The sequence below is a fragment of the Rheinheimera sp. genome (assembly GCF_965283995.1).
In the GTDB taxonomy this organism is placed as follows: Bacteria; Pseudomonadota; Gammaproteobacteria; order Enterobacterales; family Alteromonadaceae; genus Pararheinheimera.
In genome coordinates this window covers 1,268,774-1,326,444 of the sequence record NZ_CBDIQG010000001.1, presented here as the reverse complement: position 1 = coordinate 1,326,444, position 57,671 = coordinate 1,268,774, and the positions used below count along the sequence as shown (strand labels likewise).

Below are 57,671 nucleotides of genomic sequence, written 5' to 3'. Positions count from 1 at the left end.
GGCATGAATGTTGGAGATCTGAAAGCTGGTGGCCGGGAAAAAAGCATTGCCGTGGTCCCACACTTCAGTACTCAGCGCCGCCAGTGCAGGTGCTGCTTTGTGAATTGGATTATCAACCAGGTGCGGATAGGCCACATGCCCCTGCACGCCTTTGACTTTCAGGTAACCCGTCAGGCTGCCGCGCCGGCCATTTTTAATGACATCGCCAACTTGATTGGTACTGGAAGGTTCGCCGACCAGACACCAGCTGATTTTTTCCTGGCGGGCTTCCAGCGTTTCAATGACGCGTTTCGTGCCATTGATAAAAGGGCCTTCTTCGTCGCTGGTGATTAAAAAGGCGATGTCGCCGGTGAGCTGCGGTTTTTTTGCTAAAAATCGTTCGGTGGCAACGATCATCGCAGCCAGACTGCCTTTCATGTCGGCAGTGCCGCGGCCAAATAACAATCCGTCGCGAATTTCGGGTTCAAATGGCGGGCTGTCCCATTGTTCGAGTGGTCCGGTAGGAACGACATCGGTATGACCGGCGAAGCAAAACAACGGTTTGCCCTGACCGCGGCGCGCCCATAAATTTAATGTATCTTCGAAAAACATCGATTCAATATCAAAACCAAGAGCGCTCAGACGATCGGCCATTAATTGCTGGCAGCCTTCATCGAGTGGCGTGACGGAAGGGCGACGGATCAGTTCTTCAGTCAGGCTAAGTACGGCAGATTTTTCAGACATAACAGATCTCAGAGGCAGAATTGCTGGTATTGGCTGGCATCAAAACCAACCAGAAACTGGTCGCCGCGTTGTAACAACGGACGTTTAATCACGGCAGGGTAACGTTGCATCAGCGCCAGCGCGGCCGCGGCATCACTGATTTGTTTGTCGGCGTCGGTTAAACCCCGCCAGGTAGTGCCGCGCTGGTTAATCAGTTTTTCCCAACCCAGCGCTGCGATGGCCTGTTGCAACACCGTCTCAGGTACACCATCGGTGCGGTAATCGTGAAAATGCGCTGCGATCTGCTGCTCGGCCAGATAGCTACGTGCTTTTTTCATCGTGTCGCAATTTTTAATGCCATAAATTTTAATGTCATGGTGAACAACGGACATCACAGTGAAAAACTCCTGAAGTTTAAAAACTAATGGGCCTGTGTACTTTTTAGTTCAAGCCAGAATAACGGGTCTTGTCCGGCTGCAACAAAACCGGTTCTGCTATGCAATCGCTGGATCTTTGGGTGTTCTACAATAGAAACCAGACACGTCAGCGGGCTACTCCAACGCTGTAAGCGGGACGGATCAAACTGCAGTAGCTGCTGACCGGCCTGTATTTTACTGCGATCAGCCACCAACCAGTGAAAGCCCATGGTTTGTTGCTGACAGGCGTCGGGAAAACAGATCTCCAGTTTTAAGCCTTGTGGATGATGCAGAATGATCCGGCTCCCGCCCATATCCAGCCGACTGACAGCCCCGGTAAAAGGGGCAAGCAATTGCTGGCCCTGCAGCTGGATCTGTACGGCATCCGGCAATAACCCAGACCGGTATACAGTCCCGGCATTGTCATCCGGTGCACTGACCAGGCCGCTGACCGGGCTGCGGATCTCGAACCCGCGTGCCGGAGGCTGGTCAGTATGCAATGTCAGTTTGCTAAATGCCGATGTCATGAATATCAATCCCAGGATCCCATGTCCTGATAGTACCAAAGTCCTTAGCCCTGCTGCAGCGACAAATGAAAAAAACTCGTCGCCAGATTCGTTATTAGCCGCTGTCACCGCGTAATAGGTGAAAATAGTGATTTAACAGTGATTTTTCGCTGAAATGCTGTTTTTGTCATGTCATTTTACAAATGAAAGCGCTGGATCTGGCGATTTGATTACAGTCAGGTTGTCCACAGATTCTGTGGATAACTTTGTGGGTTGTTCTGTTTATCTTTGTTATCTGCATGAAATATAACAAGAATACTGAATGGCACAAAATTTGTTATTTGATGGCACTGTGATGAATGCAATCAAAGGCCTGAAAATGTATGTTTTCATTCAATGTCGCTATTTATGCGCGATTTTCTTTCAACTGTGCAGTCTGTGTCTGCCGCGGGATCAGGCTTTTTTCGCCAGAGCATAGGCTGGCAGTCCCCATTTATGCTAGTGTTGCTTCAGATGCTTTATTTCCGGAGTCCTGCGATGCGCACAGATGTCCGCAGTACGTTGCAAATGGGTGTGCATTACAGCAACACCTGGCCCCTGTTGCAGGAGTTAAATGGCTTATTTCCGGAGAACCGGATGATCCGCCTGACCCTGCTATTAAAGATGTGGATGCCGCCGCTGGCCGTGTTGTCGGTGTGCGTGCAGTTACAGTATTTTGGCAGTAGCTATCTGTGGTCGGCGCTGTCTTGTGGTTTGTTTTTGCTGGCGTTGCCTTTACAAGGTTATTATTGGCTGGGGTTGCGCGCCCAGACCGTATTGCCACCAGCAATCAGTCATTGGTATCAGGATATCCGCAGCCAGATGCAACAAGCGGGTGTGCAGGTGCCACAGGCGGCCACCGGCAAACCCAGTTATGCTGACTTGGCTACCGTTTTGCAATCGGCATTCCGCCAGCTCGATAAAGCATTCTTCCGGCATTGGCTCTGACGGCGTCAGAGCTCTCACTCCTGCCGGAAAGCCGCCACCCAATGCGGCCGGTATACCAGCAACAAAGTCATTGCCATGCCGTTCAATAATGCTTCCGGCATTGCCAGCAACGGCATCACCAGCAAAAACTCGCTTGGCTGTGTGTCAGTTCCGAGCCCAAGTACAGCAAAATACCCCACCGCCAGACAGGCCACAAAGCACAGTGCACCGAGCAGACTATTTAAAAAACTACTGACAAATATCGACACAAACAGATGTGCCGGCAATAGCCTGCTCACCAGCAGATAGCAGCAGTAGCTTTGTAGTGCGACCAGGCAAAGGGCTGTCCAGTGTAAGATTTCTATTTCAACGACCAGCCCGGGCTGACCGGCCATGTAGGCCGCGATTTGCGGCAGTAGCAGTGCCAACGGGATCACCAATAACGTCAGGCGTAAGCCCAAAACCAGCGTGACAGTAGTAATGCCGAGAAAATGCAAAGCAGGTAAGTCAGGTAACTGTGCTTTGAGCTGCCACAATACTGATAACACCAGCACTGCGCCGACGAACAGCGCCTGGATCAATGGCTGGCGCAGCAATGGCAGAACCTTCCGATCTGATACCAGATAGTACAGCAATGCCAGAATACCAATAAACCAGCTCATCAGCTTATGTCAGGTCAAACTCTGCCCAGACAGGCGCGTGATCGGACGGGCGCTCCATCGCCCGGATGTCATAATCGACATCGGAGGCCTGACACAGCGCTGCGAGTGGCGCTGTGGCCATAACGACATCAATCCGCAGACCACGGTTGTCGTCAAAGCCTTTGGAACGATAATCAAACCAGCTATAGCGCTCAGTACGTTCCGGGTGTAGCTGGCGGAAAGTGTCAATGAGGCCCCAGTCTTTGATGGTTTGTAGCATGTCGCGCTCTTCCGGCAGGAACGAACATTTGCCATCTTTTAACCAGCGTTTTCGGTTCGGCTCGCCAATGCCGATATCAAGATCCAATGGTGAAATGTTGATATCGCCAATCACGGCAACATAATCACCCGGTTGGTGATAAGTTTGCAGATATTGCAGCAAATCGGCATAAAAGCGTTGTTTAGCCGGAAACTTCACGGGATGGTCGCGACTCTCGCCTTGTGGAAAATAGCCATTGAGTAAGGTGAACCGCTTACCATCGGCCAGCGTCCAGTGACCAATCAGCATGCGCCGCTGTGCATCTTCTGCATCACCGGGAAAGCCATATAACATCTGATCGGCCGGCATCTTACTCAGAATAGCGACACCATAATGACCTTTCTGACCAAAATGATAGATGTGGTATCCGAGAGTTTTGACGTCTTCCAGTGGAAACTCGTCATCGTGTACTTTGATTTCCTGCAGCCCGATAAAGTCGGGTTGATGTGCGGCGACCAGTGTTTGCAGTTGATGTGGCCGTGCACGTAGCCCATTGATATTAAATGAAATGATTTTCATATTGAATGCCGTGTCCATATATACGCTGCGATGATGTCAGGTCTGCATCATAACATCGGAAAAGCGGGGCTGTCTAAAGCCCCCTTGCAGCGACGGCGACGCTTTCGGTATGCTGCGGCGGCTTTTTTATCTAACCGGAGCAGGCAGTGAACGAAGTCTGTCAGTTCAGTACTATTTCTTATCAGCTGAAACGCTCCAGCCGGCGTCGCACACTGGCGTTGCAGGTTGGGCCCCAAGGTCTGATTGTATTATCGCCACTGTATCTGGATAAGTTACAGATTGATCAGTTTATTCAACGCAAAGCCGACTGGATCAACACGCATCTGCAGCATCGGCAGCAGCGGCCACAACAGGGTTACCCGGTAATGGGCGATCAACTGGTACTGCGCGATTTACCAATACGGCTGCGGGTGGTCGACGATGTTGTGACAGGAGTGACTCTGGAAGGTCAGACGCTTTGGGTGCAGTTATCGCGTCGGATCAAACCGGCAAATCGACCGAAGCAAGTATTGTCATTACTGGAAGATTGGTATCAACAGGAAGCAAGGCAATATTTCGCTGAGCGGCTGGCGCACTGGAGTGCGCTGATGGGGTTGTCGTATCAGCGTTTAATGATCAAAGGTTGGCAAACCCGCTGGGGCAGTTGCCACAGCGACGGGACTATTTGTCTGAACTGGCGACTCCTACTCGCGCCGGCCTGGGTGTCGGATTACGTGGTGGTCCATGAACTGGCGCATCTGCGACAAATGAACCACTCGCCAGCCTTCTGGCAACTGGTCGCGCAGTATTATCCGGCATGGCGCGACGCCAAAGCTTATTTGAAACATCATCAGATGCAGTTAACACTGACCGCAGACCACAGCTAGACGCAGTGGCATAGTCTGCCCGCACTGTCTTTGCAACGCTGCGGCTTTCTGTTTTAATCCGCCAGCAGGTTCTGCAATCTACTCAATCATCTTAATAAAAATAAGCCCAAGAGTGCCCACATGCACCGGCAACAGGAATTTTAACCATGACCAGTTCTCTACGTTTACAGCAGCTGCTGCGGCTATTGGATTTAACCCGTCTGAGCGACAACGATTCTGACACTGACATGGCGCAGTGGCTGACACAAGTTGTAATGCCTGAAGCGAGTCCTGCGGCATTTTGTGTATATCCGCAATTTATTAGCCAGACTTTGGCACATTTGCAGCAACAACAGATGTCGGTACCGGTCGCGACTGTGGTGAATTTCCCCGGTGGCGATCTGCCCGTTGAGCAGGTCGTTCAACAGATCAAAGAGGCCATTGCACTGGGCGCGACTGAGATCGATGCTGTGCTGCCATACAAGGCTTTATTAGCCGGCGATTATGCTGCGGTGAAACACTTCCTCAGTGCTGTCCGTCTAGCCTGCGGCACTGTCTGTCTTAAAGTTATTATCGAATCTGGTGCGCTCGGAACCGCACAGCAAATTTGCAAAGCTACAGAGTTGACGATTGAAGGCGGTGCAGATTTTGTTAAAACATCCACAGGGAAAGTCCCGGTAGGCGTGACGTTGGAAGCTGCGCGCATCATACTGACTGCGATCGCCAGCGCTGGCCGTCCGGTCGGTTTTAAAGCGTCAGGTGGTGTTCGGACCGTTCCCCAAGCACTGGAATTGCTACAAATGTATGAAGATATCACTGGGCAGCTGGCGAATCCGGCAGGAATGCGTTTGGGGGCTAGTACTTTATTGACCGAGTTATTAGCGGAGTTAGAGACAGCAAAAAGTCTGTAGTCTAGCCGGCTAATTTGCCGCTTGCAGTTAAATCGCCATATTGACGCTGTAACATCTGCAGGCGTTCTTGCTGGGCACCAACCAACGGTTGCAGCTGGATGCGCCGGATAATTTCAGCCGGCGTGACACTGACAATTGGCATGTCCTGACTGATGCATTGCAACACAGATTGCAACAGATTGAGTTGCGTTGAACTATTGTGCGGCGCCCACAGAAGGGCTTGTTCATAGTATTTTGCGGCGCCGGCAAAATCGGCTTCTTCATAACAGCGCAGCCCTTGTCGGCTGAATTGTCTAAAGGCAAGTCGCTGCGGTTCGACCTGCTGCTGTTGCTGATACCAAAGGCTCAGAGCGATGGGATCTGCATCCAGCCTGGCTGCTGGCTCAAGCTGTTCGGCCAGTTCAAATTCGCCGATCTGATTACACAACATCGCCAGGTCGCAGCAAAGCGGATCTTCTTCACCCAGTTGCAGCGCTAGCTCCTGACAACTACGCCTGGCTTGTAAATGTCGGCCATCGGCGGCATCCAGCCTGGCCATACACAGGCGCTCAAAGCACTCATAGTCCATCTTTCGCAGCAAATGCTCATCTCGGCGCGCCCGGTGCATGATCAATAATGATTCTTGTTGCAGGCGGTTTTTTTGGCTGGCTTCAGTGCTTGCACTCACCGCGTTGAGTAAACAACGTACGTAATTCAGCAATTGTTTTGGATCATTACTACCAGCGCGGCGGGTCAATTCGTACATTTGCCGCGCGGCCTGCAACGTATCATTCTGCCGGCCGGTGCGTAGGCTCAATTGAAAAAATTGCTGTAACCGCTGCAGCTGATAGGGTGAGATCTCCAACGCTTTTTTCAGTAACTGACGCGCCTGGTCGGGATCACCGCCACGCATCAGGTTTTCACTCTGCAGGTCATAAGCTTCTACCAGATATTTATTGGTCGACAGCGCTTCTTCACACAAGGCTTGGCAGCGTTGGTGCTGGCCCGATTCCATTTCGAGTCGGGCTTGTTGTAATAAGGCCCAATGCGGCCGGCGTTGACTCAGTATGGGCGCCAGCTCTGTCTTGGCTGCGTCGAACTTACCGGTATGTAACATCGCTTGCACCTGGATCCGGCGCAGATAAGGGGCGTAGCGGGGATATTGTTCTAGCAGATGCCGGGCCTGGACTTCGACTGTGGGCCAATCCTGCATCATCATCGCTTGGTACACGCCATACAAACAATGCTTTTTTTGTTGGATCCGCTGTAATCGGCTGCGTAAAACACTTTGTGAAAACGGCTTCATCAGATAATCGTCAGGCTCGAGTTCTACTGCGCTAATCACCATAGGGACGGTGTTTTCACCGGTAACCAGCATGCAGATACTGTCAGCATCTAACAATCCAAATTGCCTTAAATCTTCCAGTAACTGCCGGCCGTTCTTGCCGGTACCGAGGTTGTAGTCGATAAAGATGATTTGGTAACGCTGTTGCTGGCAACGCTGTAAAGCCAGCTCACCATGGTGGGCAAAATCAATAGTTCGATAGCCGAGACTATGCAGGATCCCTTTCATCATTAACTGAAATGGCCGCTGGTCATCAACGATCAGGATTGACGGGGTGGCTCCGGTCAAGACATGCGTCCTTGCAACATTCTGCGGATTGTTTCAGTGTGGGAAACAATTAAGCAGAGCGCAAGTTGGCAACAGTGATGTCAGTAAAGTAACGATGTCTATGTGTAATGACTTCGCAGCCATCAGTACTTAAATGAGTTTGGAATTTGGAATTTCATGTGAGGTAGCCAGCAATGTGGCGAAGATGGTGGAGGGGAAGGATTCGAACCTTCGAAGGCAGTGCCGGCAGATTTACAGTCTGATCCCTTTGGCCACTCGGGAACCCCTCCACGTGGCCGGCATCTTATCAAAATTTATTTGCTTGTAAAGCAATTATCTCAAGTTCCTGTGCTGACTGCCGATAATGTCAGCAATTCATCGGGTCACCAGCTGATTTTTTTATGTTAATTAACGAATGGCAATTAGGCAGTGAACTGAACGAGGCTTTGCAGCAGCGCTGCCGGGCAGACTTTCAGCTCTGGTTATCCGTGTTATCTCCCGCCACAGAAGAACAAGCCGGCTTCTGTTTACCTGATGGCAATGCCACCCCACAACAGACCGACTTACGTCAACAACTTCAACTTCCTGCAATGCGCGACCCGGCGATGCTGGACTCTGACATTATCCACATGCGTCAACAAGGACAGGCATTGCAGCAAGGTGGTTTTGCTGCATTACAACTGAGTATGTTGTTACAGCCACAGCCGCAGGTGATCCGCCATGATGCGAAAAAACTCAGCGCTGAGATCCTCGACAATCTGTCGTTGCACAGCCAACGGCATCTGCAGCACCGTGATGCTCCAATCCAGAAACTAGACGCAACTCTGTTGTACGACGTCTTGGAGCAATTGCACACGGATCCAATAGCTGCCTGACGAGGCTGGGTGCGGACTTGCAGCGTGCTTGTTATTCACGCCATCAAACCTGAGGAAATTTCGCTGCCGGGTTGACCGTTCAGCCAATGCGAGTGACAGGCTTTAAACTTTTTACCGCTGCCGCACGGACAGCTGTCGTTACGGCCGGTTTTTACCATAGCATGTGGCAATAAAACACCATCCAGATAACGCCACAGCGTTTGCTCCTGCACAAAACGTGATTGTTCTTCCAGCTGATGTAACTGCTCTTTCACTAAAAATCGGGCGATAAAATGCACGTACCCTGTCGCTGTATCTGCGCTGTCCGCAGCGATCACCTGTTTTGCCTTGACGTCGCTAAAACCCTCTGGGCCCGCGGTGGCAATCACCTGCAACGACAGAAATGTGGCAGCTTCAGCAAAAGCACTGATTTCTAGCGTAGCATTGTCTGACTGTTTGCTTTGATGATAGGTATTGGCGATATAAGGCACTAATTTTAAAACATAAGCACTAAAACGTGACCGCATTAGCTGCTCTGGTGTCTTGGCCTGTTGCAGGCCTTGGTGCAATGGACCACAGCATTGCTGGTAATCTTCTGGCCGTCCGCAATAACAAGACATAATTCATCCGGAAAAATTACTATTGTAACGAAAGGCCGTCAGCACCGGAATAGCGGTCTGTCTTACCTTGGATTTTAATGCGCTGTAGGAGTTTGCATACTGCAATGATTAATCAGTTGAGTCTGGTACTTGTTGGCCAGATACTGATAGTCAGCCAACTCTGCACAATCACCCGGCAGAAAACTCAACACCGCACTACAGGTTGAACAGGTCAGCGCATCACGCATCAGATTGTCATAACGATGCACTTGTTTCTGCCCAATCACTAACAGCCGCTGGCAATCGATCTGGCATTGTTCCAGTAGTTGCTTACTCAGGTGATGTTGCGGCGCCAACACCAAGATCCAGCCTTGTTGGGCATCGCCAGATTTGGTCAATACGGCCAGAGTCTGGCAGATACTGGCGATATTATCTTCGGCAATTTCTTTGAAGTAGCCTGTCTGCTGGCGGTTCAATGCTGATTGAGGCAAACGGCTGACTGAAGTGGTTAAGGTTAGCTGACGCATTTGAACTCCGAATACTGATGTTATGTACAGTGTATGTCTATACGGTAATCAGTGATCGCACGAAAAGCAAGCATGCACTGATAAAATATACAGTGTTTTTTTGCTCTATCCAGTATATGGCTGCTAACCCAGACTGGTTATACCATCGCGAATGCAGAAATCAGCTACACTGGCCGACTTGTTTTTGATACAGCGAGTGTCAGATGTTTCTGGATGCTTTTGTTAGTCGCCACGGTGAGCAGTTTGCTTTTAGCGCCACTCAGGCCAGTCGGTTTGCCAAAGAAATTGCCGAAGATTTTAATCCTATCCACGACGCCGATAGTAAAAGGTTCTGCGTACCTGGCGATTTGTTATTCGCCTTTTTGCTCAGTCGTTTTGGCTTGGCGGCGCAGCTGAGTTGCCGCTTTGAAGGCATGGTAAGTGCTGATGTGCAGTTACACTGCGTTGAGCTCGGCGATGAAGTGCAAATCCAGGATCAGAACGGCAAAATCTATTTGTCATTGATTCAGTCCGGTGAACGGCAACAACACTGCCAGTTCATCGAAAAGCTGGTCCGTGATTATGTGCGTTTTTCCGGGCAGAATTTTCCACATATTTTGCAACCACTGATGCAGCAGCATGGTGTGATGATCAACCCACAACGCCCGCTGGTGATTTATCAGAGCATGACGTTGCACTTCAACCGGTTCGGCGCTGAGTGTCCGACATTGCGTTTGGCGACGTCCACGTTGGTGCAGGAAGGAAAACGCGCGCAGGTGGTGTTGACGTTTGAACTCTGTGACGGCGACGAAGTAATTGGCGTGGGCGAAAAGCGCCTGGTCCTGGGTAGTCTGGTGCCCTATGACGACGAGCAAATGCAGGGCATGGTTGATTTTTATAACCAACGCAAGCAAACGCTGGGGCAAGCGGCCTGACGGCTTTCGTCCTGCAGTGATGACCAGTTAAAAAAACGCCCGCCAGGGCGTTTTTGCATTGTTACGACTGCTGACTTAGCCGGTTTTGGCTATCGCCGCATGGCGCAAGTCGTTGGAAAATCAACTGGCTATCTGTTATCTTCGCAAGCAAATCCCGCCTTCTTTTCAGCAAGTGAGTCTGACATGTACTACATGATTTATTCTGAAGATATTGCTAACAGCCTGAGCTTACGGTTGGAACACCGTCCAGCCCATCTGGCGCGTTTACAACAACTGGCCGAGGCCGGACGTTTATTACTGGCTGGCCCTACGCCTGCAGTGGACAGCGCAGATCCCGGCGCTGCCGGATTCAGCGGTTCTCTGGTGGTGGCTGAATTTATGTCATTGAGCGAAGCGCAGGATTGGGCGGCCGCAGATCCGTTTATCCTTCATGGCGTATACGCCCGCAGCACCGTCAAACCTTTTAAGAAAGTACTGCCATAAGGACATTGTATGTCACTGATTTTATTAACAGGCGGCGCCGGATATATCGGTAGTCATACCGCGATCGTATTGCAACAGGCTGGCTTTGATGTCATCGCGCTGGATAATCTTTGTAATTCGTCTGCCGAATCGTTGTTACGTGTGGCGCAGATCACTGGCAAAGCCGTTCCGCTGATCAATGCGGATATCCGCGACGAAGCGGCCTTACGTCAGGTGTTTGCCGAATATCCAATCAGTGCCGTTGTGCATTTTGCCGGCTTAAAAGCGGTCGGTGAATCCACACAGTTACCACTAAAATATTATGACTTTAATGTGGCAGGCACTGTCACCCTGTGCCGGGTGATGGCTGATGCCGGTGTAAAACAACTGGTATTCAGTTCCTCTGCCACAGTATATGGTGCCGCCGCAGAAGTGCCTATTGTAGAAACTTCACCTCGCTCGGCCACCAATCCTTATGGTCAAAGTAAGCTGATGGTTGAGCATATCCTGCAGGATCTGGCGGCGGCTGATCCGGCATGGCGCATCACACTGTTGCGTTATTTTAATCCGGTCGGTGCACACCGGAGTGGCTTGATTGGTGAAGATCCAAATGGCATGCCGAATAACCTGATGCCGTTTATCAGTCAGGTTGCGGTAGGAAAACGCCCACACTTATCGGTATTTGGCAGTGATTACGATACCGTCGACGGCACCGGCGTGCGGGATTACATTCATGTGATGGATCTGGCCCGCGGGCATTTGCAGGCGCTGAAATATCTGCAACAGCATAGTGGCATTGAAGCGATCAATCTCGGCACTGGTCAGGGTTATAGTGTGCTGCAGATGGTTGACGCCTTTGTGCAGGAAAATCAGGTGCCGGTGCCTTACCAGCTGAGCCCACGCCGCTCTGGCGATGTGGCACTGTGTTACGCTGATCCGACGAAGGCTGGCGCATTATTAGACTGGCGGGCAGAGCATTCACTGGCAGACATGGTGCGTGATGCCTGGCGCTGGCAACAACAAAATCCGGATGGCTACCACAGCGTCTGAATGGCGACGGAGGTTTGATGCGGCGGTTTGTTCAGTGTCTGTTGCTGCAGCTTGGCTGCGCGCTGTGGCTTGCTTGCTCTAGCACGCACGCGCAAGCCGATGCCGTCAGTTTTGATGAACTAATCCGTCAGCTGGAGCAGGGCGAGCGGGTGTTTTATGATGCCAACGCCGCCCGGGACTTTTTGCAGCAACTGAAACAGCAACTGCCGCCAGGCGATGAAAAGCGCCAGCGTCGTTTGCAGCGCGAAGTGTGTCAGATTGATTATTTGACCGATCCGTCCGGTGGTGTGCAGTTTGCCGGACGTTTTATCAACGATCCGGCGCTGAGCAGCGATCATCTGACGCTGAGCTATTTTTATCAGTGCCGCGCCGCCCATCTGCTTAACCTTGGCGAAGTCGCCCGCCAACAGGAAGATTTAACCCAGGCTTTAGCACTGGCTAACAGCAGTGAAGATGCGCTGGCACAGGCCAATGTGTTGGCAGCACAGGCTGATGTCTATTCGATCCGCGGCGAGCATGCTGAAGCCCTAGTGCGGCTGTTTAAAGCTTTTGAGTTATTTCAAAAGGCTGACAATCGTCAAGGCGTTGGTTTATCGCTGGAAAATATCGCTGCCGCCTTTCGTCGTATGGCCGAATATGATCAAGCGATTGAATATCTGGAAACCAGCGAGCGTGAATATATAGCGCCAAATGACAGCTATCGTCAGGCGTTTGTACTGCAACAAAAAGCATTTATCTATGGCGAAATGGGCAAGACGCCGCAGGCACGCGCGTTGATGCAGCAGGTACGGCAGATTTACCAAGATATCGGTGACCGACACTACGCAGTGGCAACCCTGATCGACATGCTCTGGATTAGTAATTTGGAACAAAAATATGCCGAATCCGTCGAGCTGATTGGCCAAATTGAAAGCGAAATCCAAAAACTGAAGCAAAAAGACCCGGCGTTCCGGCCGTTTAATCACGCCATTTATCAGTTGTACCAAGCCGAAGCTCTGAGCGAATATGGCCAGCTACAACAAGGTTTGCGCAAATTTGCTGAAGCGGAGCAAATGTTAGCGTCCGAACAAAATCCGCGGTATCTGCTGATGCTGAATCAGGCCTGGGCAAGGGCTGAAGCCAAAGCCGGCCAATACCAAAATGCCTACCGGTTGTTGGATGTGGCCGGACAACTGCAGGAGAAGCTCAATTCACAAGCCAAACAACAACGCGAAGCTTTATTACGCTTCCAGTTTGACTCTGAGCTGCAATCCCAGAAAAACACCCAGTTACAGGCGGAAAATCGCTTGACCGGCCAGCAGCTCGCCGTGCTGGAAGCTGCACAGCGCTGGCAATACATCGCCATTGCACTGTTTGTGGTACTGGCGTTGATCGCATTGTTGTATGCCATCTCGCAGATCCAACGCAATAAGCGCCTGCATAAACTGGCCATGACTGACGAATTGACCCAGGTGGGCAACCGCCGTTTTGTGCTGGCACGCTGCGATCAAGTTCAGCAACAGGCTGCTCAATTGCAGCAGTCATGGTGCTTGATGATTGCCGATATTGATTATTTTAAACAGTGTAACGACCAGTTCGGCCATGAAGCTGGTGATGAAGTGTTAGTCGCCGTTGCTAAGACTTTGCACGACACGTTGCGTCAGCACGATAGTATCGGGCGAAGCGGCGGCGAAGAATTTTTGCTGGTGCTGCCCGATACGGGGGAAGTACAGGCACTTGAAGTGGCCGAGCGGTTACGTGTGGCCGTCGCCGCATTACAATTTCCGCGTTTTCCGGCCTATCAGGTCACGGTCAGTATTGGTCTGACGCAAGCCGGCCGCCATGAGCAGGTGCGTGAAGTGATCTCCAGAGCCGACAGCGCCTTATATCGGGCCAAAGATAATGGCCGTAACCAGGTCGTTAGCGCCTGATTTATTGATTCTGCAAGGATGTAGCCGTGTTAACACAGAAATCTTCTGACCTGACTGCCGGTTTTATGGTGGTGCATGCCAATTTACCCGAGCAATTGCGCGCGCTTTGTACCGCATGGATGGCCGCGTACCCGCTGGATGTATTTGAAGCTGAAACTATTCTGGTGCAAAGCAATGGCATCGCGCAGTGGTTGAAACTGGCTCTGGCTGCCGAACCTGCTGCGGATGGCAGCGGCGGCCTTGGTATTGCCTGCGGTTTGCGTCTGGCAATGCCACACCGCTTTGTCTGGCAATTATACCGCTGGCTGTTACCTGATCTTGCGATCCCGGAACAATGTGCTTTTGACAAAGACCAGTTGCATTGGCGGCTGTTAAGGTTATTGCCGGAACTGTTGCAACGCGTTGAATTTGCCACATTGGCTCATTATCTGGCGGACGACAGTGAACAGCGCAAAGTAGACCAACTTGCGCTGAAACTTGCCGATTTATTTGACCAATATCAGGTCTATCGCGCCGATTGGCTGTTGTTATGGCAACAGGGAGACGATGTACTATTAGATGCGCGGGGGCAGCGCCAGCCATTGTCTGACGACAACCGCTGGCAGGCAGCACTGTGGCGCGCCATTTTGGCGGATATGCTTCCTGCAGAGCGCCGTTTCAGCCGCGCAGCGTTACAACAGGAATGTATCCGCGCGGCCGCTACATTTAGCCAGACCAATCGCCCCCCGCAGTTACCGCGCCGGGTGATGTTATTTGGCATCAGCAGTATGTCACAACAAAGCCTTGAGGCGCTGGCTGCTATCGCGCCTTACACCCAGATCCTGCTGGCAGTGCATAATCCTTGTCAGCATTATTGGGCCGATATTATCGCCGACAAAGATTTGTTTCGTAGTATGGCAGGGCTGCCTGTGCAAAGCCGCCAGCAACCTAAACCGGACGCCAGCGGACATCCGCTGTTGGCTGCCTGGGGTAAACAAGGCCGCGATTACATTCGCCTGCTCGACCAGTTTGACCAGACGCAACAATTCCGCCAGTTGTTCCGTGGCGAGCGCATCGATTTATTCAGTGACTATGATGACAGCCATCTGCTTGGCCAGCTGCAGCAGGACATTCTGGAGCTGCGGGATCTGCCGCAAAGCCGGCAACATTGGCCGCAACTGCAGCGGAAGCAGGCGCAGTCGCTGTGTTTTGCCCGCTGTCACAGCATAGTGCGGGAACTGGAAGTACTGCATGACGACTTGCTGGCGCAGTTCAGTCAGGACCCGACGTTGCAGTTCAGTGACATCATGGTGATGGTCCCCGATATCAACGAATATGCCGCTGCCATTCACGCGGTCTTTGGCCGCTATCGGCGCGATGATGACCGCTGTATCCCTTTTACCATCGCCGACCAGGCCGCCACCGTGCAGCAGCCGATGTTACAGGCACTACAATATTTGCTGAATATCCGCCAACAGCGGTTTTATGTCAGTGATATCATCGATTTATTGCAAGTGCCTGAATTGGCAGCAAAGTTCGAACTCGATGCGGCGGGGATCGGCAAGCTCAGCCAGTGGCTGATGCAGGCTGGTGCGCACTGGGGGCTGCACAGCGAGCAACGGCAAAGTCTTGGTATTCGCTATGACTACCAGCAGTTCAGCTTATTTCACGCGTTGCAGCGGATGTTATTGGGGTATGCCCTCGGCGATGATGTCGGTACAGATCAAGGCGGATGGCGCGAGGCAAACGCTGTCGACAGCAATGGTGCACCGCTTGGTGCGGTGCAGGGTCTGGAAGCCGTTTGTGCCGGCCAGCTGGCCTTGCTGTTGCAGCAACTGGACGATTGGTGGCGGCTCTGTGCTACTGCGCAGACGCCACAGCACTGGTATCAGCAATTGTTGCAGCTACTCGATGATTTTTTCCGGGCCGAAACGGAACAAAGCCTGCTGTTAGTGCAACAGCTACGCGATGAGCTGGGGCAATGGCAACAATCTTGTGAACAGGTCCGGCTGGAGTCACCGCTGGCTTTGCAACTGGTGGCAGACGCCTGGTTGGGGCAGTTTGAACGCAACAGCCTGCAGCAGCGATTTTTGTCAGGCGCGGTTAATTTTGCTTCATTGCTGCCAATGCGCGCGATCCCGTTTCGTCAGGTGCATTTACTCGGTATGCAGGATGGCGCTTTTCCGCGGGTGCAGCGGCGGCAGGATTTTGATTTGATGGCCGCGCAATATCGGCCGGGCGATCGCTCCCGGCGTGATGACGACCGTTACTTATTCCTCGAAGCGGTGTTATCGGCCCGCCAACGCCTGCGGATCAGCTGGCTTGGCCGCAGTGTGCATGACAATAGTGAGCGTGAGCCCAGCGTGCTGGTCGCACAATTGCGTCAACACCTGGCGCAAGGCTGGCAGCTGGCACCCGAAGCCGGTGATGATTTACTGGTCGTGCTGACCGAAGATTTCCCGCTGAAGCCATACAGTCAACGGTATCTATCCGGCGAACTGCAAACCTGGCAGCGGGAATGGCGCAGTTTTTATCAGCCGGCGGCGGCGGTACAAGAAGACGACGTCTTGCCGCTACAAGCGCCGGACCAGCCGTTGGACCTGACCCAGCTCGCCGATTTTTTACGCGATCCGGTGCGCTGTTTTTTCCAGCAGCGTCTGCAAGTGTATTTTCCTGCTCAGACTGCGTCGCATCAGGACGACGAGGCCTTTGCGCTGGATGGTCTCAGTAACTGGCAATTACAACAGCAGCTCTATAGCGCGCTGAGTCAGCAGATCCGGCTTGAGCCGGCGCAAGGACAATCCCGCGCAGCGCAGCTGCTGGAGCATCAAATGCAACGGGCTGTTGCCGCTGGTTTGCTGCCGGTTGGTGCGGCAGGCGAATTAGTCCGGCGTGAGTTATTGCAGCTAATGCCGGCGCAGTTGCAGCGTTTTGCCGCTGTGTTGTCGCGCAGTCAGCCATTATCACGCGACTTCGAGCAGGTCTGTTTTGCCGGTGTAGTGGCGCTCGACGGTGCTCAGATCGCCTGTCCGGTACAGGACTGGCTGAAGCAACTACGACAGGATAGTGACGGTGTGCTTTGGCAGGTGCAGCTGCAAGCCGAAGCCTTGCAACGCGATGGCCTGTGGCAATGCCGGCCACTGTTGCAACCTTGGCTGGCGGCCGTGCTGTCGGCGGCAGCCGGTCATCCGGTCCGGCAGTTTATCGTCGCTCCGGATGGTGATCTTTGCCTGCCGGCACTGGCAGTCGGAGATGCACAGCAGATCCTGCAACAGCTGTTACGGGCCTATTTGCAAGGCCAACAGCAGCCATTGCCGTTTGCCTTAACCCTGGCGTCAGTATTATTGCAAAGCAAAGCTGACGACAAACAATTGCAAAAGCTGCAGTTGTTATATGAAGGGACCGCTTTCAGTGCGGGATTGCTCGGCCAGAACGCTTATTTACGCCGCGCTTTCGCCAGTTTTGACGCCTTCTGGCAGCCTGAGCTGTCACCGCTGCTGGCTACACAGTTGCTCGGGCCTTTGTTAGAGGTATTGCAACAAACTGCAGTATCTATTGATTCCGGAGCGAACTAAATGCATCCGCTGAATTTTATGACCTTACCCCTGCACGGTACTTCGTTGATTGAAGCCAGTGCCGGCACCGGTAAAACTTATACCATTGCAGCGTTATATCTGCGCTTGGTGCTGGGGCATGGCCTCGCGGCACCACTGCGGCCTGATCAAATCCTGGTGGTCACCTTCACCGAAGCGGCCACTGCAGAGCTGCGTGGCCGTATTCAACAACGCCTGAGCGAAGCGGCGCTGGTGTTTGCAGCAGAACACGACAAAACCAAGCAGCCGGACACAGAGCAACGGGAGTCCGCACCACGCCAGGTCGATCCGGTGTTGCGTGCGCTGCTGGATGCCTTCCCGCAAGAGCAATATGGCCTTTGTGCTGCCCAGCTTGAACTCGCTGCGCAGTGGATGGACGAAGCGGCCATCTCGACCATTCATGGTTTTGCTAACCGGATGCTGAGCGAACACGCTTTTGCCTGTGGCAGCCAGTTTGAACAGACGCTGGTGACCGATCTGGCGGAGCTGCAGCAGCAGGTGGTGATGGATTACTGGCGCTCTGAGGTCTATCCGCTCGCGTTACCGCTATTTGTCCGCTATCAGCAAAGTTTCAGCACGCCCCGCCAGTTGTGGCAGGCGTTACTGCCGTTATGGCAAGAGCGCTTTGCGCCGCCGCCGCATTCGCTGGCGACGTTGCTGGATCAAGAGATCGAGGCCCGTCGCACCACACTGGCTGCATTAAAAGCGCCATGGCAGCATTGGTTAGATGAATTGGCCAGTTTGATCGAGGCCGGCCGGGCCGCCGGCCAAACCAATAATACCAAGCTCAGGCCGGATTATGTCGCCAAATGGCTCGCCGGCATTGCCGCCTGGCGTGACGACCCGGCGCAACTGGCGCCGGATATTGGCAAGGGTATCGAGCGGTTGACGCCAGAAGGCCTGGCCGATGCCTGGAAGGGCACAGCGCCATCGCATCCGGCGCTTGAGGCGATGGCGGCGCTGCCGCAGGCGCTGGCCGATTTACCGGATGTCAGTTTTGACCTTCGGCTACATGCGCTGGCTCAGGTACAGCAACAGTTTGGCGTATTAAAACAACAACGCGCCGAGCTGGGTTTTGATGATTTACTGGTTCAGCTCGACCAGGCGTTGCAAGGCGGATCCGGTGGCCAGCTCGCGGCAATGTTACGCAGCCAGTTTCCGTTGGCGCTGATCGACGAGTTTCAGGACACCGATCCGCTACAGTGGCGTATTTTCAACCAGATTTATCAGCCAGAGCGGCCGACGCCGGATTGTGGTTTGTTGCTGATTGGAGATCCGAAACAGGCGATCTACGGCTTTCGGGGCGCTGATATCTACACCTATCTGACGGCGAAACAGCAGACGCAAGGCCGGCATTTTTCGCTCGGGACTAATTTTCGTTCCACCAGCGCGATGGTTGAAGCGGTCAATCAGCTATTTTTACAGGCAGAGCAGCGCGACAGCGGGCTTGGCGCTTTTTTGTTTCGCCAACAAGGTGATTTGTTGTCATTTAGCCCGGTGGCAGCCAAAGGCCGGCCTGAGCAACTGGTGCTCGATGGCGCGCCGTTACCGGCGTTGCAGTGGGTCGCGCTTGATCAAAGTGCTAAACCGCTGAGTAAATCAGCCTACCTGGCGCAAAGTGCCCGCCATAGTGCGCAGCAGATTGTTACCCTGCTGAACGCTGCGCAGCAGGGCCACTGTGGTTTTCTGCAGGGCGCGGACTTACAGCCGCTGCGGCCCGCCGATATCGCGGTATTGGTCAACAATCAGCAGGAAGCTGACGTGATGCGTGCTGAGCTGGCCCAACTGGGCGTGCGCGCGGTGTATTTGTCTGACAAAGGCTCAGTCTTTGACAGTCCGCTAGCCGGGCAATTGTTATTGTGGCTGAGTAGCTGTGCTGAACCGCGGCACGCCGGCAAACTAAGGGCTGCGCTTGCCACACCGGCGATGGGCTGGAGTTACACCGACCTGCTGGCGTTGCAGCAAGACGACTGGGCGCTGGAGCACATGCAGCAGCGCTTTCTCGATTATCAACAGATCTGGCGCAGTCAGGGCGTGTTGGCGCTGGTACACCGGCTGTTGCAGGATTTTTCACTGGTGCAAAAACTGGCGACAGCGCCTGATGCGGAGCGGCAACTGACGGACTTGTTGCATCTGGCTGAATTGCTGCAACAGGCCGCGCGCCAGCTCGACGGTGAAGCGGCGTTATTGCGCTATTTGCAGCATCATCTGCAAGGCGACGGTGAGCTTGGCGCCGATGCGCTGAAATTAAGGCTGGAATCGGACGACGCCTTACTGAAAATCGTCACCATCCATAAATCCAAAGGCTTGGAATACCCGCTGGTGTTTCTGCCATTTTTACTGGCGGCGCGCGAACTCGATGCGAAGCAACTGCCTTATGTCTGGCACAAGGACGACGGCAGCCGACAACTGGCACAACAGTTTAACGAACAGAGTTTTGAGAGGGCTGAACGCGAACGCCTCGGTGAAGATCTGCGCAAATTGTATGTGGCGCTGACGCGGGCTCGGCATGGCTGTGTCGTCACGCTGGCGCCGTTAAAAGAACGCAGCGCACTGGCTTATCTGCTGGCGGCAGATGGCACGCTGGCGCCACAGGTACAGTGGCTTGCCGCGCCGTTGACCGCAGCGCCTTGTTTTGGTTTGGCACCTGCCGATCTGCCACCACCAGCACGCTATCAATGGCAAAACGGCGGATCACAAAGTGCCAGCGGCTTTTTGCTGCAGGGCATCAGCCCAAGGCCGGCGTGGCAAATCAGTAGTTACAGCGCGATTGCCATGGGCAGTCACTACCAGGAACAGGCCATGTTTGATGATCAGGGCCGTGCCGGCAACGCGAAAGTGCAGGAACTACTGCAACAGAGCGCACAGCTACCGACCGAATCTTGGCCGCAGGAGACGCCGGGTTTTGCCCAGCGCTTTATCCGTGGCGCCGGTCCCGGTACTTTTTTACATGCGCAGCTCGAATGGGCGGCTGCGACAGGGGTTGCCACAGTCGTTGCCGATCGTACCTTGTTACAGGCACAGCTAGTGCAATCCGCGACACAGGCCGGTTTATTAAAACCGCTCAGTGATGGGCGCTGGCAACGGCTGATGCTGAACAGTGACAAAGAACAACCGAAGTATTGTGATGATGCCGCCAGTGCAGTGACTGAACTTGCTGACTGGTTACTACAGCTGTTGCAAATGCCACTGCCGGTGTTGCGGCAAGCCAATCTGGCACAGATACCCGCTTGTATTGCGGAACTCGAGTTCTTAATTCCGGCCGCCCGTGTTGATATTCACTTACTCGATCAGCTGGTGACCCAGCAAATCTGGCCAGACGTCGCGCGGGCAGAGTTGCAGCCCCGTCAGCTCAACGGCATGCTCAAAGGCTTTATCGATCTGACGCTGTTTGATGGTGAACGATATTATGTTGCTGATTTTAAGAGTAATTATCGTGAGGATGGCCGTTACACGCCGGAAAATCTGCAGCAAATGATGCTGGACGCGCGCTACGATCTGCAGGCCGCTTTATACGGACTGGCGCTGCACCGGCTATTGACCGCCCGCTTGCCGGGTTATCAGCCTGAGCGGCATATCGGGCCGGCGTTGTACTGGTTTTTACGCGGCAGCGCCGCCAACGTCAGTCCGAGCGAGGTCAACCAGATTGAGGCCAGCCAGAGCGGGGCGGCGCAGCAGGGAATTTTGGCCGTGCAGTTATCCGCGCCATTTATTCTGGCGCTCGATCAGCTGTTTCGTGGTGACGCAGGCCCGGCGCGGCGCTTGCTCAGTCAGTCGGCTGCAGCCTTATCATCCGCAGGAGCGCATTGATGATCGTACGCTTTTCCAGCACATTTGAAACCAAGCTCAGCCAGTGGCAACAAGCGCAGTTGCTCAGACCACTGGATGTGGCTTTATTGCGGGCCATACCGCAGGCTGAAACATTGCCTGAGCCACTGCTGTTGTATCTGATGCTGGCCAGCGCGCAGTTGGCGCAAGGCCATCTATGCCTCGATTTTACTGATGCAGCCAAAGAACCACTACGTTTATTACCGGTAGCCTTGCGGCAAAGTTCGCACGCCACCAAGCTGAAGGATTTTTGCCGGCAGCATCCGCCAATGCAGGCGGCCAGTGAGCTACTGGCTTATCCGGCCTTGGTCAGCACGGATCCGCGACAGACCAGCCAGCCATTTATCCTGCGCGCCAATCGTCTGTATTTGCGCCGTTATGCTGCCGATGAACAGAGCATTGCCGATTTTATCGACGGCCGCCGCCAGGTAGATCTGCAGCTGCGCCGACAGGTTGAGCCGGCTGTCTTCAGACAGTTGCTGAGCTTGTTGTTTCCGCCTGAAGGCGTTGATGTCAACTGGCAACAACAAGCTTGTGCGCTGGCCGCCAGCAGTTATTTTGCCGTGATCACCGGCGGGCCGGGCACCGGTAAAACCACCACGGTACTGAAACTATTGTTATTGCTGCTGCGCCAGTCGGCGAGCGGTCTGCATATTGTGCTGGCGGCGCCGACCGGTAAAGCGGCAGCGCGGCTGACCGAGTCGCTGACGCAGTCGCGCTTGCAGCTGGCGCAAACGCTGCCGCAATTGGCCGATTTGTTGCCACAATTACCGGCGCGGGCGCAAACGGTGCATCGGTTACTGGCGCCGAAGCCGGACGGCAGTGGGTTTCGTTTTCATGCTGGTCAGTTATTACCGGCCGATGTGGTGATCGTCGATGAAGCGTCGATGCTGGATGTCAGTTTATTTGCTGCGCTGGTGCGCGCCTTGCCACCACAATGCCGGCTGATTTTACTCGGTGACAAGGACCAGCTGGCGTCGGTCGAAGCCGGCGCTGTGCTGGCGGAGATCTGCCGCAATGCCGAAGTCGGCGGTTATAGCCAGCAAACAGCAGACTGGCTGGCGCAACTGACCGGTGCCGCGCTGCCGGCTGCATTTTTAAGTACGCAGCCGGATGCGTTGGATCAGCATGTCGTGATGCTGCGTAAAAGTCACAGATTCAACGAACACAGCGGTATTGGTCGGTTAGCGCGGGCGGTCAATGTGGGGGCACACCAGGCGTCGCAGCTATTCCAATTTACAGCCGCCATTGCTGTTGAAGGTGATACTGACGTTGATACTGATACAGCCGTTGTAACGACCGATTTACACGCCGTATTGCTGGCAAAAGATCAGCTGGCGCAGCAGGTCAGTGCGCGGATGGTGACATTGCTGGCGCCGTATCTGCAGTTGCTGCAACAGCCTGTAACCAGCACGAACATGGCAGCGCAAGCGCAGGCGTTACATCAGCAGTTTGCCAAAGTGCAGTTGCTCTGCGCATTACGTCAGGGCCCGGCTGGGGTTGAAACCATTAATCTGGCACTGGAACAGCGCTTGGCGCAGCTGCGGCTGATTGGCAAAAACAGTGGCTGGTACCACGGCCGGCCGGTGATAGTGCTGCAGAATGATTACAGTACTGGACTGATGAATGGCGACATCGGTATTTGTCTGGCGGTGGAACATGAAGGACAACCACAGCTGCGGGTGGCGTTTTTGCAGCCTGACAGCAAGAATCACAGCAGCGTGCGTTGGTTCCTGCCGGGACGGTTACCACAGCTGGAAACCGCGTTTGCCCTGACCGTACATAAATCACAAGGCTCTGAATTTAACCATGCGGTGTTGCTTTTACCGCCTACTGAAAGCCCGGTATTAACCCGGGAGCTGATTTATACCGCGATCACCCGTGCGCGCACAGAGTTCAGTCTGTTTCTGACCGACTGGCAGGTGTTTGAGCAAGCGGTCGCGCGGCGTATTGTCCGTCAGGGTGGGTTACGGCTGAATTAGCGTATTTTGCTGATCTGCCGTGGCCAATAAGTCGCTTTGCTGCATATCGGCGCAAAACCACTGCACAAACTGATTGATCTGCTGCTGTTGCTGGCTGCCTGGCCGGTAATGCAGCTGATACTGGCCCCAGGGTAACTGATAGCGCCACGGCAGCAGCGCTTTGAGCGTACCGGCCCGTACCGCATCACCGGCGATAAAGCTGTTACTGAGCGCAATGCCTTCGCCGCTGCTGACTGCTTTGGTTGCCAGTAACGCCAGACTGACCTGGCGCAGTTGCAGCTGTGCCGGTGCATTTAACTGCATCTGCTGGCGCCATAATTGCCAGTCCTGACCTTGCTCTGAGCTGTACAGCAGCGCGCCAAACACCGAGGCCGGATCGGTTAAATCCAGTTTGGCATATTGCGCCGGACTGCAGACCGGAAACCACCATTCCGGCCGCAGTGCCACAGTGGCAAAGCCGGACGGGCAGGGCCAGGTCCCGAGGATCAGATCAAACTGGCTGACATCAAGGCTCGCCGCATTCGATTCCATATGTAACAACGTATCGACCTGGGGATAGGCGCTGCGAAACGCATTGAGCCGCGGTGCCAGAAATTCTACTGCGATCGAGGTTTGGGCTGCGATCGCCAGCCGTCGTCCCGGTTGTTGCACCAGATGCTGGCACACTGAGCGCATGCGGAAAAAACTCTCCTGCAACACTGAAAACAACGTTGCCCCTTGTTCAGTCAGCTGTAACGGCTGTTGTTTGCGGTTGATCAGACTGCAGCCGAGCTGTTGCTCCAGCAGACGGATCTGATGCGAGATGGCGCTCTGGCTGACAAACAATTCCTGGCCAGCGGCGCTGAAGCTGTGTAAACGGGCAGTGGCTTCAAAGGCCTGCAAGGCTTTGAGTGGCGGTAGTGGCTGCATAGGTATGAATCCAATACATGATGTGGTGAAATCATATCATTTAAATTCATGTTGTAAGCAGAGCATACTGCAAAGAACTTACATTGATTCACTGCGGAGTATTTTGTATGTCGCAATCTGTTCACCCTATATCTGTTCGTCGTATTGGCGGAGCCGACCAGGCCACTGTGCTGGCGTCGTTGTCAGACATGCGTGCCGGCGTAGCGCCGATCGCTGTCACTGAGTATCAGGCGCGCATTGAGAAAGCCTGCGCACTGATGCGCCAGCACGAAGTTGCGGCGATTTACTTAAATGCCGGCAGCAGTTTGCTGTATTTTACCGGCACGCGCTGGTACGCCAGTGAGCGGCTGGTCGGCGCCGTGCTGACCGCCGACGGTGTGCTGAAATACATCGCACCTGTGTTTGAAATCGGCACGTTGGGTGAGTATCAGCAAATCAAAGCAGAGGTGATTGGCTGGGAAGAAGATGAAAGCCCTTATCAGCTGTTGCTTGATACGCTTAACAATCTCGGCGTTGCGGCGGATGCCCGGGTCGGGCTTGATGAAAGTACAGCATTTTTTATTGTCGATGCGTTACAGCAACTGGCTCCGGCGCAGCGGTTTATTAATGGGGCGTTGATCACGGCAGCCTGCCGGCGGCAAAAATCCGCGGCAGAGCTCGCCATTATGCAGCGGGCGATGGATATGACGCTGGCGGTGCATCAGGCGGTTGCGCAAATTCTGCGGCCGGGCATCAGCACGCTGGAGGTCGAAGCTTTTATTGATGAAGCACATCGGCGCGTCGGCGCGTCCGGTTCCTATTTTTGTATTGTGTTGTTTGGCGAAGCGACCGCTTATCCGCATGGCGTCAAAGATCCACAACAGCTGCAGGATGGCGATATGGTGCTGATCGATACCGGCTGCCGCCTGTTGGATTATGTCTCTGACATTACCCGCAGTTATGTGTTTGGCGTACCAACTGCGCGCCAACGTGCGATCTGGCAATTAGAAAAACAGGCGCAGGCTGCCGCATTTGCTGCAGCAAAGCCGGGTACTCCTTGTGGTGCGGTCGACGATGCTGCCCGTGCGGTGTTAACTGCCGCGGGCCTGGGTCCGGATTATCGTTTACCGGGATTACCGCACCGCACCGGCCATGGCATTGGTCTGGATATCCATGAATGGCCCTATCTGGTGCGTGGCAACGCGACACCGCTCGCCGAGGGCATGTGCTTCTCCAACGAACCGATGATTTGTATCCCCGGTGAATTTGGCGTGCGGCTGGAAGATCATTTCTACATGACCGCAGCCGGGCCACGCTGGTTCACTGAACCGGCGCTGAGTATCGAAGATCCGTTTGGCTGGCTGCAGGATTAAGAAAAAGCGCAAAGTGATTGGACGGGCAGGCAAAAGTCCGGATAATAACCGCCATTATCTGCTGTTTTTGGAGTGATCATGGATTGGTGGTTGTTAATTCAGGCCTTTATCTTAGGCGTAGTTGAAGGTCTGACTGAATTCTTGCCGGTGTCCAGCACCGGCCATTTAATTGTGGTCGGCGATTTGATTGGCTTTCATAACGATGGCCGGGTGTTTGAAATTGCCATCCAGCTTGGCGCTATTCTGGCCATCGTATTTGAATATCGGCAGCGGTTTATCGGCGTTGCCTGTGGTATTACCCACGACCCGAAAGCACAACGCTTTGTCTTGAACCTGCTGGTGGCGTTTTTACCGGCAGCCATTATCGGTTTGTTATTTATCAAAACCATCAAATATTACCTGTTTAATCCGGTGTCGGTGGCGGTGATGTTGATTGTCGGCGGGCTGATTATTCTATGGGCTGAGCGGCGCATACATCAGGCAAGGGTGCACGATGTCGACGACATGAGTCTGCTGGATGCATTTAAAGTCGGTTGTGCGCAGGTGGTGTCGATGATCCCGGGCACCTCACGTTCCGGTGCAACCATTATCGGTGGTTTGTTTATTGGTCTTGATCGGAAAGTCGCTGCCGAGTTTTCGTTTTTTCTGGCTGTACCAACCATGTTTGCCGCGACTTTTTACGATATCTATAAACATCGTGACATGCTGCAAATGGCCGATGCACCGATGTTTGCCGTCGGTTTTGTCACGGCATTTATCAGTGCGCTCTTGGCTGTCCGTACTTTGGTGCGTTTTGTTGCGAACCACAGTTATGAGATCTTTGCCTGGTATCGCATAGCCTTTGGCGGCCTGATTTTACTGAGCTGGCAGCAGGGCTGGGTCAACTGGGAATTGCCGGCATAACGCATAGTGATCAATGGTCGCGACTTGTTTAAAGAAATGAAAAAGCCGCCAATTTCTGGCGGCTTTTTGCTGTCTGCGGTTCATCCTGTTTATCCCGGGGCGACCGCTTTGGTTTTCAGCATTTCAAAGAAATGTGCGCGGGTTTTCTTTGAGAAGAAGATAAAGAAAAACGACGCATAAGCATAAGAAATTAAGGTCGCCCAGGCGGCGCCTTCAATGCCCATGCGCGGGATCAGTAAGAAGTTCAGGCCCACGTTCAGTAATGCACCGACGCCATGACTGAGCAGGCTCAGCGGTTCGTTGCCGGTGATAATTAAATGTTGGCTAATCAGCGCGCGGACAAATACAAAACAACCTGCCCAGACATGAATTTGTAGCACTGTAGTCGAACCGGTGAATTTCTCGCCATAAGCAAACAACATGATCCAATATGCACTGACCGTCATGCCGACAGAAATCAGCAGTGCCAGCGAAAAGAACTGCAGACCGCGCCGGCGCAGGATCAGCAGATACTGTGGCCAGCTTTGCTCAAAGGCCTTTAATAAATCCGGGTAATAACGCGCAGCTAATGTCACCGGGATCACGTACCAAAGTTCTGAAATCCGCGCCACTGCGGTGTACTGACCTGTCGCTGCAACACCTAACATACTTTCAATCATGACCGTATCAATTTTCAGATACACCACCGACACGATGCCAGACACCCATAACCAGGACGCGCGTTGCAACATCATTTTGCCGGCTGACCAGTCAAAAAACTGCCAATGAAAACGAGCCTCAGGCGGGGTATACCGACGGTACCAATAATATTGCACGGCACCGGTCAGCAAAAACTCGATGCCGACAATCAATAACAAAAAGCTGATGCCGGCGCCATAATACAAACCGACAATCCGCACAACCAATGTAAGCAGTGATACGGCAATTTTGGCCAGTGCCACTGCGCGAAAATGGCCCAGATAATTCTGTTGATATTCAAATAAAATCAGTGAAAAAAAGCTTTGCAAGATAAACAGCACCGATATTTCTATCGGGCCCGCGGCGAAATAATGCGGATAAAACAGCATAAAGCCGGCGATCATCAGCAGACCAAAAAACAATCCGGCCATTAAGCGCAGCCACACGGCTGTTTGCAGAAATTGCAACGCTTTGACCGGGTCGTTTTGGGTACTGGCCATTTTCTGTACCAGATTGTTCATGCCGAGGTTAGTCAATGGCGCCAGAAAAGCCGCCCAGACCATCACTAGCCCATAGGTACCCAGCGCGCTATCACCCAGCATCCGCGCCACCATAAAAGTGACGACAGCTCCTGCGCCCAGGCGAAAGAAGCGTTCAATCAGCAGCACGACTGAGCGTGCGGCCAGTAGTTTACGAATTCTTTTTAGCACGTTGTCTGGCTTTATAACGTTTAACAAAACGGGTGATCCGCCAGATGTATTGCAGCGACATTGAATACAGCGCGAAGATCAGCAGGAATAACAACAGCATAATCAGATCTGGCACCATCAGGTACTCACCAACTACACCGATAGTGGCCAACATCGCGGCCAGGCTGGTGATCACCACCAGCGCCTGCCTTGAATTGAGGCCTAAGCGCAGGAAGATATGGTGTAAATGTTCGCGGTCAGCAATTAACGGCGACTGCCCTTTGCGAATGCGGCGGATCATAATCGCCACCATATCCATCAGCGGTATGGCGATCACCCACAATGCGGTGACCGGGCGGAAACTGGCGCTATCACTCTGGCTCCCGACAATTAACAGCCAAATCACCGACAGACCAATCAGCATGCTGCCGGCGTCGCCCATAAAGATTTTGCCTTTGCCTTTGCCGACCAAATCCAGGTTAAACATCAAATAAGGGATCAGCGCGAAAACCAGCACCATCGGTAGTACAGCGTGTTCAAGCTGGCCGCCGATCCCCATCATCAGTGTCAGCGAAACAAAGCTGACTCCGCTGAGCATCCCCGCCAGGCCATCGATACCGTCGATCATGTTAAAGGCGTTAATCGCGGCTATTACCGCAATGACAGTGAACGGAATACCAATGTAACCGAGGCCTACAGCGCCAAGCCCAAACAAATCGCCAAGGTTAGCAACATACAACTGCAGACCGTACATCATCACCAGCGCGATCATGACCTGCGCAACTAAACGGATTTTCACACTTAAATCAAGGAAGTCGTCAAACACGCCGAGGATCACAATAGTGCCGCCGCACAACAGATAATACCAATGCGTATCACCGGGCAGACCAAACACACTAAGCGTGATCGCAACTCCGGTAAACACCGAAATGCCGCCAATCAGCGGGATAGCGCCGACATGTTGTTTACGGCCATGCGGTTTATCGACCAGCCCAATGCGATTTGCCACTGGGATGAGGATAAAAATTGCGAGCAGGGTTAACACAAAAGTGGTGGCAAAGAGCACCATATGTTCACGCATAGAAGATTCCGCTTGGGTCATGTTGTTCTAGTTCTGTTATCGGCCGATTATAGGTGAACAACTTCGCGCTTACTATCAGGCACATGTGAAATCAGCAGCTTAACTGCGCTTTATTTCAGCATTCAGGGAAAAAAGCTGTGGCTGGCGCCGGTGGATTGGTTGTTGCAAACAAGGTTTTGCCAGTATGATCAGGATCTGTCCTGATGCGTGGGGGGTCTGATGTCACAACGTCTGTTAATTTTAACCAATATGGGCCCTAAACCGGCAGCACCTTTTCAGGGCGTATTTGTGCGCAATCAGGTCGAAGCGCTGGCGGCCTTAAATCCGGCCTATTTTCAGATGGAATGGCAAAACGACCGGATGCCGTGGCGGTTATTACGCTATCCAATCTTTTGGTTGCAGTTTGTCTGGCGATATGTGCTGAGTCGTCAGCGTTTTGATGTGCTGCATGTACATTTTTTTTATCCAACCATCTGGCTGGCGCTGACCTACCGGCTGCTGCGCAATCCAAAGGTAAAAATCGTCGTGACCTGCCATGGCACCGATATTTATGCCTATCAGCCTGAATCGACCTTGTATAAAGCGGCAGCAGCGCAGGTGGACCAGTGGATCTTTGTCAGCGCACAGCTGCAGCAACGTTTTTTCCGTCAGGACATCCGCGCCGAAGTGCTGCCAGCCGGCATCCATGCCTTGTATGGTCAGGTGCCGGCATTGCCGCTGGCTGAAAAAGACATCGATGTGTTGTATGTCGGCACACTGGACTTGAATAAAGGCATGGACCGGCTGATTGCGTTATTGCCCGCGCTAGCCGGCAAAAAAGTGATGGTGATTGGCCATGGCCCCTGGCATGCGCAGCTCAGTGCCGCCGCGTTACAGTATCCGCAATTAATTCTGGTGTCGGCACAGGGCGCCGCTCAGCTTAAAGATTATTATCAGCGCAGTAAGTTGTTTCTCAGCCTGTCGCGCAATGAGTCTTTTGGCTTAGTGATGACCGAGGCGATGGCCTGTGGCACGCCTGTGGTGGCGACGACCACGGACGGCTCCCGGATGCAGATCCAGCATGGCAGCAACGGCTATCTTGTCGATACACCGGATGAAGCCACATTGCTGCAGGCGCTTGGTGAAAAAATTCAGTTATTGTTAAGTTTGCCGCCGGCAGATTATCAACAACTGCAACAAGCTTGTCAGACCAGTGCGCAGCCGTATTTGCTCGACAAAGTCGCAGCCCGATTAACCCAAATTTATCAGCAGCTAACTACTAAGCCTGCTGACAACAAAGAGTGATCTGACATGCAACAACCTGAAGTGGTGAACGTGGGTGGACTGGATGTGATGGCCTTTGCCAGCATGCAGCAATTAGTTGAGTTTATTGTGCATGATGATGGCACTGTGTTCGCAGGCTCCGCTATCGCGATCAATCCGGAAAAAGTCATGAAAGCGCGTGAAGATGCCGCGCTAAAAACCATGTTAAATCAAGCCGAATTGCGCTATGCCGATGGTATGGGCGTCGTGAAAGTGATGCAAAAGAAGCTGGGGCGCAAAGTGGATCGGGTGCCGGGTTGCGAAACCTGGGAAGCGATTATGTACCGGGCTGCGGCGAAACAAGTGCCGGTGTTTCTGGTCGGCGCCAAACCGGAAGTGCTACAGCAAACCCGCGACAAGCTGACCGCTGCCGGCGTTCAGGTAGTGGGCGCACAGGATGGTTATTTTAAAGACGAAGCGGCACTGTTGCAGCAAATTCAGCACAGTGGCGCCAAAATCATCACCATTGCCATGGGTTCTCCGAAGCAAGAGCTGTTGATTGAACGGGCAAAAAAGATCATACCCGATGCCTACTTTATGGGGGTCGGCGGCACTTATGACGTGTTCACCGGCAACGTCAAACGCGCCCCCGCACTTTGGTGCAAACTGAACCTGGAGTGGGCATATCGCTTGCTCAGCCAGCCGAGCCGGATCAAACGGCAATGGAGTCTGGTGGAATATCTGTGGCTTTATCTGACGGGCAAGTTATAGAATCATCATTCTGACAGCCTCCTGCCAACCCATTGACCGAGAGCAATATTTTGACAGCTGAAACGCCTGAACGCGCACAAACCGTGGCGCCGCTGATAAGCGTATATATGCCAACCTATAATCGCAGCGAGATGATGCAGCGTGCCGTCAATTCGGTGCTGGCACAGGATTATCCGAACTTTGAACTGTTGATTGTCGATGACTGTTCGCCTGATAACACCTGGCAGGTGCTGAACGATCTATATGGCGAGCATCCGCAGATCCGGCTGTTCCGCCAGGAAAAAGGCCAGGGCGCCTGTGCTGCACGGAATATGGCGATTAAAGCGGCGGCCGGAGAGTTTGTCACTGGTATCGACGACGATGATGAATTTTTGCCAACACGCCTGTCGGGCATGATGGCGGCTTACGATGATCAATACTCTTGTGTTTGTACCGGTTATTTCTGGGACTATGGCTCTGTGCGTAAAGCACTGTACACCGAGCAGAAAATAGTCCGGTTGCCGGAAGTGCTGGACGCGCACTGCCTGTCGAATCAGGCGCTGGTTCGTACCAGTAGGATGCTGGCACAGGGCGGTTTTGATGAAACTCTGGCGGCATTTCAGGACTATGATATGTGGCTGCGGATGGTGGCTGCTTATGGTCCGGCCTTACGTCTGGCTGAAGCGACTTATGTCGTGCATGTCGGCCATGAATTAGGTCGCATCACGACGTCGCCTAAACGCCTGAATGCACAGGCGCAATTTGTGGAAAAACACCGGCCATTAATGAATGAGCGCAACCTGCATAATCAGGCGTTTTACCGGCGCACGATGCAGCAGGAGCCGCTGTCGCTGGCCGAGTTAATTGGCTCGATGCGTTATGGCCTGGTGGAAACCAAAGTGCGTTATTACCTGAAACATAAAATGCAATGGCTGATTAAAGTACGTAAACAGCTGTTGTCAAAGGGCATCAAAGGCCTGTTTGGACCTAAATAATGCTGACAACTGAACTTGAATTCACCGGCCAGTTGTATCTGGTCGTTCGCCGGCTAAAGTGGTGGTTACTGGTCGTTGCGGCGGCCTGTGCACTTGCTGGCGCTGTGTATGTCAAACAACACCGGTTCCCGGCCAGTGTCGATGGCCACTTCTCCTTAACGGAGACGAGGGTGAGTTTACTCGCAGCTGACTATCAGCACGTGGCTGCCAATACGCAGCTGTTTATTGGCGCGCTGGAAGTCGATGAGTTGGCCCGTTTCAGTTTATTGATGGATAGTGCCGCGGTCTGGAATGGCCTGTGGCAGGACAAAATCTGGTGTCAGCAGCAACCGGCGTTGTGTGCAACTGACGCGACTGCTGCGGCAAAACTGTCCAGTCAATGGAAAGCTGCTTTTTCACAGGAACACAAACGCCGCGGTAACTTATTGTATTTCCGCCTGAAAGCCGAGTCGCCTGAACTTGCTGCCGCATTGTTACAACAGTTGATCCAGCAGGCTGAACGGCAGGACCAACAAGAGCGGCTGCAACGCCTGCAGACGCAGCAACAGCAATTGCAACAAGCGTTGGACACCGCTTCTACCGTGGGTGAACGGTCGGAACTGACCCGGCAATTGGATCAGAATTTAGCGGAGCAGAATCTGTGGCGTCAGGGCTATTATCCGGCGTTGAAACCGGTTGCTGCGTTGCAGCAAAAAGCCGCAAAAGCACCGTCGTTGCTGCTCAGTAGTCTTGCCGCAGCATTACTTGGCACTTTGCTGGCATTGACGCTGGCGTTGTTATTGCTGCGCAAATGAGCAGCCCCCAAGCCGCCACGGCATCGACGTTACTGCAGCCTGCCGCATTGGTGCCGACGCTGCGCCGGCTGGATTTATTGATCCTGCTGCTGGTCAAAACCTATCTGCTGGTGGATGCGCTGAACGGCTTTTTGTTGCAGCAATATGGCCAGGGGCTGCCATTGTCGGCGGCTTACAAATCACTGCTGATGGCGCTGATGTTACTGAGCTGCACTCTGACGCTCGGTCGGCGCATTGCGTTGTTACCGGTGATGATGGCGCTGTTGTTAACCGGGCCTGTGATTAGCTTTTTCAGTTTCGGTCATGCCGCCGGGCTTAGTTATGACATCGGTATGGTGTTGAAGTTGCTGGCGCCGTTGCTGGCGGCCTGGTATTGCTTTGGATTGTGTCAGCGCGACGCAGACCTCGCCCGGCGCAATCTGCATCAGCTGATGTGGCTTGGCTTTAGCATTATCGTGCTGAACTTGCTGCTAGGCCGGCTCGGCTATGGTTTATCGGCGTATTTGCCCAGTGATTATTTTCCGGATCAGCAACTTGGCTCCAAAGGTTTTTTTAAAGCCACTAACGAGTTATCAGCGTTATTGTTGGTGTTCAGCGCTTATTTGTTTGCCTGGTATTGGCCACGGCAAAAAGCAGTGTTTGCGCTGGTCTTGCTATTGAGTTTGTTTTGCAGCAGCACTTTACTGACCAAAACCGGTAATGCCGGTGTGTTGCTGTTGGCGCTGCTGATCCCATTTTTACAGGCCCGTTCACTGTGGCAGCCATACCGGCGTTTGATCCTATTGGCCTTAGCTGGCGGCGCTGTGCTGACGCTGTTACTGGCCTGGCAACTTCCGGCGATTTTGCCGCATCTGCCGTTGTCGGAAAAACAGCAGCTGGTGCTGCAACAGCAGGGGGCGATAGGTATTGTGCTGTCAAACCGTGATCTGTTTGTGCGGGATAACTGGGTGTTTGTTGAGCAGTATTTTCCGACCTGGCAGCATTTGCTCGGCGTTGGCAATGCTGGCCTGGCACTTTACAGCAGCAAACCGCTGGCGGAGATAGATCCGGCAGATCTGTTTATCTGGTTCGGTGTGGCTGGCCTTGGTTGGTATCTATTGTGGTTTGCCGGCGTGATACGGTTGGCCCTGGCGGGCTGGCGACTAGCGCCGCAATCGGTTGCCGCCGGTGTGCTGGCGCTGAATCTGTTGTTGTTGGTGGTAGCGTCGATGGCCGGGCATGTGCTGACATCTGGCATGCTATGGATCCCCTGGGGTATGCTGAACGGTGCCTGGGCTTTGTGGCTTTCTGCTGAACAGCGGCTTTCTGCAGAGCAGGGGCTTTCTACAGAGCCGCGGCTTTCCACTGAGGAGCATGCACATGCTGCGCAGTGATTTTGTCCGCAAACTAATGAGTAACAGCGTGGCACAGGGGCTGAATTTCGGCTCGCGCTGGTTGTTAAATCTTGCACTGGCGCGTCACCTGTTGGAGCAGGAATTCGGCATCTTCAGTTTCATCTATATGCTGGCCAATCTGTTTTTTCCGGCCATTGCCTTTGGCGCCAATTTCTATCTGATCCATCATGCGGCACAACAACGCCATATCAGTCAGTTGCTGCAAAGTCTGCGGATCAGCCTGCTGGTTTTTGCCGTGTTGAGCCTGGCCTGTGCGGCGCTGCTGTGGTGGACTGCAGCGGAACTGGCGTTGAGTCTCTATCTGCTTAGTTTGTTGATTGGTCTCAGCTGGGCGCTGAATCAGGCTTGTTTCAGTTATCTCAAAGGTGCACAGCAGTTTGCGCTGGAAGTTCGCAGTCAGTTTGTCAGTGTGGCACTGACCTTGTTGCTGGTCGGCGCTATTTTTGCCGGCTGGTTTACCGACACAGTGTCGGTGCTCGCCATGGTATTGCTGATCAGCATTTTCCCACTGCTCACCGCCGCAAAGGCGCTGTGGCCAGAGTATAAGGACTGGCGGGCGCAGCCGGTTGTGACCTGGCCCGGTCTTTGGCAGCAACTGCGTCAACGCTTCAGTTATGCCTGGCATGATGTGTTTGCTATTTACCTGACCAATATCCCTTTTGTCTTTCTGGCATTGTTCAGTACTTTGCTGGCACTTGGACAGTTTCGTAAGGCCTTTGTGCTGTTTATGCCGGTCACCTTGTTGCCGGTGGTGTTTTCCCAGGTGTTGCTGGCAAAGCTCAGTCACCAGCCGTTACTGACGGATAAATTACGCCTGTTTAAGCGCGTATTCCTGCTGAGCTTTCCATTGTTAAGTTTGCCGTATTTAGTATTGCTGCTGGCTTGTCCCTGGTTATATCCCTGGTTGCTGGCGGAGCCACTGTCGGCGCAGGCTCAGCTGATTTGTACTTTGGTGTTGCTGACCTTGTGGCTGACGCTGCTGAAAACATATTTTGAAGTTTGGATCACAGCATTAGGCTTGAATAAGTGGCGAGCGGTCAGTGTCACGCTGGTGGCGTTGATTGGCTCTGCGGCATATCTGGTCGCGAACCAGCAACTGAGTGCCGAACTTGCCGCCTGGATATTTTTTGCCACCAATCTGTTGGCGGTCTTGTCATTGTTGGTACTCAGTGGCTACGGTATTCGCCACGAGCGGCAACGAGAAGCTGCTACAAAGTCGTTGGCTGAGTGATTCTGAGCGTATCATCGCAATAAAAAAGCCGGGAGATCCCGGCTTTTTTAGCGATATGTTACTTCCCGTGAGGCAAGCCGGTCAGTCTTATTGACCAACGACGTTGATCACCGTTTTACCACTGAAATCACAGCTGGCAAAGGCCTTGTGTTTCACCAGGATCACGATGATATCGGCGGCCAGACCTTGCTCCAGTGACACCAGTTGGGCTTTAGCGTTGAGCTTGTTGGTGCTTTCCACATTAGGCTCAACGGCAAGCACTTTGCCTTCGTAGGTGTCAGCCAGTTTGTTGACGATATGCAGTGCCGGGCTTTCGCGCAGGTCGTCGATATCCGGCTTAAATGCCAGGCCAAAACAAGCAACAGACGGCTTATTCAGTGCATGATTGGCGACTGTGGTCATCACTTTTTGCAGCACCCATTCCGGTTTGAAGTCGTTGACTTCACGGGCGGTACGGATAAGACGCGCTTGCTCCGGTGCTGAGTGCACGATAAACCAAGGGTCAACGGCTATACAATGGCCGCCAACGCCGGCGCCAGGGGTCAGAATATTCACACGCGGGTGGCGGTTTGCCATCCGGATCAGTTCCCAGACGTTGATATTGAGCTTGTCACAGATCAGCGACAGTTCGTTGGCAAAAGCGATGTTGACGTCGCGGAACGAGTTTTCCGTCAGTTTTGACATCTCAGCAGTGCGGGCATCCGTCTCCAACAATTCACCAGCAACAAAGGTGCGATACAGCTGTTTAGCCATTTCAGAACAGGCTGGTGTCAGGCCACCGACGATACGGTCGTTGGAGATAAGTTCCTGCACGACTTTGCCCGGTAACACACGCTCAGGACAATAGGCCACATGGATGTCCGGGCTGTTTGAATCTGTCGGAAGCGTCAGATCAGGCCGGACTTCTTTAATCCATTTGCACATCAGTTCTGTGGTACCAACCGGGCTGGTTGATTCCAGCACTACCAGATTGCCTTTTGCTAATACAGGCGCAATCGATTTAGCTGCCGCTTCGACATAAGACAAGTCTGGCGATAAGTCATCAAAAAATGGTGTCGGTACGGCAATCATAAAGGCGTCGGCCGGTGCCGCTTTGGTCTGGGCAGACAAGTAACCACCGGTTACTGCAGCGTTGACCAACAGATCCAGATCCGGTTCGATAATATGAATTTTACCCTGATTGATGGTATCGACTGCATGTTGGTTTACGTCGACGCCGATCACCCGCAGTTTGCGTGATGCCAGCATCGCTGCTGTTGGCAGACCGATATAACCCAAACCGATGACTGAAACAGTCTTTAACATAGCGTCACTCCGATTGTTTGCTATTTTTCGTTTATGTTATCACAGCTTAACGCTGGCAGATGCTGCGTTGCCAGCCCTTGCCGGCATTTTTTTCTCTACCAGACGCGCTTGTTTCTGCTTAGGGGGAACTTCATACTAAGCAGCTGAATTTGATAAGGGAGTTGTTGGTGAAAGATCTGATTGAGCCGTTTTTGTACCCGCATAATCTGTTTTTCTGGGGCTTGGTGGTTGCCGCAGTGCGCTACCGTAAGTCTGGTTTATGGCTGTTGTTGATTTGGTTTTATGCTTTTGGCAACGGCTGGGTCGCGAATCAGGTCAGGAACTGGTACAACGCAGACATCGCATCGACGCAGTTTCAAGCTGATTTTACAGGTAATTTTGTGTTACCGGGCTGCGGGGGAACTGAACAGACACTGCCAGATTGTGCCAAAGCGCGATTGACCCAGCTGGCGGACCTGGTGAACCAGACCTCGCATCAGGCGCCGCTAGTCCATATTACAACTTTGTTTTGCCAACCATATCTGGACTATCTGCAACCATTGCTCAAACGCGAAGTGCGGCTGGATTGTTTTCATGGCGGGGCGACCACCTATCATGAGTTTTATACGCTGAACAGCCGGCTTGATCACAAGGTCCCGCTCTGGTTTGTCACCAGTGACTACCACGCCTACCGCGTACATCAGCTGGCAATGCAATATGGTTTCGCTGCGAAGGTCTACGCTGCGCAGAGTTCAACTTTCAAACCGGTGAATTGCGGTGCGACCTGTTTTCTGACCGTCAATCTGTCGAATTTTGATTTGTTCGCCAAACTCACGGCCGAGATCAGCAGCTTTTATGTCTACAAACTGACCCAACGTTTTACCGACTGGTCGAAATAAAAAACCGCCGGGAGCGGTTTTTAACAACGCAAGGCGTTGGCCCAGAGGGGAAGCGCCATGGATGGCAGCGCATCACCGACAAGCTCTGGGTACCTCGTACCTGCAATGTCGGTGTGCCGTCCAGCCATAGACATAAAAAAACCACCGCGTTGCGGTGGTTTTTGTCGGTCCAACATCTGCCAGCGCGTTATTTTTTGCCGCGGGCAATGATTTCCTGCGCCATCAGATCCGCCACCACGTTAGTCGGCTGACCGGTCTCGGCGGCACGGGCAAAGACGGTCAACAAGGTGTCATAAATCGCCAGCACTTGTTTGGTTGACTGTGCTTCGTCGTAACCTTCCGGCCGGATCTCCATCGAGACGTTAATAATGCCACCGGCGTTAATGACATAATCCGGTGCATACAGAATGCCTTTTTGGCGCAGCAGTTCGCCATGACGGGCTTCTTTGAGTTGATTGTTGGCACAACCGGCAATAATGGCGCACTTAAATTGCGCTAGCGTGTCGTCGTTGATGGTGGCACCTAAGGCGCAAGGCGCATAGACATCACACTCGACAGCATAAATGTCATTGAGGCCCACAGCTGTGGCGCCAAACTGACTGACTGCACGGTCTACAGCGGCTGGATTGATGTCACTAACAATCAGCTTCACGCCTTCTTTGTGTAAATGCTCGCATAGATAAAAACCAACGCTGCCAAGACCCTGAACTGCAACAGTCCGGCCGGATAAATCATCGGAGCCGAATTTGTGTTTTGCCGCAGCTTTAATCCCACGATAAGTACCGATGGCAGTGAAAGGCCCTGGATTACCGCTTTTGCCTTCCAGACCCGCAACATAAGGTGTCTCATGATTGACCATCGAAATATCAGCGGTGGTGATGTTGACGTCCTCGGCGCTGATGTAACGGCCGCTCAGTGAATGCACGTATTGCCCGAACTTACGGAACAACGCTTCAGATTTAATGGTTTTCGCATCACCGATGATAACGGCTTTGCCGCCGCCGAGTGGCAAACCTGCCATGGCGTTTTTATAGGTCATGCCACGGGATAAACGTAACACGTCGATCAGGGCGTCTTCATCTGATACATAGTCCCACATGCGGCAACCACCGCAGGCTGGGCCTAATGCTGTACTGTGGATAGCGATTATTGCCTGCAGACCGGATTCACGGTCACTGCAAAATACGACTTGTTCATGGTTGTCGAACTCAGGGTGGTTAAATACTGCCACTTTCTTATGCTCCGATTTATGCCAGACATAGTCTGGGGTAGGGCCGGTTTTTCGCGGCGGAATTTACCACTTTGGGCCTGCCAGTGCTATCAAATCTGTGATAAATCGTCTGGTCATTCCAGTGGATTGTCGACAATATTTGTTGATAGTTGCGAAATCGCAGCTGCTGTCATAAAGTGCGGGTTCAGATTTTTTGCAGGTAAGTAGTATGGACAAGCAACAACAAGCTGCTGAACCGATGACCGAGCAGCAGGTCAGCGAATGGGTGCGCGCCCAGTTCCAAAAAGCCAATTTATTTTTAGCAGAGCAAGGTGTGGTGATGGACTCTGTCGCCGTGCAGGAATCACGTTATTTGCCACCTTTTGTCGCGATTTGGAAAATTAATGGCATTGACCGGAAAAGCTATTGGGCGATCAGCGGGGATTTACCGACTGACGTGATGGCTTTTGGCAGTGCAGCCAATCCGCGTGACGCGCTGCGGGCCTTCTCGTTCCGTTGGCAAGCGCAAGCGCAGCAATTGATAGATGCGGGCATTCGGGACCAGACCGGCGCCGATTACGTCAAGCTGCTGATAAACCGTGCTGAGCAGTTGTATCAGCTGTTTGAAGCGGACGATTTCTGGAATGGTCAGCCAGTTTAACAACAAAACCCCCGGTCAAGCCGGGGGTTTTGTTATTGATTTTCGGCCCTAAACCACCTACTTCAGTAGGTGGTTATCATCCAAAAGGCTTTGCCTGTAAAAACCTACTCATGCTAATTGCCGTTTTGATTTTTCGCAGAGTCAAAAGAGGTAATTAACATGAGTAGATATCAACAAGCATCGCATGTGTTCTGGCGGTGTCGATACCATATAGTTTGGACGCCGAAGTATCGATTCAGAATACTAAAGGACAATGTAGGTAAGGAAGTGTGGCGTTGCATTCAAGTTTATAGTGCTCAGTTGGGTTGTGAAGTCGTGGAGCTGAATGTTCAGATCGACCATGTACATTTGGTGATAAAAATCCCGCCAAAGCTGTCAATATCGAGCTTGATGGGGGCACTGAAAGGCAAAATAGCGTTGAAGTTGTTCAGTAAGTTCCCACATCTGAGAAAGAACAAAATGTGGGGAAACCATTTTTGGCAACGAGGCTACTTCGTAGATTCCGTGGGAATAAATGAAGAGATAATTCGGCGTTATGTGCGACACCAAGAAAAAATGGAACGGCAAGAACAGGCCGAGTTGGCACTTGATTAGATAAAGGGCCCCTTTTAGGGGCTCAACACAAAGCCACCTTCTTCAGAAGGTGGATTCTTTACAACACAGCGCTCAGACTTGATGTGTTACTCAACAAAGTACCAGTAGCCGAGGTTGATCAGTTCAGTAAATAAACCGGCTCTGTTTTGATCAGCCGCGATCCACTGGCAGGCAGTTTCATCGAGCTGGACCTGTTCACTTAATAACTGGACAAACTGCAGCGCCGCAGCCGGCAGCGTGATCGTCAGCCCGTTGATAAACAGTTGAATGTCATCAGCAGAACCAGCCTGATGGTAACAAATCCGCAAACCACCAAGGCGGGCCAGTACCGAACCTTCTTCAAGATATTCGATAATTTCATCCACGGCATAATGCGGTTCAGGTTCTGTCGCATCCAGCTCATGTTTGGCATGGCTGATATAACTGCCGAAGTAACTGGCCAGCAAGGCCCGGTTATTGACTAAGCCCAACAGCAACTGCTGCACCTGATCCAAATCGCTGTCGCTGATGCGGCCAATATCCGTCAGTGGCAGGCGCTGCGGATCGGTATAGCGCGAACCGCTTTGGTCCTGTTCAATCAGATAGTCGGCAAGACCGGTTAACAGGTCTTTTTGTGCCGGAGCGCGAAAGCCAACGGAATAACTTAAGCTGGCATCGACTGAAATACCATCATGCGGGCAACCTGGCGGAATATACAGAATGTCACCCGGTTCGGTGATCACATCAATACAATCGACAAAAGGCGTGACCTGCAACAGCCGCGGGTGCGGACAGATCGGCTGGAGACTGGCGTCTGGCATGCCGACACGCCAATGCCGCTTGCCCTGGCCCTGAATGATAAATACATCATATTGGTCCAAATGCGGACCGACACCACCGCCTGGTGTGGAGTAGCTGACCATCAAATCGTCTATGCGCCAGTTCGGAATAAACCGAAACGGCTCAATTAGCTGCGCTGCTTCCGGGTGCCAGTGATCGACCGCTTGCACCAACAAAGTCCAGCCTTGTTCGCCAAACGGACTGTAATCTTGAAACGGCCCTGTCTCCAGCTGCCATTGGCCTGGGCTGGTTTGTGCGACGATCCGGGATTCAATTTCTTCTTCGGTGGCAAGACCGGCCAGTTCGTCCGGCGTCAATGGATCGACGAAGTTGGCAAAACCGCCTTTTAATAATACTGGCTTTTTCTGCCAGTATTCGGCCATAAATTCGGCAGCGCTGAGCTGACCTAAATGAAGCTTGTACATAAAAGTTCCTGATAAAAAAGGGCGGTAGTACCGCCCTTCAAGTTGTTACTGCAGGCTGTCAACCAGCGCGATAGCCGCGCCAAGATAATTATCCGGCCGCATTTGTTTCAACTCGGCTTTGGCTGCATCTGGCAGTGCCAGCTTGTCGATAAACAGTGCCAGATCTTCTGGCGAAATCCGTTTACCGCGAGTCAGCTCTTTCAGCTTTTCGTATGGTTTTTCGATGCCGTAACGTCGCATCACTGTTTGGACCGGCTCTGCCAGCAATTCCCAGTTTTGATCCAGCTCGGTCAGCAGATTGACTTCGTTAACTTCCAGTTTGCTAATGCCTTTGAGCGTGGCATGGTACGCGATCAGCGTATAACCAAAACCTACGCCGAGGTTACGCAAAACAGTGGAGTCCGTCAGATCACGCTGCCAGCGCGAGATTGGCAGTTTGCTGGCCAGATGCTGGAAAATCGCATTGGCGACACCGAGGTTGCCTTCAGAGTTTTCAAAATCAATCGGATTGACTTTATGTGGCATCGTAGAAGAGCCAATCTCGCCGGCAATAGTGCGTTGCTTGAAGTGGCCAAGCGCAATGTAACCCCAGACGTCCCGATCAAAATCGATCAGGATAGTGTTAAAGCGGGCGACCGCATCAAACAGTTCGGCGATGTAATCATGCGGTTCAATTTGCGTGGTATACGGGTTCCAGCTCAGGCCCAGACTGGTAACGAACTGCTCGGAAATTTGGTGCCAGTCAAGCGACGGATACGCCGATAAATGCGCATTGTAGTTACCGACAGCGCCGTTAAATTTACCAAGCATTTCAACGGCTGCGACCTGATTACGCTGGCGTTGCAGGCGGATATAGACGTTTGCCATCTCTTTACCAAGAGTGGTCGGAGAGGCCGGCTGACCATGAGTACGCGCCATCATTGGAATGGTTTTGTACTGCACGGCTAAGGCTTTGATCGAGCTCAGCAACTGGTCCATCAACGGCAGCAGCACCTGATCACGCGCGGTGGTTAACATCAGACCATGCGATAAGTTATTGATATCTTCAGAAGTACAGGCGAAATGGATGAATTCACTAATCGCCGCTAACTCAGCGTTACCTGCCACTTTTTCTTTCAGCAGGTACTCGACTGCTTTGACGTCATGGTTGGTTGTGCGTTCGATTTCTTTGACGCGTTCGGCATCGGCCATGCTGAAATTGTCGACAATCGAGTTTAATAACGCATTGGCGCTTTCGGACAACGCCGGGACTTCATTGATGCCGGCGATCGTCGCCATCTGTTGTAACCAACGGACTTCGACCGTCACGCGGAATTTAATCAGACCAAATTCACTGAAGATATCCCGCAGCTCTGTAGTGCGGCTGCCGTAACGCCCGTCCACCGGAGAGATGGCGGTTAATGCGTTGAGTTCCATGACGACTCCCTTAAGCTAATTGTTGTAAAACTTGCTGAGTTTCGCGCAGTAAACTCTTGCGCTGAAACAGAAAATGATAACGACGGCCACCTGACTGACGCCACAAAACGGCGGCTCTGACCGCGGACAATAACAACGCACGGATCTTCTGTTGCACTGCGCTTTGTTTCAGTTGTTCCGGTACTCCAGCGATTTGGATCCGGTTGCCAAGCGGGCTCAAATGCTCAACATAAATGTCGGCAATGCTGGCGATAATATTGTCATCGGTGGCCTGAAAATGCTGTAGCTGCTGTTGCAGGCGCTCAATGCGTTTGCCAACAGCGCCGAGACTGTCCGTCGATTTATTCAGTAAACGTTCCAGCGCTAACACCGCCATCACATAACGGGTCAGTTCCAGATCTTTACGCGGCTGATCACCCAGCTGAGCGGCAAGAATATGGTAGCCGCCTTGCAGATTCGCCAGTTTGCCACCGTACACATCAATGGCGTCCGCCGGATTTTGTTCAGCGACGCTTTGTAATAAGGTTGACAGCACACCGGGTTCCAGCGCTTCGCCCCGGGCAATTTGCTGCACGGCGCGTACTGCCAGACATAATGCCGACAGCGCCAGTACTTGGGTAGAAACAGATTGATTCATCACTGTAAAGCCTCATCAATGATGCCGCCACCGAGGCAGACTTCGTTCAGATAAAATACCGCTGACTGGCCAGGTGTTACAGCCTTTTGCGGCTCATCAAACATGACTTCAATGTGATCTGCGCCAAGGCGGCGCAGGGTGCAGGGGATATCCTGTTGGCGATAGCGGGTTTTGACCGTACAGCGCAATGTATCCGCCGGGCCTTGCCGGTCAACCCAATGTAGTTGTGTCGCAGTCAGGCCACGTGACAACAGGCTTGGATGGTCATGGCCTTGCGCCACAATCAGCTGGTTATTGATTAGATCTTTCCGGACGACGTACCACGGATCTTCGCCACCATCTTTGGTGCCACCAATGCCCAGGCCTTTGCGTTGGCCCAGCGTGTGATACATCAGTCCCTCGTGGCGGCCAATTTTTTCGCCATCGACCGTGATGATATCGCCCGGTTGTGCCGGCAGATATTTCTGCAGGAAATCTTTGAATTTGCGCTCGCCAATAAAACAAATGCCAGTCGAGTCTTTTTTATCGTGAGTAATTAAGCCCTGCTGTTCGGCGATGGCGCGCACTGCCGGTTTTTCCAGGTGACCGACCGGAAACAGCGTCTGTGCGACGTGTTGCTCGCCGATGGTATAGAGGAAATAACTTTGATCTTTATTGGTGTCGAGGCCACGTAAAAGTTGCCAGTGACCATCTACTTCGCGGCGCTGGACATAATGGCCGGTGGCGATATAGTCGGCGCCAAGTGCCTCTGCGGCAAATTCAAGGAACGCTTTGAACTTAATTTCCTTGTTGCACATGATGTCCGGATTTGGTGTACGGCCGGCTTTGTATTCAGCGAGAAAATACTCGAACACATTGTCCCAGTACTCAGCGGCGAAATTGACTTTGTGCAGCTTGATGCCAAGTGTATCGCAGACTTGCTGCGCATCTTTTAAGTCTTCGGCAGCGGCACAATATTCGTCATTATCGTCTTCTTCCCAGTTCTTCATAAACAGGCCTTCCACCTGATAACCCTGTTGGATTAGCAAGTAGGCTGAGACGGAGGAATCAACGCCGCCGGACATGCCGACAATGACTTTTTTGCTGCTGTTTTCTGACATAACCTGCGCTTTGTGGAAAAAAAGAGGCGCGGATTATAGCATCATTTGTGCGCCAACACAGCCTGCGCTGGCGCAAAGGTCGGTCAGACCATCCGAACCATCGGCTGTAACGCCTCAAGTGGCAGTCGCACGCCTTGCAGGTATTCGCTGATGGCATGGCTTACCAGACTGCTACGCACCGGCAGTGCGGCTTGTTGCAGTTCATCTGCGTTCAGCCAGTGCAACGCCAGAATATCGGCATCCTGCGGCTGATAGTGCTCAGGCAAGGTTAGCGGTTCAAACACAAAGTTCACCCGGTAATAGAAGTGGCCGTTGGCGGCCTGCAGCTGCGAAATGCCAAGCCAGGCGCAGGGAGCTAAAACCAGTCCGGTTTCTTCCTGCAATTCCCGCTGTACTGCACTGAATAAGTCTTCGCCGGCTTCGACATGACCTGCCGGTTGATTCAGCACCAGCGCACCGGTGATTTTGTCGCGCTCTTCGACCAGCAAAAAACGCTGTTGATAGCAGACGACCGCAGCAACGGTCAGATGTAACAATGAACGATCTGGCACTTGTTTATCCCTGTTTAATTTTCTTTGTTATACGGATTAAGCACAGGTCAGTCCACAAAAGGTTTTTCCATGCGCTTGAAAAGCGTACACTAAAGCGCCACTGACAGTCCCTGATAGCAAATTCCACAGCGTACAAAGATGGCTGGGCCTGTATAGGCTCTTCTGCTTGTTGGTCGCTTGCTGCTACACTGTGGCCGTTTTGTTTGGACCGTTTGTTAATTTACCGGTGTTTCGCTGCAACGTACCGCTGGATGTGCGTGGCTGCTGCAATAGCGGTGCTTGTCGAGAGCTAGCCAGGACCTGATATGACTACTGAAATTTCTAAAATCATTTATACCCAAACCGATGAAGCGCCAGCGCTTGCAACTTATTCTTTCCTGCCAATCGTGCAGACCTTTGCCAAAGCGGCAGATGTTGTGGTGGAAACCCGTGACATTTCATTAGCTGGTCGCATTATTGCACTGTTCCCTGATTTTCTTAAACCTGAACAACAACAAGCGGATGCGCTGACTGAACTGGGTGAGCTGGCAACCAAACCGGAAGCCAACATTATTAAGCTGCCAAATATCAGTGCCTCTGTCCCTCAGTTAAAAGCCGCAATTAAAGAATTGCAGGCAAAAGGCTATGCATTACCGGATTATCCGGAAGAGCCACAAACCGCGTTAGAAAAAGATGTCAAAGCGCGTTACGACAAAGTCAAAGGCAGTGCAGTAAACCCGGTGCTGCGTGAAGGCAACTCGGACCGCCGTGCGCCATTGTCAGTGAAGCAATATGCGCGGAAAAACCCACACTCAATGGGTGCCTGGTCAAAAGATTCCAAATCACATGTGTCACACATGACGCATGGCGATTTTTATGGCAGCGAACAGTCTGTGACTGTCGCAGCGGCTGGCCCGGTAAAAATTCAGCTGGTACAGACCGACGGCGCTGTCAAAGTGCTGAAAGAAAAGACCAATTTGTCTGTCGGTGAGATTATTGATGCTGCGGTGATGAGCAAGGCCGCTCTGCGCGAATTCCTTGCCACAGAAATCGCCGATGCCAAAGCCAAAGGCGTGCTGTTTTCAGTGCATCTGAAAGCAACAATGATGAAAGTGTCTGACCCAATCATGTTTGGTCATGTGGTCACAGTGTTCTTCAAATCAGTGTTTGATAAACACGCGGCGTTGTTCGCAACTTTAGGCGTTGATGTCAATAACGGTTTGGGTGATTTACTGGCGAAAATTCAGCAATTACCAGAAGCGCAACGTGCTGAAGTCGAAGCCGACCTGCAGGCAGCTTATGCCGCACAGCCAGGCGTGGCGATGGTGAATTCTGATAAAGGTATCACCAATCTGCATGTTCCAAGCGATGTGATTATCGATGCGTCCATGCCAGCGGCTATCCGCAGTTCCGGTCAAATGTGGAATGCGGCCGGCAAGCTGCAAGACACCAAATTCGTCATCCCAGACCGTTGTTATGCCGGTGTTTATCAGGAAACTATTAGTTTCTGTATCGCTAACGGTGCTTTTGATCCGCGCACTATGGGCTCAGTTCCGAACGTGGGCCTGATGGCGCAAAAAGCGGAAGAATACGGCTCACACGACAAAACCTTTGAGATCCCGGCGAATGGGACTGTCCAGGTCGTTGACGCGGCCGGTACGGTATTAATGAGCCATGTGGTCGAAGCCGGCGACATCTGGCGGATGTGCCAGACCAAAGATGCGCCGGTACAGGATTGGGTGAAACTGGCCGTCAGCCGTGCTCGTCTGTCCAATACGCCTGCGGTGTTCTGGTTAGATGCAAATCGGGCTCATGACGCGCAAATCATTCAGAAAGTGGAAACTTACCTGAAAAACCACGATACCAGCGGTCTGAACATTCAGATCATGTCACCGGAAGCGGCCACGCGCTTCAGTCTGGACCGGATCAAACAAGGTCTGGATACAATTTCGGTAACGGGTAACGTACTGCGCGATTATCTGACTGACTTATTCCCAATTCTCGAGCTGGGTACCAGCGCCAAGATGCTGTCGATTGTGCCGTTGATGAATGGTGGTGGTCTGTTTGAAACTGGCGCTGGTGGTTCAGCACCGAAACACGTCGAGCAGTTTGTCGAAGAGAACCATCTACGTTGGGATTCACTGGGTGAATTCCTGGCGCTGGCGGCATCGCTGGAGCATTTAAGCCAGGTGTCCGGCAACGCCCGTGCACAAGTGCTGGCAGAAACGCTGGACGAAGCGACAGCGAAGTTCCTCGATAACGACAAATCGCCGACCCGCAAGTTGGGGCAGCTGGATAACCGTGGCAGCCATTTCTATCTGGCGTTGTACTGGGCGCAGTCTGTTGCCGCACAGAGCAAAGACGCGGCCCTGGCGGCTCGTTTTGCGCCACTGGCGAAGACACTGAGCGAACAGGAAGCGGCGATTGTTGCTGAGCTGAACACAGTGCAGGGCAAGGCAGTAGATATCGGTGGTTATTACCGTTTGGACGATGCTAAAGCCAGTGCAGCACTGCGGCCAAGTGCGCTGTTAAATGCAGCTTTAGCCGCGGTCTGAGCCGCCGGTCAGTCGTAATATGCAGAGGGCACCTTCGGGTGCCTTTTTCTTGGCTGGACGGTATTGCACGAACTGCTGCTGACTGGCCAAGCGGCTCACCAGAAATAATCTCAAGATGGATTAAAGCGGGAGGGGGCTAAAAAACAAAAACGGCCGTGATATCGGGGGTATCACAGACCGCTTTCACAGGCATTTGGCCTGTAGCCGCACTTGAGCTGGTTGACGCCCTGCATCGTCAGTTCGCCTCAGTGGTTATTCAGGTTTTTCACCTTCTGGCAGTGCAATATTCACTGCGTGCAGACCTTTCGGTCCCTCTGACAGTTCAAACGTAACGTCCTGACCAGCTTTTAGTGTCCGGTAACCATCCATGCTGATGGTGGAGTAGTGGGCGAAAATGTCTTCGTCACGACCCTCTTCACGGATAAAGCCAAAACCTTTGGCGTTGTTGAACCATTTTACTTTACCGGTAGCCATACTACTTACTTCCTTCTCTTCGTTAGCTAAAATCTGTATTCTTAGGTTCGGAGTTATTGCCGTGCGCAATGCTCCAAAAATTACTGTAGATAATTTGCGCAACTAGTCAAGTTTTTTACGGAAGTAAGACCACTTGAAATGCGGCAGAATCAACACAACATCCTTTGATGGAAGCAACAGGCGTGACTATAGTCTATGAGCAACACTAAATTTGGTGACGGACATTCCGAAGGGCTGGCGGAGCTGATACGACAGAAAGTCGAACCACCGCCGATGTATAAAGTGGTGTTGCACAATGATGATTACACCCCGATGGATTTTGTCATCGACGTGCTGACCCGGTTTTTTAATATGCAATATGAAAAAGCCAGCGAAGTGATGTTGCAAGTTCATTACGAAGGTAAAGCTGTCTGTGGCGTGTTTACTGCAGGCATTGCCGAAACCAAAGTACAGCAGGTCAGCGAATATGCCAGAGAACATGAACATCCGTTACTTTGCACTATGGAGCGTGCCTGACTGCAGTCTCTCAGCTTTTTATAACTCAGGTGGATTGGGAGTTGTCTTATGTTAAATAAAGATCTTGAGTTAACGCTGAACCTGGCATTTCGTTTTGCCAGAGAACGCCGCCACGAATATATGACCGTCGAGCACCTGCTGCTCGCTTTGCTCGATAACCCTGCTGCCGGTGATGCTTTAAAGTCCTGCGGCGCCAATATTGAACGTCTACGCCTTGAACTGGCTAATTTTATTGATTCCACCACGCCGCTCATCCCTGATGGCGACTTAGAGCGCGACACTCAACCAACCCTCGGTTTCCAGCGTGTATTGCAACGCGCAGTGTTTCACGTGCAATCGTCTGGTAAATCTGAAGTCACCGGTGCCAATGTGCTGGTGGCAATCTTCAGTGAGCAGGAATCTCAGGCAGTCTATCTGTTGAAAAAAACCGATATCAGCCGCCTCGATATCGTTAATTTTATCTCCCATGGTGTGATTAAGTCGGAAAAGCTGGAGCAATCCGATGAGCAGCAACAAGACGAAAACGGTGAGATCGCCGTTGAAGACAATAAATATCTGGAAAATTTCACGTCGAATCTGAACGTGCTAGCAAAGAATGGCCAGATAGACCCGTTGGTTGGTCGAGATATGGAATTGGAACGCACCATCCAGGTGTTGTGTCGCCGCAAGAAAAATAACCCGCTGCTGGTCGGTGAGGCCGGCGTTGGTAAAACGGCTATCGCAGAAGGCCTCGCCTTTCGCATCGTGCAGAACCAGGTGCCTGAAGTCATAGCCAATGCGACCATTTATTCTCTCGATATGGGCGCACTGTTGGCCGGTACTAAATATCGGGGCGATTTTGAAAAACGGCTGAAATCGCTGTTAAAAGAAATTGAACGCGAAAAAGACGCCATTTTGTTTATTGATGAAATCCATACCGTGATTGGTGCCGGCGCAGCCAGCGGCGGTGTGATGGATGCATCGAACCTGATTAAGCCGTTACTGTCGAGCGGACGGCTGCGTTGTATCGGCTCTACAACGTACCAAGAATTTAAAAGTATCTTCGAAAAAGACACGGCGCTGGTTCGACGTTTCCAGAAAATTGATATTACTGAGCCGAGTGTCGATGACACCACACAAATCCTGTTGGGGCTGAAAGAGCGCTACGAGCAGCACCACGGCGTGCGTTATACGCAAAAAGCCTTACGTGCCGCTGCAGAGCTTTCAGCGAAGTATATTAATGAACGGCATCTGCCGGATAAAGCCATCGATGTGATTGATGAAGCCGGCGCCAGCCAGCGGATGTTGCCGGCATCGAAGCGGAAAAAAGTGATTAATGTGCCGGAGATTGAGCACATTATCGCGAAAATGGCGCGGATCCCGGAAAAGTCGGTCTCTGCGTCAGACAAAGACGTATTGGCTAACCTCGATCGGAATCTGAAGCTGGTCGTGTTTGGTCAGGATGCGCCGATTGAAGTGTTAACGTCCGCGATACGTTTGTCGCGTTCTGGTCTTGGCAATGAAGAAAAGCCGATCGGTAGTTTCTTGTTTGCCGGCCCAACAGGTGTGGGCAAAACCGAAGTCACCAAACAGCTGGCGCGGATCATGGGCGTCGAACTACTGCGCTTTGATATGTCTGAGTACATGGAACGTCATGCAGTCAGCCGCTTAATTGGCGCGCCGCCGGGATATGTTGGTTTTGAGCAGGGCGGTTTATTGACAGATGCGGTGTCTAAACATCCATATTCCGTTGTGTTGCTGGATGAAATCGAAAAAGCGCACAGTGATATTTACAATATCCTGTTACAGGTGATGGACCATGGCACGCTGACCGATAATAACGGCCGGAAAATAGACTTCCGTAACGTCGTGCTGGTGATGACAACAAATGCCGGTGTGCAGGAGACGGTACGTAAAACTATCGGCTTTAAACAGCAGGATCACAGTCACGACGCGTTGGCCGAAATTAACCGCACTTTCAGCCCGGAATTCCGTAACCGGCTTGATGGCATTATCTGGTTCCAGCATTTGGGCCGCGACATTATTTTGCAAATTGTCGATAAATTTGTCTGTGATCTGCAGGTGCAGCTGGACAAAAAACAAGTGCAACTGGAACTGAGTCCGACTGCGCGGCAATGGCTGGCGGACAAAGGTTACGACCAAGCGATGGGCGCTCGCCCCATGGGGCGGGTGGTGCAGGAACAGCTGAAAAAGCCGTTAGCCAATGAGATTCTGTTCGGCCGTTTAAGTCACGGTGGTGATGTACGAATTGACCTGCAAGGCGACGAACTCAGCTTTGACTATCATGAAGACGCGGCTGTGGTTTGATTTAAGCTTGGTGTTCTCTGAAAAAACAAAACCCGGCCATGCCGGGTTTTATTTTGCTGGTGTTTCACAGCAGTTTGGTTCTCAACGTTGACGGAAGACGATCCGGCCTTTGGTTAAATCATAAGGTGTCAGTTCGACCGTCACTTTGTCACCTGTCAGGATCCGGATATAGTTCTTGCGCATTTTCCCAGAAATATGCGCGATGACCACATGACCGTTTTCGAGTTCGACCTTGAACATGGTATTTGGTAATGTATCAAGGATGGTGCCTTGCATTTCAATCACGTCTTCTTTCGCCATGCAGCGTACGAGCCCCTTCAGATTTAAATTTAAACAGAAAAAAACAGCGCAGATTGTGCCGAAAAGCCGGCGATAAGTAAAGCGACAAGCAATGATTTAGCAAAAAGTTTGCCATTCATCCTGAATAAGGCGCTGTTGAGGCCGAAACTGGCTTTTATAACGCATTTTATCGGAGTCACTGACCAGATAACCGAGGTAAAAATAGCGCAGCTGTTGCTGACGGCACAATTCGGTGCCGGCCAATACGGCCAGAATGCCAAGCGCCAATGAATGCTCGGGCTGAAAAAAACTATATACGGCGGATAAGCCTTCCGGCAAATGATCCAGTACCAGCACGCCGGTCAGTTCACCATCAACATATTGCTCCAGCGTACTGACTTGCATCCAATGACAGCTCAGTAATTGTTGCAGGTGTTCTGGCTCAGGCGGGTACATCACACCGTCGGCATGGCGCGCACTGATATAAGCCTGATAGAGCGGAAAATAATCACTGAATAACGGCTGCGGCTGCCAGCGCCAACTCCAGTTCAGTTTGGCCGCCTGTTGCTGTAACCGACGTTGGCTACGATTCAGTTCTAATGCAGCGACATCAAGCCGGACCGCCTGACAAGCCTGACAATTCAAGCAATAAGGCCGGTACAGCTGCTCGCCACTACGGCGGAAATTATGTTCGGTCAGCCATTGATAGATCTCGGGAGACAATGGCTGGTCCGGCAGACTGAACAGCAGCCGTTCTTGTTGGTCCGGCAGATAACTGCAGTGGTGCGACTGGCTCACGCCCAGTAAAAACTTATCACTCATTGTGCACAATCAATGACGCAATAGCGCCGGCCTGCCACAACCCTGTGGGGATTGGCTGGGCCGCTTGCTGTTGCAGGAGTTGCAAATAGTCAGCTCGGGGCATTGGCGACGCGCCGCATTGTAATAAAAAATCGTTGGGAAGCTGGCAATCAATCCAGCCGAGGCCAAATGATTGCAAATAGTGCTGTAGTTGCACCAGCGCCAGCTTGGCGGCGTTGGGCACCCGGTTAAACATCGACTCGCCACAAAATAAAGCACCAACCTGTATGCCGTACAAACCACCGACCAACCTGTCGTGCTGCCAGACTTCCAGACTGTGTGCGACGCCTGCGTGATGTAAAGCAATATAGGCTTGTTGGATATCATCCGAGATCCAGGTGCCACCCTGATGGGCCCGCGGTGCTGCGCAGGCAGCGATCACAGCGGGAAAAGCCTGATCGCAGCTGAATTGGTATTGATGTTTCTGCCAGTCTTTACGCAAACTGCGGCCGGCATGCAGGCTGTCGGGCCGGAAGACAGCCCGGGTGCCGGGTGACCACCATAACAGCGGGTCGCCCGGACTGAACCATGGAAAGATACCATGCTGATAAGCTTGCTGTAGCCGCGCGACCGACAAATCACCACCAAAGGCGAGCAATCCGTCCGGTTCCTTGAGCGCTGTGTCCGCAGACGGGAACCAGAGGGAGTCTGAACGCAGTTCTGGCAGCCACAGCGTCATCGCGATGGTTACTTGGCTAAAGCGTCGAGATAACGTTCTGCATCCAGCGCCGCCATACAGCCAGTACCGGCTGAGGTGATGGCCTGACGATAGATGTGGTCACTGACGTCACCTGCAGCGAATACACCCGCGATGCTGGTTTGCGTCGCGTTACCATGCAAGCCGCTTTGAACTGTCAGGTAACCACCATTCATCTCCAGCTGGCCGGCAAAGATGTCGGTATTTGGTTTGTGACCAATGGCGATAAACACGCCTTGCAGCTCGACTTGCTCGTCGGACTGACCATTGGTCGATGACAGTCGGACTCCGGTCACGCCATTATCGTCTCCCAGCACTTCGGCCAGTTCACGGTGGGTATGTAAGATGATATTGCCGCTGGCAACTTTGGCATTTAAACGGTCGATCAGAATTTTTTCTGCTTTAAAACTATCCCGGCGGTGGATCAGGTGAACTTCTGCAGCGATATTCGATAAATACAGGGCTTCTTCCACTGCAGTGTTACCACCGCCGACGACCGCCACTTTTTGCTTACGGAAAAAGAAGCCGTCGCAGGTGGCACATGCCGATACGCCGCGACCGCTGAATTTAGTTTCAGATTCAAGTCCGAGGTATTTGGCCGATGCACCAGTTGCGATGATCAGCGCATCACAACTGTACTGACCATTGTCGCCGGTCAGCAGGAAAGGACGCTGTTGCAGGTTGACTGTATGGATGTGGTCAAACACGATTTCGGTGTTGAACGTTTCTGCGTGTTCGCGCATCCGCTCCATCAACGCCGGTCCGGTCAAACCATGTGGGTCACCGGGCCAGTTCTCAACTTCCGTGGTGGTGGTCAACTGACCGCCTTGTTGCATCCCCGTCAGTAACACCGGTTTTAAGTTGGCGCGGGCGGCATAAACAGCAGCGGTATATCCGGCCGGGCCTGAACCAAGAATGAGCAGGCGGCTGTGTTTTGGATTTGACATGAATATCCCCGAGATAAAACTGAACAAGATAAGGCTTGGTCTCTACGTGGGGCCGATTCTATTGGATTGCAACCGGAAGTCAAAGTCAGCGACTAAATTTATTTCGGCCTGACTGTAAAGTCGGGACTGCTGTGCTAATTTAGCCTCACTAGGTGTTGTCAGCAAATGACTACGATCATCCCGACGTCTGTGAGCGGAGGTTTCTCTGAGACTGTTTCTGTGGTTCTGGCTGCTGTTGCTGGCTTTACCGGCGCATGCTTCAGATACATTGTTTAAACGAATTGGCGTCGATGACGGTCTGCCAAATGCCACCATTTATGGCGTGGCACAGGATGTGGAAGGCTTTATTTGGCTAAGTTCGACCAATTCAGGATTATTGCGCTACGACGGATATCAGTTTTCCGAATTTCAGGTACTCACGCCGGAAGAGCTAAATACGCTGGGCTCACAGGATGTTGGTAGCTTACTGATTGATAATCATCATAATATTTGGGCGGGGACCTGGGGCTACGGCCTAAGCCGTATTGATGCCAAGACTGGTAAATTACGTCGTTTTGTCACAGACCCATCGGACCCGGACAGTCTGGCCAGTATGCAGGTTCAGGTGTTGTTTGAAGATAAACAGCAGAATCTGTGGGTGGGGAGTACCGGGGGTATCAACCGGATGACTGCCGACGGCCAATGGCAGCGTTTGCAGTTATCCGAAAGGCAGCTCGCCCACAACCGTATCTGGAGTCTGAGTCAAACTCTGGACAATACCCTTTGGATCGGCACGTCTGCAGGGTTACATGCCTGGCGGGAAGATACCGGGTTGTCTGAGGTGATGTTGCCATTTCCGGACGGCACAGGCCGTGACAATGAAATCAGAGCCTTGTATAGCGCCGGCGATAAATTATGGGTCGGCACCCGTCAGGGATTATTTGTACTGGATCCCAAGCAACGAACCTTTCAGAAGATCCCATTCTTTGCCGATCGCAATGCGCCGATTATTAACGTGATTTCCGCCGACCAAAACGGCATGTTACTGCTGGGAACATACAACGGATTGTTTCGGGTTCATCCGCAGTTGCAGCAATTTCTAAAATTCCGTGAACAGCAATCGTTGTTGCCAACTGTGAATATCCGTTCGGTATTTTTAGACCGGACTGGCGTGTTATGGCTGGGCTCGCGCGAGAACGGTTTGTATTACACCCGTCACAGCAAATCAGCTTTTGCTTCTCTACACGACCTGGCACCACAGCTGGATGCCGCACAATTACAGTTTACCGTCACGGCCGTGTTTGCGGATAAAGATGCGATCTGGCTAGGCAGCGCCGAAAATCTCTACCGGTTTGACCGCAATTCCGGCGTGTTAAAACCTTTCCTGACGGACGGCCGGGTCAATGCGATCCGACAGGACCAGACCGGCCAGATTTTTGCCGCAACCGACGTTGGTTTGTACCGCGTAGATCAAGCAGCCGGGCAGGTTGTTCTGGTCACCGAGCCATTTCGGCAGAATCCGCAGGTGGCGGCTAATATCCGCGACTTAAGTATTCAGGCGGACGGCAGTTTCTGGATTGGTTTGTGGGGAGATGGGGTGATTCACTGGGATCCGGTGAAAAATACTTCGACAACCTATTTGCAGCCGGAGATCCGGCATAAAACCGGCGATGCCGTGCAAGCGATGCTGGTCAGTGGCGACCATACCTGGGTCGGTACCCGCTATTCCGGTGTGTTCCGGATCAGGCATGAAAATGGTCAGGTCGAGCATTTCAGTGAAGCCGCAGCGAACAAGCTGACATTACCCAGTCAAGACGTGCAATGCCTTGAACACGGCCCAGCTGCCACGTTACTGATTTGTACGCAGCAAGGTCTTGTTGTGTACGATCCACAAACAGACACTCAGCATTTACTCGATGAACGCAGTGGTTTACCGACCAGCAATATCATCGGCGCCTATGCCGATCAGCAGCAGAATATTTGGCTACTGTCGGCAAAGGGATTGAGCCTGAAACACAGCGATAGCCAACGCCTGATCACTTTTACCCGACAGGATGGTCTGGTGGCGACAGAGCAAGTGTTCAAGTCGTTTTTTGATGACCAGCAAGGCAGTTTTTACATTGGCTCTATCGAAGGATTGACGCTGATGGAACCGGCGTTGATTTGGATTAACCAGATTGAACCGAAAGTGGCCGTATCGCGCATTCTGGTCAATAACAAACCTCTGCCGATGCAGGCAAACACAGCCCGCTGGCCGGATATTGTGCTGAAGCCGACAGACACCAGTCTTGAGTTTGAATTCGCCAGTCTGGATTTCCATGATCCGACACGCAATCAATACATGTATAAACTGACCGGTTTTGATCAGGATTGGATCCTGCAACCTAGCCGGCGTAGCGCCTACTATTCCAATTTGCCCGCCGGTGAGTACGAACTGGAACTCAAAGGCTCGAATAACCATGGTTTATTTAATCAGGCGCCGGAGCGGGTGCGGGTTCAGGTATTGCCAAGCTGGTGGCAACACGGCTCAGTGCAGGTGCTTGGTTTTGTCCTGACGATGTTGTTGATCCTGACGTTCCATCAATATCGGTTACGTCATATTCATCAGATCAATAAGTTGCTGCAGAACTCAGTACAGGAGCGTGCCAAAGCGCAACTCATTCTGGAAACCAAAGTGACCGAGCGCACCAGAGCGCTGGAAGAAAGTTCGATGACGTTGTCGTTGCGGACCCGGCAGCTGGAGAAAAGCCTGACGGAGATCGCCAAAGCGAATAAAGAGCTCAAGCGACTGGATAAACTCAAAGATGAATTTATCTCCACTGTGTCACATGAATTACGCACGCCGCTGACCTCGATCCGCGGTGCTATCGGCCTGGTCGCGCAGAACGTGGTGCCACTAAGCTCAGAAGCCTACCGGCAACTGGTCGATACTGCGCAGCAGAATTGTGAGCGTCTATCGCAGCTGATTAATGACCTGCTGGATGTGCAAAAATTTGAAGCCGGTAAGTTTGTGTTGCAGTTAAAACCGGTCGACCTGTTTGAACTGTGTCAAACCGCAGTGCATGGCATCCAGAGCTATGCACTGCGATATCAGGTGCAGGTTGAAACGCAATTCCAGCAGCAGTCTGCGGTCATGGTGCAGGCAGATCCATTGCGCTTGCGCCAGGTGCTGGATAATTTGCTGTCCAATGCAGTGAAGTTTTCCCCGCCAGACAGCACGGTGGTGCTGCGATTGTCGCAGCAGAATGACATGGTGTTGCTGGAAGTGATCGATCAGGGCCAGGGCATCCCGGATCAGTTTAAACCGCGGATCTTTGAAAAATTCTCACAGGCAGATGCATCCGACAGTCGCTCAAAAGAAGGCACAGGTCTTGGACTGACGATTTGCAAACGGATCATCGAAAGTCATGGAGGTCAAATTGGCTTTAGCAGCACCGAACACGTCGGTACGCAGTTCTGGATCCGGTTGGCCCGGCTCAACGCCGAGCCAGAGCTTTAACTGCGCCGGTTTGTATCGCCCCAAATACTTTATTGGGGCGATAGCACATAGCGATAAACAGACCAGAAATGACAGACACTGCCAGCCACGACAAAACAGTGCCAAATCAGGTGGTGGTAGCGTAAATGGTGCCATAAGTAAAAAATCACGCCGCCGGAATAACATAAGCCGCCGGCCAATAACCACCACAATCCTCCGGCTGGTACATGGTCCAGCATCGGCCCGGCTGCGATCAGCACCAGCCAGCCCATCAGCAGATACAGCATCAGACTCAGACGTTTAAACTTCAGATGAGCGACAAATTCCAGCGCGACGCCAAGACAAGCGATGCCCCATACCACCAGCACCAGATAAAAGCCCCAACTGTCTTTCAGACTAATCAGCGTAAATGGCGTATAAGTGCCGGCAATTAACAAATAGATGGCGCTGTGATCCAGCTTGCGCCAGAACGCCTTTCGCTTGGCATCGGTGCTGGCGTGGTAACAGGCTGAGCAGCTGTATAACAAAATCAGACTGAGGCCAAATGCCAGCACGGCAAACAAGGCTGCAGGTTCACCTGCGGGCAGGCGCCATAACATCAGGCCGAGGCCAATGACACTCAACACAGCGCCGATTGCGTGGCTTAGCGCATGCAGGGTTTCGTCATAGCCTTGGTATCTTAAATCCACAGAATTAATTCTCTTTACGGTTTCTGGTCTGCTCAGCTTACCACATCTGATGAAACCGGCGACAGCGACGCGGATTGCCTCGTCGGCAGAAACCGCTACAATGCGCGGCAATAAACAGTCTTCGGGAGGCTGATATGCCTTTGTTACTGGTGCTGGGTTATGTCTGGCCTGAACCGAATTCC

General features: G+C 52.5%; 51 protein-coding genes and 1 tRNA gene (2 of these 52 running past the window's edge). 27 read left to right on the top strand and 25 right to left on the bottom strand.

The window, feature by feature from the left end:
* The 3 genes in view from dapE to ACQ66Q_RS05990 are tightly spaced (at most 29 nt apart) and all read right to left on the bottom strand, a layout consistent with a single transcriptional unit that may run on beyond the window.
* Positions 1 to 723: the 5' portion of a succinyl-diaminopimelate desuccinylase gene (gene dapE, locus ACQ66Q_RS06000; RefSeq protein WP_430455956.1), read on the bottom strand. 414 nt of this gene lie to the left of the window's left edge; 723 of the gene's 1,137 nt are visible here — the first part of the coding sequence; the start codon lies at positions 721 to 723; its stop codon lies off the left edge, out of view.
* 8 nt (positions 724 to 731) lie between these two features.
* Positions 732 to 1,094, bottom strand: a complete 363-nt coding sequence (locus tag ACQ66Q_RS05995; protein WP_430455955.1) for an ArsC family reductase — start codon at positions 1,092 to 1,094, stop codon at positions 732 to 734.
* A gap of 29 nt (positions 1,095 to 1,123) precedes the next feature.
* Positions 1,124 to 1,645, bottom strand: a complete 522-nt coding sequence (locus ACQ66Q_RS05990) for a PTS glucose transporter subunit IIA (RefSeq protein ID WP_430455954.1) — start codon at positions 1,643 to 1,645, stop codon at positions 1,124 to 1,126.
* Positions 1,646 to 2,161: 516 nt separating this feature from the next.
* Here ACQ66Q_RS05990 and yfbV point away from each other — a divergent pair.
* Positions 2,162 to 2,611, top strand: coding sequence for a terminus macrodomain insulation protein YfbV (gene yfbV / locus ACQ66Q_RS05985; RefSeq protein ID WP_377246903.1), 450 nt, complete (start codon positions 2,162 to 2,164; stop codon positions 2,609 to 2,611).
* A gap of 14 nt (positions 2,612 to 2,625) precedes the next feature.
* Here yfbV and ACQ66Q_RS05980 read toward each other — a convergent pair whose 3' ends face one another.
* Entirely contained in the window at positions 2,626 to 3,252 is a 627-nt protein-coding gene (locus ACQ66Q_RS05980; protein ID WP_430455953.1) for a hypothetical protein, read from the bottom strand.
* A 4-nt stretch (positions 3,253 to 3,256) separates the two neighbouring features.
* Positions 3,257 to 4,069 (bottom strand): exodeoxyribonuclease III, encoded by an 813-nt coding sequence (gene xthA, locus ACQ66Q_RS05975; RefSeq protein WP_377246897.1) that lies wholly within the window; start codon positions 4,067 to 4,069, stop codon positions 3,257 to 3,259.
* 146 nt (positions 4,070 to 4,215) lie between these two features.
* Between xthA and ACQ66Q_RS05970 the strand changes: the two genes are divergently transcribed.
* Together ACQ66Q_RS05970 and deoC are read left to right on the top strand one after the other, a co-directional pair.
* On the top strand, positions 4,216 to 4,935 hold the full coding sequence (locus tag ACQ66Q_RS05970; protein ID WP_430455952.1) for a M48 family metallopeptidase: 720 nt from the start codon (positions 4,216 to 4,218) through the stop codon (positions 4,933 to 4,935).
* 146 nt (positions 4,936 to 5,081) lie between these two features.
* Positions 5,082 to 5,825 carry a deoxyribose-phosphate aldolase gene (gene deoC, locus ACQ66Q_RS05965; RefSeq protein WP_430455951.1) on the top strand — a complete coding sequence of 248 codons (744 nt, stop codon included), beginning with the start codon at positions 5,082 to 5,084 and terminating at the stop codon, positions 5,823 to 5,825.
* A gap of 1 nt (position 5,826) precedes the next feature.
* Here the strand turns inward: deoC and ACQ66Q_RS05960 are convergent, their stop codons facing one another.
* Entirely contained in the window at positions 5,827 to 7,437 is a 1,611-nt protein-coding gene (locus ACQ66Q_RS05960) for a response regulator (protein WP_430455950.1), read from the bottom strand.
* 185 nt (positions 7,438 to 7,622) lie between these two features.
* Positions 7,623 to 7,706 (bottom strand) — tRNA-Tyr (locus ACQ66Q_RS05955).
* Positions 7,707 to 7,817: 111 nt separating this feature from the next.
* Here ACQ66Q_RS05955 and ACQ66Q_RS05950 point away from each other — a divergent pair.
* Entirely contained in the window at positions 7,818 to 8,291 is a 474-nt protein-coding gene (locus ACQ66Q_RS05950) for a VC2046/SO_2500 family protein (protein ID WP_430455949.1), read from the top strand.
* Positions 8,292 to 8,326: 35 nt separating this feature from the next.
* Here ACQ66Q_RS05950 and ACQ66Q_RS05945 read toward each other — a convergent pair whose 3' ends face one another.
* The gene (locus ACQ66Q_RS05945; protein WP_430455948.1) at positions 8,327 to 8,890 is read right to left on the bottom strand and encodes a YchJ family protein; all 564 of its coding nucleotides are present in this window, start codon (positions 8,888 to 8,890) and stop codon (positions 8,327 to 8,329) included.
* Positions 8,891 to 8,964: 74 nt separating this feature from the next.
* On the bottom strand, positions 8,965 to 9,396 hold the full coding sequence (locus ACQ66Q_RS05940) for a SulA-like leucine-rich domain-containing protein (protein WP_430455947.1): 432 nt from the start codon (positions 9,394 to 9,396) through the stop codon (positions 8,965 to 8,967).
* Positions 9,397 to 9,599: 203 nt separating this feature from the next.
* On the opposite strand from ACQ66Q_RS05940, the gene ACQ66Q_RS05935 reads away from it, so the two are divergent.
* The 7 genes from ACQ66Q_RS05935 (at position 9,600) to recD (ending at position 23,114) form a co-directional block, all read left to right on the top strand.
* Positions 9,600 to 10,310, top strand: coding sequence for a DUF3581 family protein (locus ACQ66Q_RS05935; protein WP_430455946.1), 711 nt, complete (start codon positions 9,600 to 9,602; stop codon positions 10,308 to 10,310).
* 183 nt (positions 10,311 to 10,493) lie between these two features.
* Positions 10,494 to 10,793, top strand: coding sequence for a YciI family protein (locus tag ACQ66Q_RS05930; RefSeq protein WP_430455945.1), 300 nt, complete (start codon positions 10,494 to 10,496; stop codon positions 10,791 to 10,793).
* 9 nt (positions 10,794 to 10,802) lie between these two features.
* Positions 10,803 to 11,822 (top strand): UDP-glucose 4-epimerase GalE, encoded by a 1,020-nt coding sequence (gene galE / locus ACQ66Q_RS05925; protein ID WP_430455944.1) that lies wholly within the window; start codon positions 10,803 to 10,805, stop codon positions 11,820 to 11,822.
* Between the two features lie 17 nt (positions 11,823 to 11,839).
* Complete coding sequence (locus ACQ66Q_RS05920) at positions 11,840 to 13,732, top strand: diguanylate cyclase (protein WP_430455943.1); 1,893 nt, start codon at positions 11,840 to 11,842, stop codon at positions 13,730 to 13,732.
* A 26-nt stretch (positions 13,733 to 13,758) separates the two neighbouring features.
* Positions 13,759 to 17,286 carry an exodeoxyribonuclease V subunit gamma gene (gene recC, locus ACQ66Q_RS05915; RefSeq protein WP_430455942.1) on the top strand — a complete coding sequence of 1,176 codons (3,528 nt, stop codon included), beginning with the start codon at positions 13,759 to 13,761 and terminating at the stop codon, positions 17,284 to 17,286.
* Positions 17,287 to 21,114 (top strand): exodeoxyribonuclease V subunit beta, encoded by a 3,828-nt coding sequence (recB, locus tag ACQ66Q_RS05910; protein ID WP_430455941.1) that lies wholly within the window; start codon positions 17,287 to 17,289, stop codon positions 21,112 to 21,114.
* A complete protein-coding gene (recD, locus tag ACQ66Q_RS05905; protein ID WP_430455940.1) occupies positions 21,114 to 23,114 on the top strand; it encodes an exodeoxyribonuclease V subunit alpha in 2,001 nt (666 codons plus the stop codon). Before recB ends, recD begins: the two co-directional genes overlap by 1 nt.
* Here recD and ACQ66Q_RS05900 read toward each other — a convergent pair.
* Positions 23,100 to 24,023 (bottom strand): LysR substrate-binding domain-containing protein, encoded by a 924-nt coding sequence (locus ACQ66Q_RS05900; RefSeq protein WP_430455939.1) that lies wholly within the window; start codon positions 24,021 to 24,023, stop codon positions 23,100 to 23,102. The genes recD and ACQ66Q_RS05900 overlap by 15 nt on opposite strands.
* A 107-nt stretch (positions 24,024 to 24,130) precedes the next feature.
* Between ACQ66Q_RS05900 and ACQ66Q_RS05895 the strand changes: the two genes are divergently transcribed.
* Together ACQ66Q_RS05895 and ACQ66Q_RS05890 are read left to right on the top strand one after the other, a co-directional pair.
* Positions 24,131 to 25,375 carry a M24 family metallopeptidase gene (locus tag ACQ66Q_RS05895; RefSeq protein ID WP_430455938.1) on the top strand — a complete coding sequence of 415 codons (1,245 nt, stop codon included), beginning with the start codon at positions 24,131 to 24,133 and terminating at the stop codon, positions 25,373 to 25,375.
* A 78-nt stretch (positions 25,376 to 25,453) separates the two neighbouring features.
* Complete coding sequence (locus ACQ66Q_RS05890) at positions 25,454 to 26,278, top strand: undecaprenyl-diphosphate phosphatase (RefSeq protein WP_430455937.1); 825 nt, start codon at positions 25,454 to 25,456, stop codon at positions 26,276 to 26,278.
* 89 nt (positions 26,279 to 26,367) lie between these two features.
* Here the strand turns inward: ACQ66Q_RS05890 and ACQ66Q_RS05885 are convergent, their stop codons facing one another.
* Together ACQ66Q_RS05885 and wecA are read right to left on the bottom strand one after the other, a co-directional pair.
* On the bottom strand, positions 26,368 to 27,666 hold the full coding sequence (locus ACQ66Q_RS05885) for a flippase (protein WP_430455936.1): 1,299 nt from the start codon (positions 27,664 to 27,666) through the stop codon (positions 26,368 to 26,370).
* Entirely contained in the window at positions 27,647 to 28,726 is a 1,080-nt protein-coding gene (gene wecA / locus ACQ66Q_RS05880) for a UDP-N-acetylglucosamine--undecaprenyl-phosphate N-acetylglucosaminephosphotransferase (protein WP_430455935.1), read from the bottom strand. The genes ACQ66Q_RS05885 and wecA overlap by 20 nt, the downstream gene beginning before the upstream one ends.
* A gap of 219 nt (positions 28,727 to 28,945) precedes the next feature.
* Here wecA and ACQ66Q_RS05875 point away from each other — a divergent pair, with 219 nt between their 5' ends.
* From ACQ66Q_RS05875 to ACQ66Q_RS05850, 6 genes are all read left to right on the top strand, one after another.
* Positions 28,946 to 30,010, top strand: coding sequence for a glycosyltransferase family 4 protein (locus tag ACQ66Q_RS05875; protein ID WP_430455934.1), 1,065 nt, complete (start codon positions 28,946 to 28,948; stop codon positions 30,008 to 30,010).
* Positions 30,011 to 30,016: 6 nt separating this feature from the next.
* Positions 30,017 to 30,739 (top strand): WecB/TagA/CpsF family glycosyltransferase, encoded by a 723-nt coding sequence (locus ACQ66Q_RS05870; protein WP_430455933.1) that lies wholly within the window; start codon positions 30,017 to 30,019, stop codon positions 30,737 to 30,739.
* Between the two features lie 107 nt (positions 30,740 to 30,846).
* On the top strand, positions 30,847 to 31,713 hold the full coding sequence (locus ACQ66Q_RS05865; protein ID WP_430455932.1) for a glycosyltransferase: 867 nt from the start codon (positions 30,847 to 30,849) through the stop codon (positions 31,711 to 31,713).
* A complete protein-coding gene (locus ACQ66Q_RS05860; RefSeq protein ID WP_430455931.1) occupies positions 31,713 to 32,507 on the top strand; it encodes a hypothetical protein in 795 nt (264 codons plus the stop codon). The genes ACQ66Q_RS05865 and ACQ66Q_RS05860 overlap by 1 nt, the downstream gene beginning before the upstream one ends.
* Entirely contained in the window at positions 32,504 to 33,880 is a 1,377-nt protein-coding gene (locus ACQ66Q_RS05855; RefSeq protein WP_430455930.1) for a hypothetical protein, read from the top strand. Before ACQ66Q_RS05860 ends, ACQ66Q_RS05855 begins: the two co-directional genes overlap by 4 nt.
* The gene (locus tag ACQ66Q_RS05850; RefSeq protein ID WP_430455929.1) at positions 33,867 to 35,132 is read left to right on the top strand and encodes a lipopolysaccharide biosynthesis protein; all 1,266 of its coding nucleotides are present in this window, start codon (positions 33,867 to 33,869) and stop codon (positions 35,130 to 35,132) included. Before ACQ66Q_RS05855 ends, ACQ66Q_RS05850 begins: the two co-directional genes overlap by 14 nt.
* An 87-nt stretch (positions 35,133 to 35,219) precedes the next feature.
* On the opposite strand, the gene wecC is transcribed toward ACQ66Q_RS05850, so the two are convergent.
* Positions 35,220 to 36,437 (bottom strand): UDP-N-acetyl-D-mannosamine dehydrogenase, encoded by a 1,218-nt coding sequence (gene wecC, locus ACQ66Q_RS05845; protein ID WP_430455928.1) that lies wholly within the window; start codon positions 36,435 to 36,437, stop codon positions 35,220 to 35,222.
* Between the two features lie 167 nt (positions 36,438 to 36,604).
* Between wecC and ACQ66Q_RS05840 the strand changes: the two genes are divergently transcribed.
* Positions 36,605 to 37,315: a hypothetical protein gene (locus tag ACQ66Q_RS05840; RefSeq protein ID WP_430455927.1), complete on the top strand. Its 711-nt coding sequence runs from the start codon at positions 36,605 to 36,607 to the stop codon at positions 37,313 to 37,315.
* Positions 37,316 to 37,502: 187 nt separating this feature from the next.
* Here the strand turns inward: ACQ66Q_RS05840 and ACQ66Q_RS05835 are convergent, their stop codons facing one another.
* Positions 37,503 to 38,546 carry a Leu/Phe/Val dehydrogenase gene (locus ACQ66Q_RS05835; RefSeq protein WP_430455926.1) on the bottom strand — a complete coding sequence of 348 codons (1,044 nt, stop codon included), beginning with the start codon at positions 38,544 to 38,546 and terminating at the stop codon, positions 37,503 to 37,505.
* Between the two features lie 208 nt (positions 38,547 to 38,754).
* Between ACQ66Q_RS05835 and ACQ66Q_RS05830 the strand changes: the two genes are divergently transcribed.
* Together ACQ66Q_RS05830 and tnpA are read left to right on the top strand one after the other, a co-directional pair.
* Entirely contained in the window at positions 38,755 to 39,186 is a 432-nt protein-coding gene (locus ACQ66Q_RS05830) for a DUF4826 family protein (protein WP_430455925.1), read from the top strand.
* A 159-nt stretch (positions 39,187 to 39,345) separates the two neighbouring features.
* On the top strand, positions 39,346 to 39,780 hold the full coding sequence (gene tnpA / locus ACQ66Q_RS05825) for an IS200/IS605 family transposase (RefSeq protein ID WP_430455924.1): 435 nt from the start codon (positions 39,346 to 39,348) through the stop codon (positions 39,778 to 39,780).
* Positions 39,781 to 39,866: 86 nt separating this feature from the next.
* Here tnpA and ACQ66Q_RS05820 read toward each other — a convergent pair whose 3' ends face one another.
* From ACQ66Q_RS05820 to ACQ66Q_RS05800, 5 genes are all read right to left on the bottom strand, one after another.
* On the bottom strand, positions 39,867 to 41,024 hold the full coding sequence (locus ACQ66Q_RS05820; protein ID WP_430455923.1) for a JmjC domain-containing protein: 1,158 nt from the start codon (positions 41,022 to 41,024) through the stop codon (positions 39,867 to 39,869).
* 45 nt (positions 41,025 to 41,069) lie between these two features.
* Entirely contained in the window at positions 41,070 to 42,440 is a 1,371-nt protein-coding gene (purB, locus tag ACQ66Q_RS05815) for an adenylosuccinate lyase (protein WP_430455922.1), read from the bottom strand.
* A gap of 10 nt (positions 42,441 to 42,450) precedes the next feature.
* Positions 42,451 to 43,077, bottom strand: a complete 627-nt coding sequence (hflD, locus tag ACQ66Q_RS05810; protein ID WP_430455921.1) for a high frequency lysogenization protein HflD — start codon at positions 43,075 to 43,077, stop codon at positions 42,451 to 42,453.
* The gene (mnmA, locus tag ACQ66Q_RS05805; RefSeq protein ID WP_430455920.1) at positions 43,077 to 44,177 is read right to left on the bottom strand and encodes a tRNA 2-thiouridine(34) synthase MnmA; all 1,101 of its coding nucleotides are present in this window, start codon (positions 44,175 to 44,177) and stop codon (positions 43,077 to 43,079) included. Before mnmA ends, hflD begins: the two co-directional genes overlap by 1 nt.
* An 83-nt stretch (positions 44,178 to 44,260) precedes the next feature.
* The gene (locus ACQ66Q_RS05800) at positions 44,261 to 44,728 is read right to left on the bottom strand and encodes an NUDIX domain-containing protein (RefSeq protein WP_430455919.1); all 468 of its coding nucleotides are present in this window, start codon (positions 44,726 to 44,728) and stop codon (positions 44,261 to 44,263) included.
* A 305-nt stretch (positions 44,729 to 45,033) separates the two neighbouring features.
* Between ACQ66Q_RS05800 and ACQ66Q_RS05795 the strand changes: the two genes are divergently transcribed.
* A complete protein-coding gene (locus tag ACQ66Q_RS05795; RefSeq protein WP_430455918.1) occupies positions 45,034 to 47,262 on the top strand; it encodes an NADP-dependent isocitrate dehydrogenase in 2,229 nt (742 codons plus the stop codon).
* 252 nt (positions 47,263 to 47,514) lie between these two features.
* Here ACQ66Q_RS05795 and cspD read toward each other — a convergent pair whose 3' ends face one another.
* Entirely contained in the window at positions 47,515 to 47,736 is a 222-nt protein-coding gene (gene cspD, locus ACQ66Q_RS05790; RefSeq protein ID WP_031570768.1) for a cold shock domain-containing protein CspD, read from the bottom strand.
* A gap of 195 nt (positions 47,737 to 47,931) precedes the next feature.
* Between cspD and clpS the strand changes: the two genes are divergently transcribed.
* Both clpS and clpA read left to right on the top strand, forming a co-directional pair.
* Positions 47,932 to 48,252 (top strand): ATP-dependent Clp protease adapter ClpS, encoded by a 321-nt coding sequence (clpS, locus tag ACQ66Q_RS05785; protein ID WP_377246792.1) that lies wholly within the window; start codon positions 47,932 to 47,934, stop codon positions 48,250 to 48,252.
* A gap of 48 nt (positions 48,253 to 48,300) precedes the next feature.
* A complete protein-coding gene (gene clpA, locus ACQ66Q_RS05780; protein WP_430455917.1) occupies positions 48,301 to 50,559 on the top strand; it encodes an ATP-dependent Clp protease ATP-binding subunit ClpA in 2,259 nt (752 codons plus the stop codon).
* An 81-nt stretch (positions 50,560 to 50,640) separates the two neighbouring features.
* Here the strand turns inward: clpA and infA are convergent, their stop codons facing one another.
* From infA to trxB, 4 genes are all read right to left on the bottom strand, one after another.
* Positions 50,641 to 50,859, bottom strand: coding sequence for a translation initiation factor IF-1 (gene infA, locus ACQ66Q_RS05775; RefSeq protein WP_008610216.1), 219 nt, complete (start codon positions 50,857 to 50,859; stop codon positions 50,641 to 50,643).
* A 96-nt stretch (positions 50,860 to 50,955) separates the two neighbouring features.
* Complete coding sequence (locus ACQ66Q_RS05770) at positions 50,956 to 51,660, bottom strand: arginyltransferase (RefSeq protein ID WP_430455916.1); 705 nt, start codon at positions 51,658 to 51,660, stop codon at positions 50,956 to 50,958.
* Positions 51,653 to 52,378, bottom strand: coding sequence for a leucyl/phenylalanyl-tRNA--protein transferase (gene aat / locus ACQ66Q_RS05765; protein WP_430455915.1), 726 nt, complete (start codon positions 52,376 to 52,378; stop codon positions 51,653 to 51,655). The genes ACQ66Q_RS05770 and aat overlap by 8 nt, the downstream gene beginning before the upstream one ends.
* An 8-nt stretch (positions 52,379 to 52,386) precedes the next feature.
* Positions 52,387 to 53,343 (bottom strand): thioredoxin-disulfide reductase, encoded by a 957-nt coding sequence (gene trxB, locus ACQ66Q_RS05760; protein ID WP_430455914.1) that lies wholly within the window; start codon positions 53,341 to 53,343, stop codon positions 52,387 to 52,389.
* A gap of 268 nt (positions 53,344 to 53,611) precedes the next feature.
* On the opposite strand from trxB, the gene ACQ66Q_RS05755 reads away from it, so the two are divergent.
* Entirely contained in the window at positions 53,612 to 56,821 is a 3,210-nt protein-coding gene (locus ACQ66Q_RS05755) for a sensor histidine kinase (protein ID WP_430455913.1), read from the top strand.
* Positions 56,822 to 56,850: 29 nt separating this feature from the next.
* Here the strand turns inward: ACQ66Q_RS05755 and trhA are convergent, their stop codons facing one another.
* The gene (gene trhA, locus ACQ66Q_RS05750; RefSeq protein ID WP_430455912.1) at positions 56,851 to 57,489 is read right to left on the bottom strand and encodes a PAQR family membrane homeostasis protein TrhA; all 639 of its coding nucleotides are present in this window, start codon (positions 57,487 to 57,489) and stop codon (positions 56,851 to 56,853) included.
* 134 nt (positions 57,490 to 57,623) lie between these two features.
* On the opposite strand from trhA, the gene ACQ66Q_RS05745 reads away from it, so the two are divergent.
* Positions 57,624 to 57,671, top strand: partial view of a glycosyltransferase gene (locus ACQ66Q_RS05745; RefSeq protein ID WP_430455911.1) — the start only. The gene runs 1,215 nt beyond the window's last position; the window shows 48 of its 1,263 coding nt (coding positions 1-48); the start codon lies at positions 57,624 to 57,626; the stop codon falls past the right edge of the window.

Coding starts and splice junctions, on each gene's coding strand:
- mnmA (WP_430455920.1), bottom strand. CDS start 44,177: ATGTCAGAAAACAGCAGCAAAAAAGTCATTGTCGGCATGTCCGGCGGC.
- tnpA (WP_430455924.1), top strand. CDS start 39,346: ATGAGTAGATATCAACAAGCATCGCATGTGTTCTGGCGGTGTCGATAC.
- purB (WP_430455922.1), bottom strand. CDS start 42,440: ATGGAACTCAACGCATTAACCGCCATCTCTCCGGTGGACGGGCGTTAC.
- ACQ66Q_RS05830 (WP_430455925.1), top strand. CDS start 38,755: ATGGACAAGCAACAACAAGCTGCTGAACCGATGACCGAGCAGCAGGTC.
- ACQ66Q_RS05895 (WP_430455938.1), top strand. CDS start 24,131: ATGTCGCAATCTGTTCACCCTATATCTGTTCGTCGTATTGGCGGAGCC.
- ACQ66Q_RS05980 (WP_430455953.1), bottom strand. CDS start 3,252: ATGAGCTGGTTTATTGGTATTCTGGCATTGCTGTACTATCTGGTATCA.
- clpA (WP_430455917.1), top strand. CDS start 48,301: ATGTTAAATAAAGATCTTGAGTTAACGCTGAACCTGGCATTTCGTTTT.
- ACQ66Q_RS05860 (WP_430455931.1), top strand. CDS start 31,713: ATGCTGACAACTGAACTTGAATTCACCGGCCAGTTGTATCTGGTCGTT.
- cspD (WP_031570768.1), bottom strand. CDS start 47,736: ATGGCTACCGGTAAAGTAAAATGGTTCAACAACGCCAAAGGTTTTGGC.
- ACQ66Q_RS05890 (WP_430455937.1), top strand. CDS start 25,454: ATGGATTGGTGGTTGTTAATTCAGGCCTTTATCTTAGGCGTAGTTGAA.
- ACQ66Q_RS05855 (WP_430455930.1), top strand. CDS start 32,504: ATGAGCAGCCCCCAAGCCGCCACGGCATCGACGTTACTGCAGCCTGCC.
- ACQ66Q_RS05940 (WP_430455947.1), bottom strand. CDS start 9,396: ATGCGTCAGCTAACCTTAACCACTTCAGTCAGCCGTTTGCCTCAATCA.
- recD (WP_430455940.1), top strand. CDS start 21,114: ATGATCGTACGCTTTTCCAGCACATTTGAAACCAAGCTCAGCCAGTGG.
- clpS (WP_377246792.1), top strand. CDS start 47,932: ATGAGCAACACTAAATTTGGTGACGGACATTCCGAAGGGCTGGCGGAG.
- ACQ66Q_RS05995 (WP_430455955.1), bottom strand. CDS start 1,094: ATGTCCGTTGTTCACCATGACATTAAAATTTATGGCATTAAAAATTGC.
- wecA (WP_430455935.1), bottom strand. CDS start 28,726: ATGCGTGAACATATGGTGCTCTTTGCCACCACTTTTGTGTTAACCCTG.
- ACQ66Q_RS05795 (WP_430455918.1), top strand. CDS start 45,034: ATGACTACTGAAATTTCTAAAATCATTTATACCCAAACCGATGAAGCG.
- ACQ66Q_RS05870 (WP_430455933.1), top strand. CDS start 30,017: ATGCAACAACCTGAAGTGGTGAACGTGGGTGGACTGGATGTGATGGCC.
- recB (WP_430455941.1), top strand. CDS start 17,287: ATGCATCCGCTGAATTTTATGACCTTACCCCTGCACGGTACTTCGTTG.
- trxB (WP_430455914.1), bottom strand. CDS start 53,343: ATGTCAAATCCAAAACACAGCCGCCTGCTCATTCTTGGTTCAGGCCCG.
- hflD (WP_430455921.1), bottom strand. CDS start 43,077: ATGAATCAATCTGTTTCTACCCAAGTACTGGCGCTGTCGGCATTATGT.
- ACQ66Q_RS05935 (WP_430455946.1), top strand. CDS start 9,600: ATGTTTCTGGATGCTTTTGTTAGTCGCCACGGTGAGCAGTTTGCTTTT.
- galE (WP_430455944.1), top strand. CDS start 10,803: ATGTCACTGATTTTATTAACAGGCGGCGCCGGATATATCGGTAGTCAT.
- ACQ66Q_RS05950 (WP_430455949.1), top strand. CDS start 7,818: ATGTTAATTAACGAATGGCAATTAGGCAGTGAACTGAACGAGGCTTTG.
- wecC (WP_430455928.1), bottom strand. CDS start 36,437: ATGTTAAAGACTGTTTCAGTCATCGGTTTGGGTTATATCGGTCTGCCA.
- ACQ66Q_RS05865 (WP_430455932.1), top strand. CDS start 30,847: ATGCCAACCTATAATCGCAGCGAGATGATGCAGCGTGCCGTCAATTCG.
- infA (WP_008610216.1), bottom strand. CDS start 50,859: ATGGCGAAAGAAGACGTGATTGAAATGCAAGGCACCATCCTTGATACA.
- deoC (WP_430455951.1), top strand. CDS start 5,082: ATGACCAGTTCTCTACGTTTACAGCAGCTGCTGCGGCTATTGGATTTA.
- ACQ66Q_RS05850 (WP_430455929.1), top strand. CDS start 33,867: ATGCTGCGCAGTGATTTTGTCCGCAAACTAATGAGTAACAGCGTGGCA.
- xthA (WP_377246897.1), bottom strand. CDS start 4,069: ATGAAAATCATTTCATTTAATATCAATGGGCTACGTGCACGGCCACAT.
- ACQ66Q_RS05920 (WP_430455943.1), top strand. CDS start 11,840: ATGCGGCGGTTTGTTCAGTGTCTGTTGCTGCAGCTTGGCTGCGCGCTG.
- ACQ66Q_RS05770 (WP_430455916.1), bottom strand. CDS start 51,660: ATGAGTGATAAGTTTTTACTGGGCGTGAGCCAGTCGCACCACTGCAGT.
- ACQ66Q_RS05945 (WP_430455948.1), bottom strand. CDS start 8,890: ATGTCTTGTTATTGCGGACGGCCAGAAGATTACCAGCAATGCTGTGGT.
- aat (WP_430455915.1), bottom strand. CDS start 52,378: ATGACGCTGTGGCTGCCAGAACTGCGTTCAGACTCCCTCTGGTTCCCG.
- ACQ66Q_RS05875 (WP_430455934.1), top strand. CDS start 28,946: ATGTCACAACGTCTGTTAATTTTAACCAATATGGGCCCTAAACCGGCA.
- ACQ66Q_RS05930 (WP_430455945.1), top strand. CDS start 10,494: ATGTACTACATGATTTATTCTGAAGATATTGCTAACAGCCTGAGCTTA.
- yfbV (WP_377246903.1), top strand. CDS start 2,162: ATGCGCACAGATGTCCGCAGTACGTTGCAAATGGGTGTGCATTACAGC.
- ACQ66Q_RS05820 (WP_430455923.1), bottom strand. CDS start 41,024: ATGTACAAGCTTCATTTAGGTCAGCTCAGCGCTGCCGAATTTATGGCC.
- ACQ66Q_RS05900 (WP_430455939.1), bottom strand. CDS start 24,023: ATGCAGCCACTACCGCCACTCAAAGCCTTGCAGGCCTTTGAAGCCACT.
- ACQ66Q_RS05990 (WP_430455954.1), bottom strand. CDS start 1,645: ATGACATCGGCATTTAGCAAACTGACATTGCATACTGACCAGCCTCCG.